At 72.2% G+C, this 55852-nt stretch carries 59 protein-coding genes (1 of these 59 only partly in view); 32 read left to right on the top strand and 27 right to left on the bottom strand.

Features of this window, described 5'->3' with window-relative positions; genetic code table 11:
- Positions 1 to 28: 28 nt before the first annotated feature.
- A complete protein-coding gene (locus BMW88_RS17525) occupies positions 29 to 1036 on the top strand; it encodes a phosphotransferase family protein (protein WP_089951867.1) in 1008 nt (335 codons plus the stop codon).
- Position 1037: 1 nt separating this feature from the next.
- On the top strand, positions 1038 to 2249 hold the full coding sequence (locus BMW88_RS17530; protein WP_089951869.1) for an acyl-CoA dehydrogenase family protein: 1212 nt from the start codon (positions 1038 to 1040) through the stop codon (positions 2247 to 2249).
- Positions 2250 to 2303: 54 nt separating this feature from the next.
- Here the strand turns inward: BMW88_RS17530 and BMW88_RS17535 are convergent, their stop codons facing one another.
- The 3 genes from BMW88_RS17535 to BMW88_RS17545 all read right to left on the bottom strand — a co-directional run bounded on the left by BMW88_RS17535 (position 2304) and on the right by BMW88_RS17545 (position 4107).
- Positions 2304 to 2660 (bottom strand): VOC family protein, encoded by a 357-nt coding sequence (locus BMW88_RS17535; protein WP_089952184.1) that lies wholly within the window; start codon positions 2658 to 2660, stop codon positions 2304 to 2306.
- A gap of 188 nt (positions 2661 to 2848) precedes the next feature.
- Positions 2849 to 3562, bottom strand: coding sequence for a poly-gamma-glutamate hydrolase family protein (locus BMW88_RS17540; RefSeq protein ID WP_245777868.1), 714 nt, complete (start codon positions 3560 to 3562; stop codon positions 2849 to 2851).
- Positions 3563 to 3675: 113 nt separating this feature from the next.
- On the bottom strand, positions 3676 to 4107 hold the full coding sequence (locus BMW88_RS17545; RefSeq protein ID WP_089951872.1) for an Hsp20/alpha crystallin family protein: 432 nt from the start codon (positions 4105 to 4107) through the stop codon (positions 3676 to 3678).
- Positions 4108 to 4211: 104 nt separating this feature from the next.
- Between BMW88_RS17545 and BMW88_RS17550 the strand changes: the two genes are divergently transcribed.
- The gene (locus BMW88_RS17550; protein ID WP_089951873.1) at positions 4212 to 4757 is read left to right on the top strand and encodes a hypothetical protein; all 546 of its coding nucleotides are present in this window, start codon (positions 4212 to 4214) and stop codon (positions 4755 to 4757) included.
- A gap of 18 nt (positions 4758 to 4775) precedes the next feature.
- Here the strand turns inward: BMW88_RS17550 and BMW88_RS17555 are convergent, their stop codons facing one another.
- Positions 4776 to 5624, bottom strand: coding sequence for a S66 peptidase family protein (locus BMW88_RS17555; RefSeq protein ID WP_089951875.1), 849 nt, complete (start codon positions 5622 to 5624; stop codon positions 4776 to 4778).
- Complete coding sequence (locus tag BMW88_RS17560) at positions 5621 to 7510, bottom strand: prolyl oligopeptidase family serine peptidase (protein ID WP_089951878.1); 1890 nt, start codon at positions 7508 to 7510, stop codon at positions 5621 to 5623. Before BMW88_RS17560 ends, BMW88_RS17555 begins: the two co-directional genes overlap by 4 nt.
- A gap of 78 nt (positions 7511 to 7588) precedes the next feature.
- Between BMW88_RS17560 and BMW88_RS17565 the strand changes: the two genes are divergently transcribed.
- The 9 genes from BMW88_RS17565 to BMW88_RS17605 all read left to right on the top strand — a co-directional run bounded on the left by BMW88_RS17565 (position 7589) and on the right by BMW88_RS17605 (position 15514).
- Positions 7589 to 8155 carry a DUF3090 domain-containing protein gene (locus tag BMW88_RS17565; RefSeq protein WP_089951879.1) on the top strand — a complete coding sequence of 189 codons (567 nt, stop codon included), beginning with the start codon at positions 7589 to 7591 and terminating at the stop codon, positions 8153 to 8155.
- A 1-nt stretch (position 8156) separates the two neighbouring features.
- Positions 8157 to 8945, top strand: a complete 789-nt coding sequence (locus BMW88_RS17570) for an SCO1664 family protein (RefSeq protein ID WP_089951882.1) — start codon at positions 8157 to 8159, stop codon at positions 8943 to 8945.
- A 109-nt stretch (positions 8946 to 9054) separates the two neighbouring features.
- Positions 9055 to 9759 (top strand): aminoglycoside phosphotransferase family protein, encoded by a 705-nt coding sequence (locus tag BMW88_RS17575; RefSeq protein WP_425434663.1) that lies wholly within the window; start codon positions 9055 to 9057, stop codon positions 9757 to 9759.
- Positions 9760 to 9769: 10 nt separating this feature from the next.
- Positions 9770 to 10576 (top strand): DUF3097 domain-containing protein, encoded by an 807-nt coding sequence (locus tag BMW88_RS17580; protein WP_089952186.1) that lies wholly within the window; start codon positions 9770 to 9772, stop codon positions 10574 to 10576.
- 166 nt (positions 10577 to 10742) lie between these two features.
- Complete coding sequence (locus BMW88_RS17585) at positions 10743 to 11168, top strand: NfeD family protein (protein ID WP_089951885.1); 426 nt, start codon at positions 10743 to 10745, stop codon at positions 11166 to 11168.
- A 23-nt stretch (positions 11169 to 11191) separates the two neighbouring features.
- Positions 11192 to 12397, top strand: a complete 1206-nt coding sequence (locus tag BMW88_RS17590) for an SPFH domain-containing protein (RefSeq protein ID WP_089951887.1) — start codon at positions 11192 to 11194, stop codon at positions 12395 to 12397.
- A 178-nt stretch (positions 12398 to 12575) separates the two neighbouring features.
- On the top strand, positions 12576 to 12998 hold the full coding sequence (locus BMW88_RS17595; RefSeq protein ID WP_089951888.1) for a YciI family protein: 423 nt from the start codon (positions 12576 to 12578) through the stop codon (positions 12996 to 12998).
- A 76-nt stretch (positions 12999 to 13074) separates the two neighbouring features.
- On the top strand, positions 13075 to 14373 hold the full coding sequence (locus tag BMW88_RS17600; RefSeq protein WP_089951890.1) for an RNA polymerase sigma factor: 1299 nt from the start codon (positions 13075 to 13077) through the stop codon (positions 14371 to 14373).
- A 64-nt stretch (positions 14374 to 14437) separates the two neighbouring features.
- A complete protein-coding gene (locus BMW88_RS17605) occupies positions 14438 to 15514 on the top strand; it encodes a hypothetical protein (protein WP_089951891.1) in 1077 nt (358 codons plus the stop codon).
- Between the two features lie 65 nt (positions 15515 to 15579).
- Here the strand turns inward: BMW88_RS17605 and BMW88_RS17610 are convergent, their stop codons facing one another.
- Positions 15580 to 17004: an amidase gene (locus BMW88_RS17610; RefSeq protein ID WP_089951893.1), complete on the bottom strand. Its 1425-nt coding sequence runs from the start codon at positions 17002 to 17004 to the stop codon at positions 15580 to 15582.
- A 159-nt stretch (positions 17005 to 17163) separates the two neighbouring features.
- Between BMW88_RS17610 and BMW88_RS17615 the strand changes: the two genes are divergently transcribed.
- Complete coding sequence (locus BMW88_RS17615; RefSeq protein ID WP_089951894.1) at positions 17164 to 18075, top strand: pentapeptide repeat-containing protein; 912 nt, start codon at positions 17164 to 17166, stop codon at positions 18073 to 18075.
- Between the two features lie 32 nt (positions 18076 to 18107).
- Here BMW88_RS17615 and BMW88_RS17620 read toward each other — a convergent pair whose 3' ends face one another.
- Positions 18108 to 18608, bottom strand: a complete 501-nt coding sequence (locus tag BMW88_RS17620) for a CGNR zinc finger domain-containing protein (RefSeq protein WP_089951896.1) — start codon at positions 18606 to 18608, stop codon at positions 18108 to 18110.
- A gap of 219 nt (positions 18609 to 18827) precedes the next feature.
- Here BMW88_RS17620 and BMW88_RS17625 point away from each other — a divergent pair, with 219 nt between their 5' ends.
- On the top strand, positions 18828 to 19445 hold the full coding sequence (locus tag BMW88_RS17625; RefSeq protein WP_245777869.1) for a TetR/AcrR family transcriptional regulator: 618 nt from the start codon (positions 18828 to 18830) through the stop codon (positions 19443 to 19445).
- Here the strand turns inward: BMW88_RS17625 and BMW88_RS17630 are convergent.
- From BMW88_RS17630 to BMW88_RS17640, 3 genes are all read right to left on the bottom strand, one after another.
- Positions 19412 to 19933: a P-loop nucleotide/nucleoside kinase family protein gene (locus BMW88_RS17630; RefSeq protein WP_177221160.1), complete on the bottom strand. Its 522-nt coding sequence runs from the start codon at positions 19931 to 19933 to the stop codon at positions 19412 to 19414. The two genes, BMW88_RS17625 and BMW88_RS17630, sit on opposite strands and share 34 nt — an antisense overlap.
- A 76-nt stretch (positions 19934 to 20009) precedes the next feature.
- Positions 20010 to 20873: a ferredoxin family protein gene (locus tag BMW88_RS17635; RefSeq protein WP_089951899.1), complete on the bottom strand. Its 864-nt coding sequence runs from the start codon at positions 20871 to 20873 to the stop codon at positions 20010 to 20012.
- A 70-nt stretch (positions 20874 to 20943) separates the two neighbouring features.
- Positions 20944 to 21237, bottom strand: coding sequence for a hypothetical protein (locus BMW88_RS17640; RefSeq protein WP_089951900.1), 294 nt, complete (start codon positions 21235 to 21237; stop codon positions 20944 to 20946).
- Positions 21238 to 21438: 201 nt separating this feature from the next.
- Between BMW88_RS17640 and BMW88_RS17645 the strand changes: the two genes are divergently transcribed.
- Both BMW88_RS17645 and BMW88_RS17650 read left to right on the top strand, forming a co-directional pair.
- Positions 21439 to 22137, top strand: a complete 699-nt coding sequence (locus tag BMW88_RS17645; RefSeq protein WP_089951902.1) for an SDR family oxidoreductase — start codon at positions 21439 to 21441, stop codon at positions 22135 to 22137.
- An 87-nt stretch (positions 22138 to 22224) separates the two neighbouring features.
- Positions 22225 to 22854, top strand: coding sequence for a class I SAM-dependent methyltransferase (locus BMW88_RS17650; protein ID WP_089951904.1), 630 nt, complete (start codon positions 22225 to 22227; stop codon positions 22852 to 22854).
- Positions 22855 to 22887: 33 nt separating this feature from the next.
- Here the strand turns inward: BMW88_RS17650 and BMW88_RS17655 are convergent, their stop codons facing one another.
- A complete protein-coding gene (locus tag BMW88_RS17655; protein ID WP_089951905.1) occupies positions 22888 to 23637 on the bottom strand; it encodes a ZIP family metal transporter in 750 nt (249 codons plus the stop codon).
- 121 nt (positions 23638 to 23758) lie between these two features.
- Between BMW88_RS17655 and BMW88_RS17660 the strand changes: the two genes are divergently transcribed.
- Both BMW88_RS17660 and BMW88_RS17665 read left to right on the top strand, forming a co-directional pair.
- A complete protein-coding gene (locus BMW88_RS17660) occupies positions 23759 to 24706 on the top strand; it encodes a helix-turn-helix transcriptional regulator (RefSeq protein WP_089951907.1) in 948 nt (315 codons plus the stop codon).
- Positions 24703 to 24969: a hypothetical protein gene (locus BMW88_RS17665; RefSeq protein ID WP_089951909.1), complete on the top strand. Its 267-nt coding sequence runs from the start codon at positions 24703 to 24705 to the stop codon at positions 24967 to 24969. Before BMW88_RS17660 ends, BMW88_RS17665 begins: the two co-directional genes overlap by 4 nt.
- Positions 24970 to 24990: 21 nt before the next feature.
- Here the strand turns inward: BMW88_RS17665 and BMW88_RS17670 are convergent, their stop codons facing one another.
- The gene (locus tag BMW88_RS17670; protein ID WP_089952189.1) at positions 24991 to 25542 is read right to left on the bottom strand and encodes a cadmium resistance transporter; all 552 of its coding nucleotides are present in this window, start codon (positions 25540 to 25542) and stop codon (positions 24991 to 24993) included.
- A gap of 93 nt (positions 25543 to 25635) precedes the next feature.
- On the opposite strand from BMW88_RS17670, the gene BMW88_RS17675 reads away from it, so the two are divergent.
- Positions 25636 to 26508: an SDR family NAD(P)-dependent oxidoreductase gene (locus BMW88_RS17675; protein WP_089951910.1), complete on the top strand. Its 873-nt coding sequence runs from the start codon at positions 25636 to 25638 to the stop codon at positions 26506 to 26508.
- A 10-nt stretch (positions 26509 to 26518) separates the two neighbouring features.
- Complete coding sequence (locus BMW88_RS17680; RefSeq protein WP_089951912.1) at positions 26519 to 27079, top strand: TetR/AcrR family transcriptional regulator; 561 nt, start codon at positions 26519 to 26521, stop codon at positions 27077 to 27079.
- Here BMW88_RS17680 and BMW88_RS17685 read toward each other — a convergent pair.
- The gene (locus tag BMW88_RS17685; protein WP_177221161.1) at positions 27068 to 27862 is read right to left on the bottom strand and encodes an LLM class flavin-dependent oxidoreductase; all 795 of its coding nucleotides are present in this window, start codon (positions 27860 to 27862) and stop codon (positions 27068 to 27070) included. The two genes, BMW88_RS17680 and BMW88_RS17685, sit on opposite strands and share 12 nt — an antisense overlap.
- 84 nt (positions 27863 to 27946) lie before the next feature.
- Positions 27947 to 28441, bottom strand: a complete 495-nt coding sequence (locus BMW88_RS17690; RefSeq protein ID WP_089951915.1) for a DinB family protein — start codon at positions 28439 to 28441, stop codon at positions 27947 to 27949.
- Positions 28442 to 29057: 616 nt separating this feature from the next.
- Between BMW88_RS17690 and BMW88_RS17695 the strand changes: the two genes are divergently transcribed.
- The 4 genes from BMW88_RS17695 (at position 29058) to ligD (BMW88_RS17710) (ending at position 33350) form a co-directional block, all read left to right on the top strand.
- Positions 29058 to 30035 (top strand): tyrosine-type recombinase/integrase, encoded by a 978-nt coding sequence (locus BMW88_RS17695; protein ID WP_089951916.1) that lies wholly within the window; start codon positions 29058 to 29060, stop codon positions 30033 to 30035.
- A gap of 183 nt (positions 30036 to 30218) precedes the next feature.
- On the top strand, positions 30219 to 31040 hold the full coding sequence (gene ku / locus BMW88_RS17700; RefSeq protein ID WP_089951918.1) for a non-homologous end joining protein Ku: 822 nt from the start codon (positions 30219 to 30221) through the stop codon (positions 31038 to 31040).
- Complete coding sequence (gene ligD, locus BMW88_RS17705; protein ID WP_089951919.1) at positions 31040 to 32488, top strand: non-homologous end-joining DNA ligase; 1449 nt, start codon at positions 31040 to 31042, stop codon at positions 32486 to 32488. The genes ku and ligD (BMW88_RS17705) overlap by 1 nt, the downstream gene beginning before the upstream one ends.
- Positions 32475 to 33350, top strand: coding sequence for a non-homologous end-joining DNA ligase (gene ligD, locus BMW88_RS17710; RefSeq protein ID WP_177221162.1), 876 nt, complete (start codon positions 32475 to 32477; stop codon positions 33348 to 33350). The genes ligD (BMW88_RS17705) and ligD (BMW88_RS17710) overlap by 14 nt, the downstream gene beginning before the upstream one ends.
- 23 nt (positions 33351 to 33373) lie before the next feature.
- Here ligD (BMW88_RS17710) and BMW88_RS17715 read toward each other — a convergent pair whose 3' ends face one another.
- Positions 33374 to 34360: a helix-turn-helix domain-containing protein gene (locus tag BMW88_RS17715; protein WP_089951922.1), complete on the bottom strand. Its 987-nt coding sequence runs from the start codon at positions 34358 to 34360 to the stop codon at positions 33374 to 33376.
- Between the two features lie 53 nt (positions 34361 to 34413).
- Here BMW88_RS17715 and BMW88_RS17720 point away from each other — a divergent pair, with 53 nt between their 5' ends.
- The gene (locus tag BMW88_RS17720; RefSeq protein WP_089951924.1) at positions 34414 to 34806 is read left to right on the top strand and encodes a cupin domain-containing protein; all 393 of its coding nucleotides are present in this window, start codon (positions 34414 to 34416) and stop codon (positions 34804 to 34806) included.
- A 750-nt stretch (positions 34807 to 35556) separates the two neighbouring features.
- The gene (locus tag BMW88_RS44010; protein WP_089951927.1) at positions 35557 to 38319 is read left to right on the top strand and encodes an AfsR/SARP family transcriptional regulator; all 2763 of its coding nucleotides are present in this window, start codon (positions 35557 to 35559) and stop codon (positions 38317 to 38319) included.
- On the opposite strand, the gene BMW88_RS17735 is transcribed toward BMW88_RS44010, so the two are convergent.
- Genes BMW88_RS17735 through BMW88_RS17755 form a run of 5 tightly spaced genes read right to left on the bottom strand, consistent with a single transcriptional unit; the run spans position 38270 to position 44061 of the window.
- Positions 38270 to 39001 (bottom strand): hypothetical protein, encoded by a 732-nt coding sequence (locus tag BMW88_RS17735; RefSeq protein ID WP_089951929.1) that lies wholly within the window; start codon positions 38999 to 39001, stop codon positions 38270 to 38272. The genes BMW88_RS44010 and BMW88_RS17735 overlap by 50 nt on opposite strands.
- Before the next feature lie 5 nt (positions 39002 to 39006).
- Entirely contained in the window at positions 39007 to 40551 is a 1545-nt protein-coding gene (locus BMW88_RS17740) for an ATP-binding cassette domain-containing protein (RefSeq protein ID WP_089951930.1), read from the bottom strand.
- A gap of 10 nt (positions 40552 to 40561) precedes the next feature.
- Positions 40562 to 41386 carry an ABC transporter permease gene (locus BMW88_RS17745; protein ID WP_089951932.1) on the bottom strand — a complete coding sequence of 275 codons (825 nt, stop codon included), beginning with the start codon at positions 41384 to 41386 and terminating at the stop codon, positions 40562 to 40564.
- Positions 41383 to 42333, bottom strand: a complete 951-nt coding sequence (locus BMW88_RS17750; protein WP_281249412.1) for an ABC transporter permease — start codon at positions 42331 to 42333, stop codon at positions 41383 to 41385. Before BMW88_RS17750 ends, BMW88_RS17745 begins: the two co-directional genes overlap by 4 nt.
- Positions 42334 to 44061: an ABC transporter substrate-binding protein gene (locus tag BMW88_RS17755; protein WP_245777871.1), complete on the bottom strand. Its 1728-nt coding sequence runs from the start codon at positions 44059 to 44061 to the stop codon at positions 42334 to 42336. It lies immediately after the preceding gene.
- A gap of 73 nt (positions 44062 to 44134) precedes the next feature.
- Between BMW88_RS17755 and BMW88_RS17760 the strand changes: the two genes are divergently transcribed.
- Together BMW88_RS17760 and BMW88_RS17765 are read left to right on the top strand one after the other, a co-directional pair.
- Entirely contained in the window at positions 44135 to 44962 is an 828-nt protein-coding gene (locus BMW88_RS17760; RefSeq protein ID WP_177221163.1) for a M55 family metallopeptidase, read from the top strand.
- A complete protein-coding gene (locus tag BMW88_RS17765) occupies positions 44925 to 46265 on the top strand; it encodes a M20/M25/M40 family metallo-hydrolase (protein WP_089951936.1) in 1341 nt (446 codons plus the stop codon). The genes BMW88_RS17760 and BMW88_RS17765 overlap by 38 nt, the downstream gene beginning before the upstream one ends.
- Before the next feature lie 54 nt (positions 46266 to 46319).
- On the opposite strand, the gene BMW88_RS17770 is transcribed toward BMW88_RS17765, so the two are convergent.
- From BMW88_RS17770 to BMW88_RS17780, 3 genes are all read right to left on the bottom strand, one after another.
- Positions 46320 to 46895: a pyridoxamine 5'-phosphate oxidase family protein gene (locus BMW88_RS17770; protein WP_089951938.1), complete on the bottom strand. Its 576-nt coding sequence runs from the start codon at positions 46893 to 46895 to the stop codon at positions 46320 to 46322.
- 100 nt (positions 46896 to 46995) lie between these two features.
- On the bottom strand, positions 46996 to 47595 hold the full coding sequence (locus BMW88_RS17775; RefSeq protein WP_089951939.1) for a DinB family protein: 600 nt from the start codon (positions 47593 to 47595) through the stop codon (positions 46996 to 46998).
- Between the two features lie 4 nt (positions 47596 to 47599).
- Positions 47600 to 48190: a DinB family protein gene (locus BMW88_RS17780; RefSeq protein ID WP_089951941.1), complete on the bottom strand. Its 591-nt coding sequence runs from the start codon at positions 48188 to 48190 to the stop codon at positions 47600 to 47602.
- A gap of 508 nt (positions 48191 to 48698) precedes the next feature.
- On the opposite strand from BMW88_RS17780, the gene BMW88_RS17785 reads away from it, so the two are divergent.
- The gene (locus BMW88_RS17785; protein WP_089951942.1) at positions 48699 to 49667 is read left to right on the top strand and encodes a tetratricopeptide repeat protein; all 969 of its coding nucleotides are present in this window, start codon (positions 48699 to 48701) and stop codon (positions 49665 to 49667) included.
- Between the two features lie 223 nt (positions 49668 to 49890).
- Positions 49891 to 51546: a M14 family metallopeptidase gene (locus BMW88_RS44015; protein ID WP_089951944.1), complete on the top strand. Its 1656-nt coding sequence runs from the start codon at positions 49891 to 49893 to the stop codon at positions 51544 to 51546.
- A 19-nt stretch (positions 51547 to 51565) separates the two neighbouring features.
- On the opposite strand, the gene BMW88_RS17795 is transcribed toward BMW88_RS44015, so the two are convergent.
- Positions 51566 to 52519 carry an FAD-dependent monooxygenase gene (locus tag BMW88_RS17795; protein ID WP_245777873.1) on the bottom strand — a complete coding sequence of 318 codons (954 nt, stop codon included), beginning with the start codon at positions 52517 to 52519 and terminating at the stop codon, positions 51566 to 51568.
- 216 nt (positions 52520 to 52735) lie between these two features.
- On the opposite strand from BMW88_RS17795, the gene BMW88_RS17800 reads away from it, so the two are divergent.
- Together BMW88_RS17800 and BMW88_RS17805 are read left to right on the top strand one after the other, a co-directional pair.
- Positions 52736 to 53272, top strand: a complete 537-nt coding sequence (locus BMW88_RS17800; protein ID WP_089951945.1) for a TetR/AcrR family transcriptional regulator — start codon at positions 52736 to 52738, stop codon at positions 53270 to 53272.
- Positions 53273 to 53459: 187 nt separating this feature from the next.
- A complete protein-coding gene (locus tag BMW88_RS17805; protein WP_245777874.1) occupies positions 53460 to 54152 on the top strand; it encodes an alpha/beta fold hydrolase in 693 nt (230 codons plus the stop codon).
- A gap of 22 nt (positions 54153 to 54174) precedes the next feature.
- On the opposite strand, the gene BMW88_RS17810 is transcribed toward BMW88_RS17805, so the two are convergent.
- The 3 genes in view from BMW88_RS17810 to BMW88_RS17820 are tightly spaced (at most 44 nt apart) and all read right to left on the bottom strand, a layout consistent with a single transcriptional unit that may run on beyond the window.
- Complete coding sequence (locus BMW88_RS17810; protein ID WP_143116121.1) at positions 54175 to 54585, bottom strand: hypothetical protein; 411 nt, start codon at positions 54583 to 54585, stop codon at positions 54175 to 54177.
- Positions 54586 to 54629: 44 nt separating this feature from the next.
- The gene (locus BMW88_RS17815) at positions 54630 to 55397 is read right to left on the bottom strand and encodes a pentapeptide repeat-containing protein (protein WP_089951949.1); all 768 of its coding nucleotides are present in this window, start codon (positions 55395 to 55397) and stop codon (positions 54630 to 54632) included.
- Between the two features lie 11 nt (positions 55398 to 55408).
- Positions 55409 to 55852, bottom strand: partial view of a hypothetical protein gene (locus tag BMW88_RS17820; protein WP_143116122.1) — the 3' portion only. The gene runs 549 nt beyond the window's last position; only the last 444 of its 993 coding nucleotides appear in the window; its start codon lies off the right edge, out of view; its stop codon occupies positions 55409 to 55411.

Here is a 55852-nt window from a genome sequence, read left to right on the forward strand (position 1 = left end):
GCCCGGCCCCGACCAGCCCGGCCCCGGCCTGCCCGGCCTCGACCTCACGGCGCTCGCCACGCACCTGGGCACGGGGCCGCTCACCGGTGAGCTGTTCCCCGGCGGGCGCTCCAACCTCACCTACAGCGTCACCGACGGCACCCGGCGCTGGGTGCTGCGCCGCCCGCCGCTGGGACACGTCCTCGCCACCGCGCACGACATGGCCCGCGAGTTCCGCGTCATCTCCGCGCTCGAACCCACCTCCGTGCCGGTGCCGCGCGCCTACCGGCTCGTCGAGGACACCGGCGTCATCGGCGCGCCCTTCTACCTCATGGAGCAGATGCCCGGCGCCGCCCTGCGCGAGGTCTCGCAGTGCCCCTGGATCACCCCCGACATGGCCCGCACCCTGTCGCAGCGGCTGGTCGACGTGCTCGCCGACCTGCACGCCGTCGACCCCGCCGAGGTCGGGCTGCAGGACTTCGGCCGCCCGGACGGGTTCCTCGCCCGCCAGGTCAAGCGCTGGGGCAAGCAGCTCGACGCCTCCCGCAGCCGCGACCTGCCCGGCATCGACGAACTGCGCGACAAGCTCGCCGCCACCGTCCCGCACTCGCCGCGCGCGGCGATCATCCACGGCGACTACCGCCTCGACAACGCTCTCGTCACCCGCGACCCGCTCGAGATCAGCGCCGTCCTGGACTGGGAGATGGCCACCCTCGGCGACCCGCTCGCCGACCTCGGCCTGCTCTACGTCTACTGGGCCGGACTGGGCGTCGACCCCGCGCAGGGCACCGACCCCATCACCGGCGGAGTCTCCTCGCTGCCCGGCTTCCTCACCGCCGACGAGCTCGTCGCCCGCTACACCGCCCGCACCGGCACCGACACCTCCGGCCTGGGCTGGTACATCGCCTTCGGCTACTTCAAGCTCGCCGTCATCGTCGAAGGCATCCACTACCGCTTCGCCGGCGGCAACACCGTCGGCGCCGGCTTCGACAAGCTCGGCGCGTTCACCGTCCCCCTCGTTCGGCAGGGACTCGCCGCCGCCCACAAGGAGCTCTGACATGGACTTCGCCTACGACGCCAAGACCGAGGAACTGCGCGCCAGGCTGCTCGCGTTCATGGACGACCACGTCTACCCGGCCGAAGCGGTGCTCGAACAGCAGCTGCGCGACGCCGCCGACCCGTGGGAACGCCAGCCGATCCTGCAACAGCTCAAGGCCGAGGCCCGCGAACAAGGCCTGTGGAACCTCTTCCTGCCCGGCACCGAGCACGGCGCGGGCCTGACCAACCTGCAGTACGCGCCGCTGGCCGAGATCACCGGCCGCAGCCCCCACCTCGCCCCCGAAGCGCTCAACTGCGCCGCACCGGACACCGGCAACATGGAAGTCCTTGCCATGTTCGGCACCGACGAGCAGAAGAAGCAGTGGCTGCAGCCCCTGCTCGACGGCGAGATCCGCTCCGCGTTCTGCATGACCGAACCCGACGTCGCCTCCTCCGACGCCACCAACATCGCCACCCGCATCGAACGCGACGGCGACGACTACGTCATCAACGGCCGCAAGTGGTGGTCCTCCGGCGCCATGAACCCCGGCTGCGCCATCTTCATCGTGATGGGCAAGACCGACCCCGACGCCGAACGCCACCGCCAGCAGGCCATGATCCTGGTCCCCCGCGACACCCCCGGCGTCACCGTCGAACGCGCCATGCACGTCTTCGGCTACGGCGACCACGCCCACGGCGGCCACGCCGAGATCCTCTTCGACAACGTCCGCGTCCCCGCGGCCAACCTCATCGCCGGCGAGGGCGAGGGCTTCGCCATCGCCCAGGCCCGCCTCGGCCCCGGCCGCATCCACCACTGCATGCGCCTGATCGGCATGGCCGAACGCGCCCTCGAGCTGATGTGCCGCCGCGCCACCTCGCGCGTCGCGTTCGGCAAGCCCATCGCCGCCCAGGGCGTGCTGCACGAGTGGATCGCCGAGTCCCGCGTCCGCATCGAACAGGCCCGCCTGCTCGTGCTCAAGACCGCGTGGCTGATGGACACCGTCGGCAACAAGGGCGCCCACACCGAGATCCAGGCCATCAAGATCGGCACCCCGCTGATGGCCGAATGGGTCATCGACAAGGCCATCCAGGCCCACGGCGGCGCCGGCGTCAGCCAGGACACCCCGCTGGCCGAGCTGTGGGCCGCCGCCCGCACCCTGCGCCTGGCCGACGGCCCCGACGAGGTCCACCGCATGTCGCTGGCCAAGCGAGAGCTCAAGAAGTACCTGTAGGCACGGGCGGCGGGCCGGCCGTGCAGGCCGGCCCGCCGCACCCCGCTGCCGGGGCTAGTCGTGGAACAGGCAGAACGGGTGCCCGTCCGGGTCGAACAACACCCGCACGTTCTCCTGCGGCTGCACCCCGGCGAGCACCGCCCCGCACGCCAGCGCGTGCTCCGTCGCCGCCCGCAGGTCCTGCACCTCGATGTCCAGGTGCTGCGTGGCCACCGGCCGCCCCGGCTCGCTCGGCCACACCGGCCGCCGGAACTCCCGCTCCCGCTCGAAGTTCACCGCCATCCCCGCCGGCGCCCGCACCTGCGCCCAGTCGTCCTCCAGCGCCGACGGGACCGTGCCGAGCAACCGGGCGTAGAACTGCGCCAGCACCCGCGGTCGCGCGGTGCCGACGGTGACAGCGTTGAGCCGCATGAACACCAACCTCCCCGAAGGTCGTGTCCGCCCGGATCCCCGCACCGGCCGCCACCGAAACCGGCCCAGCTCACCACCGGCCCAGCTCACCACCGGGTCCGGCCGTGCAAGGGGCTCGGTCACGCACCGCCCGTCACGGAAGACCCCGCGCACCGGCCGCCGGGCAGCCCTCCGCCGGCGGGGCCCGGTCAGTTGTTCGCCGCCTCCCGCGCCGCCAGCGCGGCCCGGCAGGCGTGCACGAAGTCCCAGAACACCTCGGTCGTGGTGTGCCGGCGGTCCGACCGCGAGTTCTCCGCGAACATCGCGGTGCGCAGGGGAGTGGTCAGCTCCAGCTGCCCGCCCTGCCGCCCGCGCGTGCGGTTCGCGATGTTGGCCCGGTCGTAGCCGCCCAGCACCGGGTGGTCCACCGCGTCGATCGTGTGGAACCCGGCCCGCCGCAGGCGCGTGAGCAGCTCCAGCCGCAGCACCGCGTCACGGCCGCCGACCAGCACCGCCCGGTCGTGGTCCTCCAGACCCGCCGCCGCGGCCGTGCAGCCGTGCAGGCCCAGCGCGTGCCAGGCACCCCTGACCAGGTCGCGGGCCACGCGGTCGTCGCAGTTCGACGACGTCACGTGCAGCTCGTCGTTGGAGACCGGCCGCAGCCCCTCGAACATCCAGTAGTCGTGCGTCCGCCCGAACGGCATCCGCGTCGACGGGTGGTACCCCGCGATGGCCAGGCACAGCTCCGACGTGCCGACCTCGATCCCTCCTCCGTGCGGAGCGAGGACGACGGACGGGGTGCGGGGGCGGTGCCGCCGGAAGCGGCGGCGGTAGTCCACCCGCTCCACCAGTCGGGGATCGGCGTAGAGGTCGGAGTTGGACGCGTAGACGTCCAGCGCCGGCCACCGGGGCTGGGATCTCATGGCGGGCGGAAGCCTACCTGGGGCCATCCGGCCGGCCGCCGCCCGCCGAGAAGATCACACGCCGACGATCATGCGCTGACGATCACACGCCGATGACTGCGCATCGACGGTGGTCACGCGTCGATCTGCTTCGGTGCTTCCTCGCCGGAGTTGATCGCGATCTTGCGGGGCTTGGCGCGCTCCGCGATGGGGATCCGCAGCGTCAGCACACCCGCGTCGTACTGGGCGTCGATGTGGTCGGTGTCGAGGGTGTCGCCGAGGAACAGCTGCCGCGAGAAGGCACCCAGCGGCCGCTCCGACACCTGCATCTCCACGTCCTTGCCGACCGGGCGGCGCTCCGCCTTCACGGTCAGCACGTTGCGCTCGACGTCGAGCTCGATGGCGTCCGGCGCCACACCGGGCAGGTCGAAGCACACGACGAACTGCTCACCGTCGCGGTAGGCGTCCATCGGCATCGCCGTCGGCCGCGACCACGTGCCCGTGGTCCCGAAGACCTGCTGCGTCAGCCGGTCCAGCTCACGGAACGGGTCAGTGCGCATCAACATCTGACACCTCCTGAAGTCCCTCGTTGACTTGTCAATGCGCTGTACCACCGTTGTACCATGTCGTCGAAACGATGACAAGTGCCGAGTGTCATCGGGAGGACGACATGACGAACGACTACGAAGCAGTCCGCGCGGCTGCCGCCCAGCCGGGCAGCGCCACCGAGGTGCTCTCGGCGTTGATGCTGCTCAGGCAGCTGCGCGACGAACTGTCCGGCTGGGAGCCCCAGCTCATCGAGGCCGCCCGCGCCCTGGGCACGAGCTGGGCGGAGCTCGCGCCCGTGCTCGGCGTCGCGAGCCGCCAAGCCGCCGAGAAGCGGTACCTGCGGGTGCGCCGCACCGGTGAGCCCGGCACCGTCGACGAGCGCGTGCAGGCCGAACGCGACCGGCGCGCCGGTGACAGGGCCGTCGCCGCGTGGGCCCGTGACAACGCCGGTGTGCTGCGGATGCTGGCCGCGCAGGTCGGGCCCCACGACGCCGCGGTGCAGCAGGCGCTCGGCGGGGAGGACGCGGCCGGTCTGCTGGGGCCGCTGGCCGACGCGGCACCGGCGCTGCGGGCCGGGCAGCCCGGCCTCGCCGACCGGATCGCGGCGATCGGCGAGCAGACCGACCGGCTGCGCTCACAGGCACAACGCCGCAGGCCCGCGGAGTGAACCCGAGGGTGCTGGAGGCTACGCCAGGGTCAACGTGCCCGCCGTCGCGTCCAGCACCGCCCGCACCCCCAGCGGCAACGACCACGACCCGGCGCAGTGCCCGAACCCGAACTCGCCCAGGATCGGCACCCCCAGCGGCCCCAGCCGGTCCAGCAGCACCGGCGCCACGTCGCCGCAGTCCGTCCACGACCCCAGCACGATCCCGGACACCGGCTCGAACCACCCGGCCCGCAGCAGCTGCGTCAGGATCCGGTCCAGCCGGTACGGCTCCTCGCCGACGTCCTCCAGCAACGCGATCGCCCCGTCGGCGGGCCGCGCCCACCGCGGTCCGCCCACCGACGCCGCCAGCAACGCCGCGTTCCCGCCCGTCAGCACCCCGCGGGCGGTACCGGGCACCACGGTGGTGCCCGACGTCCACGACCGGACCCCGGTGAACAGCACCTCGCGCAGCCGCTCCCTGGCCAGCGGGTCGTCGACGAAGTCCGCCGTGCCCGGCATCGGCCCGAACACCGTCGCGAGACCGACCGCGTTGAGCTCGGCGTGCAGCACCGTCACGTCCGACGAGCCGACGAACACCCGCGGCGGCAGGTCCTTCCACGGCACCAGGTCCGTCATCCGCAGGCACCCGTAGCCGCCGCGCACGCAGAACACCGCCGCGACGTCGGCGCACCACGCCGCCACGAAGGCGGCGGCGCGCTCGGTGTCCGACCCGGCCAGGTACGGCAACGACCACGGCGTCACCACGGGCGTGGCGACCTCGAGACCCCACGAGCGCAGCACCGCCACACCCGCCTCGACCCGGGAGGCCGGGGCCGGGCCCGCCGGTGACACCAGCGCGACCCGGTCCCCCGCGGCGAGCAGGCTCACTCCGCCAGGTCCAGCACCGGCACGCCCGGCGGCACGAACCCGAACACCTGGCCGTAGAACGACAGCTCCGCCTCCAGCGCCGCCTTGATGTTCTCGGCCCTGCGGAACCCGTGCTGCTCACCGGGGAAGCGCAGGTAGGCGTGCGGGATGCCCGAACCCGCCAGGTCCGCGGCGAACCGGTCGGCCTGCTCGGGCGGGCAGATCTCGTCCTCCAGGCCCTGCAGCAGCAGCACCGGGCCCGACACCGACCGCGCCTTCGCCGACGGCGACCGCTCCCGGTAGCGGTCCGCGGCCTCCGGCAGCGCGCCGACCAGGCCCTCGACGTAGCGGGACTCGAAGTCGTGCGTCTCGCCGCCCTGCGAGGTCCACCCCGCCAGGTCCAGGATCGGGAACGCCACCATCCCGCACCGGTAGACGTCGGTCGAGGTCAGCGACACCGCCGAGGTCCAGCCGCCCGCCGAGCCGCCGCGGATCGCGAGCCGCGCCGGGTCCGCCGTGCCCTCCTTCGCGAGCTGCTGCGCCACGAACGCGCAGTCCTGCACGTCCACGACACCCCACTGCCCGCGCAGCCGCTCCCGGTAGGCCCGCCCGTAGCCGGTCGAGCCGCCGTAGTTCACCGCCACCACACCGATGCCGCGGCTGGTCAGGTAGGCGATGTCGGTGTCGAGCTTGGGCAGCGCCCTGCCCGTCGGACCGCCGTGCACGTGCACCACGTACGGCGGCAGCTCGTCCTCGGGCGCGGCGAAGTCCGGGTTCGACGGCGCGTACACGTACGCGGGGATCTCGCCGAACATCCGCTCCACCGGCACCGGCAGGTACGCCGCCCGCGCCGGGTCCTGCGGCCCGCCGGTGAGGTAGGTCAGCTCGCCGTTGGACAGGTCCAGCCGCACGACCTCGAACTCCGAGGCCGGCCCGGCCGCGCCGCAGACCACCACGCCGTCGCGCACCGACAGCTCCGGCGCCCACGTCGGCAGGTCGGTCTGCACGTCGGTCACCGTCGCCGACCGCTCGTCGAGCACCGCCAGGTGCCCGGAGCGCACGACCAGGTAGCGGCCCGGCGCCAGGGGCGCGAACCAGCGGTTGCCGAGCCGCCACATCGGCCCGCCCAGCTCCTGCTCGCACGGCGCGAGGTTCGTGCGCGTGCCGTCGAGGTGGACGCGGAACAGGTTCCACCAGCCGTCCGGGTCGGTCAGCGCCAGCAGCGCCTCGCCCTCCCACTCGAACTGGCACACCGCCTCGTCCGCCGAGCCCGCCACCACGCGGTGCGCCGGCGAGCCCACCTCGGCGACGCACAGCTCGGCGCCGTCCCACGGCATCTGCGGGTGGTTCCAGCCGATCCAGGCGAGCTTCGTGCCGTCCGGGCTGATCTTCGGGCCGGTCATGAAGTGGTGCGACGCGCCCAGCACCCGGACCTCGCCCGAGGCGGTGATCGCCACCAGGTCGCGGCGCACGTCGGTGCGGGCGTCACCGGTGATCGTCTCCCGCACGCACCACACCTCGCCGTCCGGGCCCGCGGACAGGTCGGCGTAGCGCAGGCCGTGGTGGCGCGGCGGTTCGGGCGTCAACGCCACCGGCCGCGGGTCGTCGGGGTGGAACACGTACACCCGCTGGTCGTCCCAATGGGTGAACGCGACCCGGTCGTCGGCCAGCACGACGAACGGCCGGCCACCGTACTCGTGCACCCGGTTGCGGGCGTTCCACGGCGCGGGCAGCACGTCGGCGCCGTCGCGCACCAGCGCCACCCGGCCGCCCTCGGCCGGCCGGCTCTCCGCCCACCACACCCGCTCACCGTGCAGGTCGGCCCACTGGAACCCACCACCGGGCTTCGAGGTGTCGCCGGCCTTGATCGGCGAGGTCCACGTCCCGTACGAAGCGATCTTCACCACAACGCGACCCTATACGCGGAGTGTTTGACGGGGGAGGACCTGCCGACGATCTCCGCGTGGCCTAGGGTCGTAGGTGCCATGGCTCGCGTCATTCACGTATTCCGCGCACCCGACCGGTTCATCGCAGGAACCGTCGGGCAGCCCGGCGACCGCACCTTCTACCTGCAGGCTTCCGAGCAGAGCAGGTTGATCAGCGTCGCACTCGAGAAGCAACAGGTCCAGGTCCTCGCCGAACGCATCGGCTCGCTCCTGGAGGAGGTGCAGCGCCGCTTCGGCACCGACGTGCCCGACGACGCGCCGCCCGACGACCTCGACACCCAGCCCCTCGACGTGCCCGTCGAGGAGGAGTTCCGCGTCGGCACGATGGGACTGGGCTGGGACGCCGAGTCCAAAGCCGTCGTCATCGAGCTCCTCGCGATCTCCGAGGAGGAGGTCGACGAGGCCGTCGTGCTCGACGACACCGAGGAAGGCCCCGACGCCGTGCGGGTCTTCCTGTCGCCGTCGGCCGCCCGCGCCTTCGCCGAACGCGCCGACCGCGTCGTCAACGCCGGCCGCAAACCCTGCCCCCTGTGCGCCGAACCCCTCGACCCGGACGGCCACATCTGCCCGCGGCAGAACGGCTACCGCCGCACCGAGGAAGACTGACGTGGACACCGGCGCGGCCATCGAGTTGCTCACTCGTGGCCGCATCGAGGTCGAGGGCAGGCTCGTCGACGCCTCCAACGCGACGCTGTTCTGCAAGATCTCGCTGGACGGCGTCGACGCCCAGTGCGTCTACAAACCCGTGCGCGGCGAACGGCCCCTGTGGGACTTCCCCGACGGCACGCTCGCCGGCCGCGAGGTGGCCACCTACCTGATCTCCGCCGCCGCCCGGCTCGACGTGGTGCCGCCCACCGTGCTGCGCCCCGGCCCGTTCGGCGCCGGCATGGTCCAGCTGTGGGTCGACACCCGCGAGGAGGACGAACTCGTCGACATCGTCGGCGTCGACGACGTCAAACCCGGCTGGATCCCCGTCTTCCACGCCCACGACCGCTTCGGCGACCCGGCGGTGCTCGTGCACGCCGACCACCCGCGCATCGCCCTGATGTCGGCGTTCGACGTCGTCGTCAACAACGCCGACCGCAAAGGCGGCCACGTCCTGCACGCCCTCGACGGCTCCGTCTACGGCGTCGACCACGGCATCTGCCTGCACACCGAACCCAAGCTGCGCACCGTGCTGTGGGGCTGGGCCCGCGAACCACTGGGCGCCGAGGTCGTCGAGGCGCTGCGCCGGCTGCGGGCGGAGCTGGACGGCACGCTGGGGGAGGCGCTGCACGACCACCTCACGCGCGCCGAGGTCCGCGCGGTGGCCGAACGCACCGACAAGCTCCTGGCCGCGGGCGTCTACCCCGAACCGTCCGGCGACTGGCCCGCGATCCCCTGGCCCGCGTTCTGAACCGGTGACCGCTCGGCCCCCGCCGGGTGGGATCATCCGGGTGGGATCATCCGGGTGGGATCATCCGGATGTGCCGACACCTGCCGACGGACTCACCGACCCGCACCGGGTGATCGACGACGACGCCAGGTCCCGGCTGGTCCGGCGGTTCGGCGCCGACGTCACGGCGTGGATCGACGCGCTGCCCGGCCTGCTCGCCGCGCTCACCGCCCGCTGGGGCCTCACCGTCGTCGAGCACCTGCCCGGCGGCACCGGCGTCACGCTCCTGTGCACCGGCGCGGTCCTCAAGATCACCCCGGACCACGGCCTCGCCGCCCAGGAGGCCCGCGCGCTGACCGCGTGGGCCGGCACCGAGGCGATGGTCGAGCTGCTCGACACCGACCTGCCGCACGGCGCGCTGCTGCTCGAGACGATCACCCCCGGCACCCCGGCCGCACAGCCCGCCCTGGTCGTCCCGCACCTGCACGCCACCGCCGACCCCGAGGGCTTCCCGCCGCTCGCCGCCCGCGTCGACTTCCTGTTCGGCACGCTGCTCACCCGCCGCACCGGCACCTACCACGCCGCCGCGCACCACCGCGCCCGCGCACTCGCCGAGCACGACATCACGCCGGTGCTGCTACACGGCGACCTGCACCCCGGCAACGTCCTGGACAGCACCCGAGGCCCCAGAGCCATCGACCCGCGGGCCTGCGCGGGTGACCCGGCGTTCGACTGGATGGACCTCGTGCACGGCGGCCACGACCTGCACGGCGCCGACGTCGACCTCGACCGCGTCCACGAGTGGCTCACCGCCTTCGCCCCCTTCTACGGTTAGGGTGCGGACCGTGCGTTCCCACGACTACGGCCGCGACGTCCTCTCCACCGCCAAGCGCAAGAAGGTCCCCGAGATCGCGGCCGAACCCGGCCTGGTCGTCGAGGACCCCGCCAGCGGTTTCTGCGGCGCGGTCGTGAGGTTCGAGCACGGCCAGGTCGTCCTGGAGGACCGCCACGGCCGCCACCGGCTCTTCCCGCTGCGCCCCGCCGGCTTCCTCGTCGACGGCACGCCCGTCACGCTCGTCAAGCCCGCGCCGGGACCGCGCACCCCCGCCATCACCGCGTCCGGCTCCGTCCGGGTCGAGGGCCTGCGCGCGCGGACCGCCAAGGCCAGCCGCATCTGGGTCGAGGGCAAGCACGACGCCGAGCTCGTCGAACGCGTCTGGGGCCACGACCTGCGCGTCGAAGGCATCGTCGTGGAGCCCCTGCACGGTGTTGACGAGCTGCCGCAGCGCATCGCCGAGTTCGGCACCGCCCCGCACCGCCGCCTGGGCGTCCTGGTCGACCACCTCGTCGCCCACTCCAAGGAACAGCGCGTCGTCGACCGGATCCGCGACGACAACGTGCTGGTCACCGGCCACCCCTACGTCGACATCTGGCAGGCCGTGAAACCGCGGGCCGTCGGCATCGAGGCCTGGCCCGTCATCCCCAGGGACGTGCCCTGGAAGGAAGGCGTGTGCGCGCGGCTGGGCTGGGGCGAGACCTGGCAGGGCTGGCAGCGGGTCCTGGGCGCGGTCGGCAGCTACCGCGACATCGAGTCCGACCTGCTCGGCGCCGTCGAGCGGCTGATCGACTTCGTCACCGTGCCCCAGGACTGACCACGCCAGGACTGACCACGCCAGGACTGACCACGCCAGGACCGGCCACGCCAGGACCGGCCACGCCCGCCGAGCGCCGGGCCCGGTGATCGATTTCGTCACGGTCGGGGGCTCAGCGGGGGCAAACCCGGGCCGGTGCCTTGCCCGTTGGTGTATGTATGGGCGCATGGCCGCGCTGATCTGGCTGATCGTCGGGATACTGCTCGTCGTCGCCGAAGTTCTCTCCGGTGACTTCGTGCTGGTCATGCTCGGCGCCGCCGCTCTGGCCGCCGCGGGCGTGTCCGCGGTCGGCGCCGCCGACCTGGTGAGCGTGCTCGTCTTCGCCGCGACGTCGGTCGGGCTGATCGTCGGGGCCCGGCCGCTGGTCAAGAGGCGGCTGCAGCTCGGGTCCGGGGTCAAGATGCACCACGAGGCGCTGCTCGGTGCCAGGGCCGTCGCGTTGTCGCAGGTCGACGAGCACGGCGGGCAGGTCAAGATCGGCGGCGAGACCTGGAGCGCGCGCACCCTCGACGGGTCCGTGGTGCCCGCGGGCGACGCCGTCACCGTTGTCGAGATCTCGGGTGCGACCGCCGTGGTCATCGCGGCTGTGTGACCCCAAGAAGGATGTGAACCGAGTTGGACCCGATCACCCTCGTGGTCGCGGCCGTCATCGCGATCTTCGTGCTCACCATCGCCGTCAAGTCGGTGCTGGTCATCCCGCAGGCGCAGGCCGCCGTCATCGAGCGCCTCGGCCGCTTCCGCACCACCGCGGCACCCGGCCTGAACATCATCGTGCCGTTCATCGACAAGGTGCGGGCCCGCATCGACCTGCGCGAGCAGGTCGTGTCGTTCCCGCCGCAGCCGGTGATCACCCAGGACAACCTCACCGTCTCCATCGACACGGTCGTGTACTTCCAGGTCACCGACCCGCGATCGGCGGTCTACGAGATCTCCAACTACATCGTCGGCGTCGAGCAGCTCACCATCACGACGCTGCGCAACCTCGTCGGCGGCATGAGCCTGGAGGAGACCCTCACCTCCCGCGACCACATCAACGGCCAGCTGCGCGGCGTCCTGGACGAGGCCACCGGCCGCTGGGGCCTGCGCGTCGCGCGCGTCGAGCTGAAGTCCATCGACCCGCCGCCCTCCATCCAGGACTCGATGGAGAAGCAGATGCGCGCCGACCGCGAGAAGCGCGCCATGATCCTCAACGCCGAGGGCCAGCGCGAGTCGTCGATCAAGACCGCCGAGGGCCAGAAGCAGTCGCAGATCCTCGCCGCCGAGGGCGCCAAGCAGGCCGCGATCCTCGCCGCCGAGGCCGAGCGGCAGTCCTCCATCCTGCGCGCGCAGGGTGAACGCGCCGCCCGCTACCTGCAGGCCCAGGGCCAGGCCAAGGCCATCGAGAAGGTCTTCGGCGCGATCAAGGACGGCAAGCCCACCCCGGAGGTGCTGGCCTACCAGTACCTGCAGACGCTGCCGCAGATGGCGCAGGGCGACGCGAACAAGGTCTGGATGATCCCCTCCGACTACGGCAAGGCGCTGGAAGGGTTCGCCCGCATGCTCGGCGCGCCGGGCGAGGACGGCGTGTTCCGCTACGAGCCACCGGCCGACACCGAGCAGCGGCCCCGGCCCGAGGACGACGACGAGTCGGTCGCCGACTGGTTCGACACCGCCCCGGACCCCAAGGTCGCCGAGGCCGTCGCCGCCGCCGAGGCCGTCGCCCGCAAGGAGGTCCCCAGCCCGCTGAGCACGCCACCGCGCCCGGTGACCGGAGCCTCCCCGGTGCCGGAGCTGGAAGCCGAGCAGCCGCGCTCGCTGCACCAGCCGGACGACCGGCTCTGAGCACGGCACCGAGCGGCCCGCCCCGGCACCCCGGGACGGGCCGCTCGGGCGTCTGAGCAGCACCGACACGAAGCTCGAGGAATTTTCCGGGCCGCGTGTCGATCGAACCGCCCGCCCGTTCGACCATGCCGTGAGAGGGTCCACAGCGGACCCGCACGATCCCACCGGGGAGCACACCATGAAGTACATGCTGATCATGCGCCAGACCTCCGCCGACGTCTGGGACGGCCTCGGCGAGATCGACTTCGGCACGATGCTCGAGACGGTCGGCAAGTTCAACGAGGAACTGATCCAGGCCGGCGTCCTCGTCGCGGCCGAAGGCCTCTCCGACGTCAGCGAGGGCGTGGTCGTCGACTACTCCAGCGAACCGCCGGTCGTCACCGACGGCCCGTACGGGGAGACCAAGGAGCTGTTCAACGGCTTCTACCTGATCGACGTCCCGACCATCGACGACGCGATCGGCTGGGCCAAGCGCATGCCGCTGACCGGCCCCGGCTTCAAGACCGAGATCCGCCGCGTGCCCTCGATCGACGAGTTCCCGCAGGACAACGAGTGGATCAAGAAGGAACGGGCCTGGCGCGAGGCCACCGGCCAGCTCTGACACCCGGCCCTCGACCGGGGACCTGCGGAGTGGGCGGGCGGTCCGCGGCCCGGCCGCCTCTGGTCTCATAGGACCCATGAGCGACCCCACTGGCCGCAAGGCCGTAGCGGCGGTGTGGCGCATCGACTCCGCCCGGATCATCGGTGCGCTGACCCGCTACACCGGCGACTTCGCCCTGGCCGAGGACCTCGCCCAGGAGGCGCTGGCCGAGGCGCTGGTGACCTGGCCGCGCGAAGGTGTGCCGGCCAACCCGGCCGGCTGGTTGCTCACCGTCGGGCGGCGGCGCGCGATCGACGCGTTCCGCCGCCGCAGCACCCGCGACGCCAAGTACGCCGCCCTCGCGCACCACCTGCCGGAGGGCGGCGCCCTCACCGGCGCCCTCGATCCCGGGCCCGCGCCCGACGACGTGCTGTGGGACCCCGACCAGATCGACGACGACACCCTCGCCCTGATCTTCACCTCCTGCCACCCGGTGCTCTCCCGCGAAGCCGGGGTCGCGCTGACGCTGCGCGTGATCGGCGGCCTGACCAGCGACGAGATCGCGCGCGCGTTCCTCGTGCCGACCGCGACCGTGCAGGCCCGCATCACCCGCGCCAAGAAGGCCCTCGCCGCGGCGAACGTGCCGTTCGAGGTCCCGCCGGTCGCGGAGCGCCCCGCCCGGCTCTCGCAGGTCCTCAGCGTCGTCTACCTGATCTTCACCGAGGGCTCCTCCGCCAGCTCGGGCGAGGAGGTGATGCGCCTGGACCTCGCGGGGGAGGCCCAGCGCCTGGCACGGATCCTCTCGCGGCTGATGCCGGGGGAACCCGAGGTCCACAGCCTGCTCGCGCTGCTCGAACTCACCGCCGCCCGCTTCCCGGCCCGCCGCGGCCCCGACGGCGAGACGATCCTGCTGCAGGACCAGGACCGGCGCCGCTGGGACCGCTCCGCCATCGCCCGCGGCCGCGCCGCGCTCGCCAAGGCCGCCGACGCCGGCCGCGGCTACGGCTACTACGGGCTGCAGGCCGCGATCGCCGAGTGCCACGCGCTCGCCGCGTCGGTCGAGGAGACCGACTGGGACCGCATCGTCGCCCTCTACGACGCACTGGGGCGCCTGGCCCCGTCGCCGGTCGTCGACCTCAACCGCGCCGTCGCCCTCTCGATGGCCCAGGGCCCCGCCGCCGCACTGCCGGTCGTCGACGCGCTCGCCCGCACCGAGGCGTTCAAGGACTCCCACCAGCTACCGGGGGTGCGCGGCGAGCTGCTGCGCCGCCTCGGCCGCCACGACGAGGCGCGCACCGAGCTGCAGCAGGCCATCCGCCTGTGCGGCAACGAACGCGAACGCGCCGTCCTCACCCGGAAGCTGACCGAACTGGACACATCCGACCGCACGGCGTGACACGTGCGGGCCGTTAGGGCGACATCGGTAGCACTCGGCCGGGTGACGCGGGAAAGATGCTGTGATGGACTCGCTGCCCGCCACCGTCGCTTCCGCGCTCGCCGGGACCGGCGGCGGGACCACCGGCTGGCCCGAACGCCGGCAGGCGCTGACCGCCGTCGCGGCACAGCTCGAGTCGCTGCTCGTCACCGACCCCGGACCGCGGCTGGTCGCGGTGATCGAGCAGGTCCTCACCCGGCTCGCCGACGGCGTGACCGGCGGCCACCGGCACCGCGTCGACCTGGCCGAGCTCACCCAGCGGGTCCTCGACACCCACGCCCGCGCCTGCGACCGGATCCGGCCCGACCCCGTGCGGCTCGCCGACTGGCTGCTCGACCTGCAGCTGCGCCACCCCGAGGCCCCCGAGGTCGGCCTCGCGGGCTACGCCGGCGCGCTCGACGACGACGGCCTCGCCCACTACCGCGACCGCGCGGTCGCGCTGTTCGCGGCGCTGCCGGTGATCGGGTTCGGCGAGACCGGCCGCTACGACCGCGCCCGCTGGGCGTTGCTGCGCGTCATGGAGGAGCTCGCCGAGTACACCGGGGACGTCGACCTGCAACTGATGGTGCTGTCCAAGGACCTGTCGTCGGGCTGGCACTACCTGCAGGTCGCCACCGTGCTGCGCGACCACGGCCGCTCCGACGAGGCGCTGCGGTGGGTCGAACGCGGCCTGAGCGCGGTCGGCGGGCGGGGCGCGGCACCGCGGCTGGTCGACCTGGCCGTGGAGGAGCACCTGCGCCGCGGCACCCCGCACCGCGCGGTCGAGGTGTGCCGACAGGCCTTCCTGGCCCGCCCCGGCCTCGAGGTCTACCTCAGGATCCGCGCCCTGGTCGTGCACACCGACGACTGGCCGCCGCTGCGGGCCGAGCTGCTCGGCCACCTCGCGCGCGAGGGCGGCCACAACGCCGTCGAGGTCTACCGCCGCGTCGTGGAGGTCGAGCTGGCCCGCGGCGGCCCGCAGGAGCAGGACCTGCTCGCCGGCTGGCTGCACCAGCTGCGCGGCCTGCAACCCGACGCGTTCGCGGACTACCTCGACCACATCCGGTCCCGGCACAGCGCGGACCGCCGCCTGCTCGACGAACTGTCCCGCCGCGGCTTCTGACCGCCGCGGGCCCCGGATCGCCGCGGGTCCGGGATCGGCGCGGGTCCGGGATCGGCCGGGTCGTCTCAGCGCGCGGGGCCGAGCCCGGAGGGGATCCGATCCGCCCACGGCCGGGCGCGTTCGAGCTGGGCCGACACCGACAGCAGCGTGCACTCGTCGTGCTGGCGGCCCACGAGCTGCACCGCCAGCGGCAGGCCCGACGACGAGCGGCCCGCGGGCACCGCGGCGGCCGGGTTGCCGACGATGTTCCACAGCGGCAGGAACGTCGTGTACTGCGCGGCCGCGAGCAGCGCCGCCACGACGGTGCGGCCGTCCCACTCGCCGACGCGGATCGGCGGACGGGTCAACGCGGGCGTCAGCAGCACGTCGATCGAGGCGAAGATCCGGTTCGCGTGCGCGGTGAGCGCCGCGTCGTCCCTGGCCGCCCACCGCACCACGCCGCGCGGCAGCCGCCGGCCCAGCTCGCTCACCGCGCGGGTGCGCGGCTCGACCAGGTCCGGCAGCTCCAGACCGGCGCGCGCCAGGTAGGCGTTGTGGACATAACGCGCGGCGAACTGCGCGGAGGCGGTGACGTCCCGCATCGGCGGATCCAGCCGCACCACGTCGTGACCGAGGTCGGTCAGCAGCGCGGCGGTGTCCTGCACGGCGTCGCGGACCTCGTCGGCGATCGGGATGCCCGGCCCCCACGGCCGCAGCGACACCCCGATCCGCAGCCGGCCGGGATCGGTGCGCGCGGCCTCGGTGAAGCTCGTGCGCGGCGGGTGGGCGACGTGCGCGTCACCGGGCGCGGCGCCGCGGATCCGGTCGGCGACCAGCGCCCAGTCCAGCACCGTGCGGGTGATCGGTCCCGCCACGACGAGGCCGCCCAGCATCTCGCGCTCCGGCGAGAGCGAGATCCGGCCGCGCTGGGGCTTGAGCCCGAACAGCCCCGTCACCGCGGCGGGGATGCGGATCGACCCGGCGCCGTCGGTGCCGATCGCGGCCGCCGCCAGCCCGGCCGCCACCGCCGCGGCAGACCCGCCGCTGGACCCGCCGGGGGAGTGCCCCGGCGACCACGGGTTGCGCGTCGGCCCCGCCCAGCTGCTCTCGGTGTGCGGCCACAGGCCCAGCTCGGGCATCCGGGTCCGGCCGATGATCACCGCCCCGGCCGCGCGCAGCCGCGCGACGATCGCCGAGTCGGCCGGCTGCGGGGTGCGGGCGGCGTTCGTGCCCTTCGTCGTGGGCAGGCCCTCGATCGCGATGTCCTCCTTGACCGCGATCGGCACGCCCGCCAGCGGCAGGTCCTCGCCCGCGGCCCGGCGCGCGTCCACCGCCCGCGCCTGCGCCTGCGCCTGCTCGGTGAACACCAGCCGGAACGCGTTGAGCTGCGGGTCGACGCGCTCGATGCGGCTCAGGTGCTCGGCGACGAGCTCGGCCGCGGTCACCTCGCCCGACCGCACGGCGTGCGCCTGCCTGGCCACCCCGGCGAAACACAGCTCCGTCAGCTCCATGAACCGACCCTAAGCGCCCACAGGTGATCTACGGAACACCGGCGCCGCGCGGCGGTGCCCCCGGATGACCGGCCGTGCCCGCCGGTTGCCGCGGCCGGTGGGCACGGCGTTGAACTCCACCACTGTCCGGTGCGATGACGCCGGTCACATCATCGAGTCATGTCTTCTCTCTCGCGCTGGCTCACAGCAACCTCGGGTGTTCTTGCCGTGGCGGCGGTGGCGCTGGGAAGACGCCGGCTGACCTTCCACCACGACGTCGAGGTCGCCGCCCCCCGCGCCGCGACACCCCAGCCCGCCCCGGCATCCCAGCCCGTCACCCCGTTGCAGGACATCCGCTCGCGGCTCGGAGCGGCCGAGGCCGAGGTCCGGCTGAGCGGGCTGCGGGACTGGGTCGCCTACGGCGAGGCCGACGTGTCCCACCGGCAACCGGCACTGGACGTGCTGTGCGAGACGCTGCGGGCACTGCCGTGGCCGGGCACCGAGGTCGACCGGCGGTGGCGGATGATCCTGCAGGCCACGCTGCTCGCACACCTGCGGCCGGGACCCGGCTTCTGGCTGGACTGCGACCTCGACCTGCGCCACACCACCCTGGTCGACTTCGACCTCTCGCACTGCCGGCTGCGCGGCGCCCGGTTCGACGGCACCCGCTTCCTCGGCGACACCCGCTTCGACCAGACGGCGTTCCTGGGCGACGTCACGGCCCGCGGCGCGTTCTTCGCCCGGCACGTGCTGTTCACCGGATCGGTCTTCGCCCGTGGCCTGGACCTGCGCCGCACGGCGTGGCGCGGCAACGGCGAGCTCTCCGGCATCCACGTCGCCGGCCCGGCGGCCCTGCGCGGAGCCCGCTTCGGCGGCCGCGCGGACTTCACCTGCGCCCGCTTCGGATCGGACCTGGACTGCTCGGGCACGCTGTTCGCCGGCCGCGCGGTGTTCCGCCGCGCCTGGTTCGCGGGCGACGCCTCGTTCGCGGGCTCGTGGTTCCGCGGCCGGGAGGACTTCGTGGAGGCCGTGTTCGGCGGCGAGTCGTCGTTCGAGAACACCCGCTTCGGCCACCGCGTGCACGCCGACTGACCCACCCCGGCCACGTGTCCCGGCTTGGGGCGCTAGCCGGTGCGGCGGTGGCGGTGGTTGGCGACCGCGACGCGGTTCGCGCACCTGGCGGAGCAGAAGCGGCGGCGCCCGTTGCGGCTGGTGTCGACGAACGCGGTGCCGCAGCCCTCCCGGTCGCACCAGCCGATGCGGCCGGCGTCCTCGCAGAACAACGCGGCCATGCCCGCCGCGGTGTAGGCCTTGACCCGCACGTCGGTGGGGGCGTCCTCGCGTGCGTAGTGCAGGTGCGGTGCGCGGCCGTCGTGCGTGGAGATGTAGTGCGCGGTCGACGACTCGGCCAGCAGCTCGTTGAGCAGCTCCACGGTGGGTTCGCGGAAGACCTGCCGCAGCCGCTCGATCCAGTCCCGCACGTCACGTTCCTGCCGCGCGTCCAGCGACCCCAGCGGCCGGTAGTCCGACGCTTCGAGCACGTCGATCAGGTGCGCGGACCGATCGGTGTTGACCAGCGTCGCGGCGAGCTCGGCGGCCGCCCCTCCGTAAGGGTTGAAATGCACTAGACCATGACAGCACGCTGGGGGACATGATCGCCACCTGCCCCGCCTGCCGCTGGTCCTGCTCGTCCGCCGTCTCCTCGCACGGCGCGGTGTCCTACGTGCGCTGCGTGTGCGGCCTGTTCCTCGTCGTGGAACGCGGAGTGGTCACCGCGACGGCCGGGACCAGCACGTTCGGCCCGGTTCACCACAGCTGTGGTGATCTTGCTAGGGTCGCGGACCGTGAGCCGTCGTGATCTGCTGTGCGACACCGCGATCCAGATCCTCGCGGTGGAGGGCGGCCGCGGGCTGACCCACCGCGCGATCGACCGCGAGGCCGGCGTCCCGATCGGCACCACCAAGAACTACTTCCCGACCCGCGAGGCGATCCTCACCGCCGCCGCGGCCAGGATGACGTCCCTGCACCGCGCCGCGGTCGAGCGCCTGCGCGAGACCACGCCGCACGACATCAGCCCCGCCGACGTCGCCGAGCTGTACCCGGCGCTGCTGCGCCGGGCGGTGGACGGCGACCCGACGCAGATGCTCGCCATGGTCGAGCTGTACCTGGAGGCGGTGCGCCGTCCGGGCGTGCGCGAGGCGTTGTCGGGCATGGTGCTCGCCAACGCCGAGGCCGGTGCGGCGTTGCAGCAGGCGGCGGGCCTGCCCTCGACCGTGCGCGACACCGGTCTGCTGGACGCGTACTTCCTGGGCGTGGCGATCTCCCTGCTCGCGCTGCCGGCGCAGACGCTGGCGGCCGTGGGCCTGGACGACCCGTACGCGCTGGGGATCGGCGTGTTCTGCGCGACCGTGCCCGGCGCCGGGCCGGGTCAGGCCGCCAGCGCGGCGAGCAGCTCCTCGTAGGTCCGGCCGGGCTCGGCGCCCTCGGTCTGGATCACCGCGGTCCGCGGCGTCAGGTAGGCGGCGAGGTGGTCGTGGATCCGGCGGATCAGGGTGGCGCCGCCCAGCGCCTCGACGGCCGGGTCGATGGGGTGGTCGCGGTGCCGGAACCGGTCGATGGTGGTCTCGGGCGCGGCGAGCAGCACGAACTCGATGTAGTCCGCGCCGGCGGACCGGGCCGCCTGCGCGAACCGGTCCCGCTCGTCGCGGCGGGCGACGAGCTGCGGCATCACGACGTCGTTGCCCGAGGACAGGTGCGTGACGGCCATGGCGATCGCGAGCGGGCGGACGAGGCCGACGGCGCCGTAGAAGTCGTCCTGCCAGCCGCCCACGAGCCGCACCACCTCGTCGGCGTCGAGGTTGAGCGTTCCGGGGTGGTCGGCGGCGTAGCGGGCGGCGATGGTCGACTTGCCGACGCCGGTGGGACCGTTGAGGTGGATGAGCCTGGGCACCGGCTCGATTCTCCGGCCGGCGGCCGGTCTCCGCCAGCTCCGTGATCTTCGCCCGGCACCGGGGCGGCCTCCGGGATCAGCGGTTGATCCTGGCCAGCTCGTCGATCGCGGTGGCCACCAGTGCGATGGCGATGTCGGGGGACTTGCCGCAGCTGGCCGGGCGCGGCGGCACGGGCTGCTTGGCCAGCGTCACCCGCCACTCGCGGCCGTCGGTGTGCCGCACGGTCGCGGAGCCGGGCGTCTCGCCCACCACCGTCAGCACGTCGCGGGTCTCGCCGATCCGGCGGCGCACGGCGACCTCGGCGACCTGCCCTCGCGGGCTGAAGCAGGACCGGCCCCGACACCGGTCGGCCACGATGCCCTCCGTGACGACGCGCTCGGCCAACCGGTGGTCGATTCGCCCGTACAGGTGACCGGTGGGCAGCAGGACGCCGGTGGGCGCGAACCGGTGCCCGCCGGTGTGCGTGCACTCCCACAGCCGCAGCGCCGTGGCGATCGGCCGGCCGTACAGCGCGCAGCAGACGTCACGTTTGCTGTTGGTGCAGATCAGCAGCAACGGGTCGCGGACAGGGGTGCCGAACGCGGTCGAGCGGCCCGCGCCCAGCGCCTCGAAGTTCAGCTCGAGCGCTTCCTCCGGCGCTGCCAGATCCGCCTGCTCCAGCCACGACGCGCCGGGCTTCGTCGAGGCCAGGTACAGGCGGCGGCGCGCGGGGGTGCGGTCGTCGGCGTGCTTGCCGGGGCGGCGGATCAGCAGCACGCGCACACCGGTGCCGGCCGCACGGCGCTGCAGCTCGGCACCGAGCTCGGGGTCGAGGTGGCTTTCCAGCAGCGCGTCGCGGCCCCACGGGCCCGGTTGCTCCAGGCACAACCACGCCGTCGCGGTCGCGGCCGTACCGGCCAGCGGTTCCTCCGCGAAGCCGGAAAGTACGGAGCACCTCATCCGCACACCCTATACGGCCGATCGGGTGATGACTAAGGGCACCCTTACTCAACCTTCGTGTTCGTCGACATCAGCGGTTCTCCTGCCGGGACGGGGACTGGGTCTTCCGGTCACGGACCTCGGCCCGGGGCAACGTGTCCGGTGTCCTGGCGGGCTTCACCACCCCGGCCGAGTCGAAACGCGACCCGCTCACCGGGCCGCGGCGGTGCGGCGCGCGCCGGTGCGGGTGCGTGGCGCGGCGAGGGCGCCACGTTGCCGCCCAGACGTCGTGCCCGATGAGGGTGGCCAGCGCGGTGATCTGCTCGTCCACGGCGGCGCGGCGCTGCTCGACGACGGCGAGCGCGAGCAGGCCGACCGGCGACATGCCGGCCTCGAACCGCGGGGACTCCCCGGCGAACCGTTGAGCTTGAACACCTCCTCTTGGTGGCGTCCGCGCATGGTCTGCGCCATCTCGCAGGGGCGCACGGGCCGCTCCGCCAGCAGGGCCAGCGCCAGGGGAGTGGTGCGCTCGACCGTCACATCCGCTCCCGAATATTCGGCGCCGAACATAGCTAGGGTGCGGGGCATGACAACGGTGATCACCGGGGGAAGCCGGGGTATCGGTGCCGCGACCGCGCGCAGGCTCGTGCGCGACGGGCACCGGGTCGTCATCAGCTACCGCCAGGCCGCCGACGAGGCGCGGCGGCTGGAGGACGAGCTCGGCGTGCTGGCCGTGCGCGCCGACACCGCCGACGAGGACGACGTGACGCGCCTGTTCGACGCCGCCGGGAACGACATCACCGGCGTGGTGAACAACGCCGGCATCACCTCCCCGTCGGGCCCGCTGGCCTCGCTGCGGACCGAGGACCTGCGGCGGGTCGTGGACGTGAACGTGATCGGCGCGTTCTTCGTCGCCCGCGAGGCGTCGCGGCGGATGACCGGCGGCTCGATCGTGAACGTGTCCTCGGGCGCGGCCACGCTGGGCAGCCCCGGCGAGTACGTGCACTACGCCGCCACCAAGGCCGCGGTGGACGCGATGACGATCGGCCTGGCCAAGGAGCTCGCGCCCCGCGGGATCCGGGTGAACTGCGTGCAGCCGGGCACGATCCGCACCGACATCCACCGGCTCTCCGGCCAGCCGGACCGCCCGGACCGCGTCGCCGGGCGGGTGCCGATGGGACGGCCGGGGGAGGCCGACGAGATCGCGAACGCCATCGCGTGGCTGCTGTCGGAGGAGGCGTCGTACACGACGGGCGCGATCCTGCGGGTGACAGGCGGCACATGAGGCGGCACATGAGGCGGGAGGTGCGGCGGGAGGTGCGGTCTTTCGCCTCTGCGGCCGCCGTGCGCGCTGCCCCTAAGCTTCTCCGTCATGCCGGCGCCCACGCTCACCGACTTCGTGCTCGCCCACACGACACCGGCCCCGGTGCCCCTGGTGCCCGAGATCGTCCTGCACAGCGCGGTGGAGGCGATGGACCTGTGGGAGCTCACCGACCACGACCAGCCGCCGTTCTGGGCGTTCCCGTGGGCGGGCGGCCAGGCGCTCGCGCGGCACCTGCTGGACCGGCCCGCGCTGGTGCGCGGCAAGAAGGTCTTCGACCTCGCATCCGGCTCGGGCCTGGTGGCCATCGCGGCGGCACTGGCGGGGGCGGACTCGGTGACCGCGAACGACATCGACCCGTTGTCACTGGCGGCGGTCGAGCTCAACGCGGCGGGAAACGGCGTCGCGGTCACCACCCTGCCCGGTGACCGGCTCGACGGCGACGCCCACGGCGCCGACGTGGTGCTGGCCGGTGACGTCTTCTACGACGCGCGGATCACCGCGCTGGTGCTGCCGTTCCTGACCAGGGCGGCGGCCAGGGGCGCGCTCGTGCTGCTGGGGGACCCCGACCGCGCGCACCTGCCGCGCGACCGGTTCGTCCGGCAGGCCCGCTACGAGGTGCCGGTGCCGCTGACCCTGGAGAGCACCGAGACCCGCAGCGCGACCGTGTGGCGCGCCTGACCGGCCCTGCTTCCCGGCTGGCCCGGTTTCCGGCTAACCCAGGCGCTCGACCACGAACGCGGTGAGGAACCCGGCCGTGGTGCACAGACCGGTGTAGAGGCGGGCGCGCTCGTAGGCCTCGGGGATCATGGTGTCGGCGATCATCGCCAGGATCGCCCCCGCCGCGACCGCGGTGATCAACGCGATGAGCTGCGGTGACGCGCCGTCGAGCAGCACGTTGCCCAGCGCCGCCGACAGGCCGCTCACGACCGCGATCGCACCCCACACGCCGAAGACGTACCCGCTGCCGCGGCCCGCCCGCTTCATGCCGGCGACGCTGGACAGGCCCTCCGGCACGTTCGAGATCACCACCGCCGCCAGCATCGCCGCCCCGACCCCGCCGCCGCCGATCAGCGACACGCCCAGCACGACCGACTCCGGCACACCGTCGAGCAGGGCGCCGAGCGCGATCGCGGTACCGCTGCCGGCCTGGTCCTGCTCACTGGGCTGGTTGCCGCTGCGCTTGCGGTGCCGGGCGCCGCGGCGGGCCAGCAGCACGTTCGCCAGCACGTACGCGACCGCGCCGGCCAGGAACCCGGCCGAGGTGGCGAGCAGGCCACCGGTCTGCTCCGCCTCGTCCATCAGCTCGAACGCCGCGGCCGCGGTCAGCACACCGGCGCCGAACGCCATCACGACCGCCACGATGTCCCGGGGCACCGCGACGAACCACGCGACGAGCGCGCCCAGCACGAGCGCGCCACCACCGGCCAGACCCCACAACCCTGCTTCCACCCATTGCGGCACGCCCCCATCTTGGCGAACGGATCACCGTTGAGCAGGCTCAGCGCCTCGGTGGCGGTACGAACACCCCCCAGGACATCAGGCCAGACGGCCTTGCGGCCACGTGCTGTCCTAAAGTCTGCCCATGCTGGAGACCTCGGCCCGCCTGCTGCACCTGCTCGCCCTGCTGCAGTCGCGCCGCGACTGGCAAGGCAGCGAACTCGCCGACGAGCTGCGGATCAGCCCCCGCACCGTGCGCCGCGACGTCGACCGCCTGCGCGAGCTCGGCTACCCCGTCAACGCCACCACCGGGTCGTTCGGCGGCTACCGCCTCGGCGCCGGCGCCGAACTGCCCCCGCTGCTGCTCGACGACAACGAGGCCGTCGCCGTGGTCGCCGCCCTGCGCACCAACGCCGTCACCGGCCTGGAGGAGACGTCGCTGCGCGCCCTGCTCAAACTCGAACAGGTCCTGCCCGCACGCCTGCGCCACCGCGTCTCCGCCCTGCAGCACGTCGAGTCCGTCCCGCGCGACCAGGCCCCGGCCCTCGACCCCGGCCTGCTCTCCACCCTGGCCGCCGCCTGCCGCGACAGCGACACCATCCGCTTCGACTACCACTCCCACGACGGCACCCCCACACGCCGCCGCGTCGAACCCCACCGCCTCGTCAGCTGGGGCCGCCGCTGGTACCTCGTCGCCTGGGACTGCGACCGCGCCGACTGGCGCAGCTTCCGCGTCGACCGCATCAGCCCGCCCACGCCGCCGTTCGGCCCCCGCTTCACCCCGCGCGAGTTCGACGCCACCACCTTCGTCGCCGCCAGCGCCACCTCGGCGGCGTGGCGCTTCCAGGCCCGCGTCCTCGTCCACGCGCCCGCACACGCCGTGGCGGCCCGGATCAACGCCCACACCGGCACCGTCGAAGCCGTCGACGAGTCGACGTGCGTGCTCGTGACCGGCTCGGACTCGGTCGAGACCCTCGCCGTGTGGATCGGACTGCTCGGCTTCGACTTCGAGGTCACCTCACCACCGGAGCTCGTGGCACACGTTCGCTCTCTTGCGGCCCGCTACGCCCGCGCCGTACAAGACTCACCATGACCATCACCGGACGGGACATCGAGCACCTGCTCTACACCGACACGCCCGACCCCGTCCTGGTCGTGCACAACGGGCAGACCCAGCTCGTCGCCGCCGACGAGCTGGAGGACCACACCGGCGCCGTGGTGGTGTGCTCGCGGGCCGAGCTGCTGCGGCACGTGGGGGAGCGGGACCTCAGCGAGCAGGAGCTGACGGCGATCGCGGCCACTCTGACGGCGGCCATCCAAGACCCGGCTCAGCCGCGGCCGCTCTGGCCCGCCTGACCACATCAAGCCGGGGCTCGGTCAGCCCGAGAACAGCACCAGAAGACCGATCGCCACCAGCACCACCGGCAGGACGACGTGCCCCCACCTCGCCAGCGCGCGGGCCACCACCCGACGCGACGCGAGGAACCGGCCCGCCAGGCACCACACCCCGACCAGCACCAGGAACACCGCCACGTAGACCCACACCGAGCCGGCGACGGTGAAGACCGGCACGTAGACGCCGATGTTGTCGCCACCGTTGGCCAGCGTCACGCCGGCGACGGCCACCACGCCGGGGGCGGTCTCCGGTTCGTCCGAGTCATCCGAGCCGCGCCACAACGACCAGGCGGCCCGCAACCCCAGCGCCAGGGGGACCAGGCCCAGCCACGGGCGGACCTGCTCGGGCAGCAGGGACGCGCCGAGCGCGCCCACCACCGCCACGGCCAGGATCGCCGCGAAACCCAGGTACTGGCCCGCCACCACCCGCCAAGCGGACCTGGCCCGCGCGAAGAACAGCGCGAGGAGCACCAGGTCGTCGACGTTGGTCACCGCGAACATGCCCGCCGCCTGGCCGACCACCCCGAGATCCACGACGGGCATTCTCGCGCACCAAGAACGGATAGTTCATCCGCATCGTGCTACCGTCGACCACAAGTGGATGAACTATCCGAATAGGGGAGTGCCGTGACACCCACAGCAGTCATCACCGCCGCCACCGGCGGCATCGGACTCGAAACCGCCCTCGGCCTCACCGACGCCGGCTTCGCCGTCACCGTCATCGGACGCAACGCCCACCGAGGCGCCACCGCCGTCGACAGGATCAACGCCAGGGGAGGGCAACCCGCCCACTTCCTCCAGACCGACCTCTCCTCCCTCGACGAAGTCCGCTCACTCGCCCGCCACCTCACCACCCGAGGACACCTCGACGTCCTGGTCAACAACGTCGGCGCCATGTTCCCCGACCGAACCGACATCAACGGCGTCGAAGCGACGTTCCTCGTCAACCACCTCTCGCCCTACCTGCTCACCGAACTCCTGCTCCCCGTGATCACCGGACGCATCGTCGCCGTGACCTCCGCGGCGACCATGGCCGCCAAAAAAGTCTTCGACACCGTCGAACCACCCGGCGGCTACTACGGCTTCCACTGGTACGGACGCGCCAAGCTCGCCCACCTCGCCTACACCCTCGACCTCGCCCGACGACTCACCGCAACCGGCATCACCGTCCTCGCCGCCGACCCCGGCGGCGCCGCCACCGACATGACCGACAGCAACAGCCGCCACCCCAAAGTCGTCTCACCCGCACTCCGCCTGCTCTGGCCACTCGTGCGCCGCACCTTCGAACGCGCCACCTCCGGCCCCGCCTCACTCGCCGCCCGATCCTCCATCACCGCCGCCACCCACCCCACACTCCCCACCGGCACGATGATCGGACCCAAAGGCACCCCCGTCACACCCCCACGCGCCGCCACCGACCCCCGCACCGCCCAAGCCGTGCACGAGCTCAGCCGACGCCACGCCCCGCTCACCACCATTCCGGATGAGATATCCAAATAAGCTTGGAAGCATGACGCCGCTGCGAAAAGACGCCGCCCGCAACTGGGACCGCATCCTCTCCGTCGCCAGAGAACTCGTCGACGACAACATCCCACTGCAACTCAACGACGTCGCCCGCCGCGCAGGACTGGGCGTCGGCACGGTCTACCGGCACTTCCCGACCAGCGAAGCACTCCTCGAAACCGTCGCCACGCCCTGCCTGCGAGCACTCGCCGACCACGGCCGACAGGCACTCCAGCACGACGACCCCTGGCAAGCCTTCGCCGACTTCCTCACCCGAGTCGTCGAAGCCCAGGTCACCGACCCCTCACTCGCCAAAGTCGCCGCCCTCACCCACGACGCCCTCCCCACCACCACCGAACTCAAACAACAGATCATCACCCTCGGCACCGAACTCCTCACCCGCGCCCGCGAAGCCGGAACCGTCCGCCCCGACCTCGCCGACACCGACATCGTCCCCCTCATGTGCGGCATCGCCTACGCCACCTACATCCACTCCACCAACCCCGCCGACCGCATCCCCACCGCACACCGCTACCTCAACACCCTGCTCCGCGGCCTACACGCCTGACGGCGGCCCAGCCGCCACGAACGCCCGCAACTCCTCGACATCCCGCGCCCCACCATCGGTGAGCAACCACGTCACCCCCGCCTCCTCGTACTCCCGCACCCCCTCCGGCAACGACGCCCCACCCCACAACGCCACCTCGCCACCGGCCGGACCACCCGACGCCACGAAATCCGCCTTCACCCGCGCGGCATCAGCAGGGGAGAGCACCACCAACCCACCCGGCCCGAACGTCGCCGGCACCACACCCGACGCCAGCGCCGCCGCACGGAACGGCACCTCCCGCGGCCACACACCACCCACCCAGATCGGCACCTCCACCGGCGCGAACCGCACACCGGACACCGCGAACACCTCCCCACGGTGCTCAACCGGCTCACCCGACAACAACGCCCGCACCAACTCCACCCCCTCCGACATCGCCACCGCCCGCGAGACGCGCTCACCGAAGGGGGAGTAGTCCTGCGGCACCCCGGCACCCACCCCCAGCACCAACCGGCCACCGGACAACCGCTGCAACGTCGACGCCTCCAACGCCACCTTCCACGGCCGCCGCCGCCCCAACGACGTCACCAACGGCCCCAAGGTGATCGACGACGTCCGCGCCGCCACCGCACCCAACGTCACCCACACATCAGCCACCACCGGCTCGTCCGGCACCACCACGTGATCCCACAGGAAGAACCCGTCCCACCCCGCCTCCTCCGCGGCGACGGCGAGCGACACCAGCACCGACGGATCACCGAGCGACGAACCGAACGAAGGCACATAGATCGCGAAACGCATGCCCCACAGTGTCGCAAGCACCCCCGACAAGATCATCGAGACTGCATGTGACCAGCGAAAACAGTTAGAAGAGGGGAGTGGGCGTCACGGACCGGCACCCGTCGCGCCATCGAGCTGCTCCCGCAGGACGTCAGCATGACCCGCATGACGAGCCGTCTCCGTCAGCACATGCACCAGAACGTTGAACAACATCACCTCAGGACGCGGCCACCACGGCACACGGCCAGGAGAGTCGACCGCGAGAGACGAGATCGTCGCGTCCGAATGCGCCCACACCCGCCGATAGCGCCCGACGATGTCCTCACGCGTCTCCGACTCCGCCGCCCACATGTCAGTCCCACGCGCGGCGACATCGTCCCAGCGCGGCAACGCCTCCGGAAACGGCCGACCGAACACCTCACCGAAGTACCGCGACTCCCACAACGCCAGATGCTTCACCAAACCCAGCAGGTTCGTGCCACTTGCCGTGAGTGGACGACGCACATCCGCCTCGGCGAGACCCTCCAGCTTCCACACGACCGCCGCACGCAGCTCCCGGAGATCGTCGTGCAGGTACGCCTTGGCGAAGTCATCGATCACCGACCCAGCCTGCCACGCGCCTCAGGCCCTCAGAACCACGCGAGCGCCTAACGACACGGTGACGAAAAGCAACCCAGTCGGACCCGGAAGCGGCAGACGCCCCGAAGGACGTCAGCGCAACCACCGTCGACATCTCCGATGGCAATCAGGAGACACGGGCCTCGCCGACGGCGGGCGGCGCCGAACCCGCGAACCGCACCCACGCACGCCGACGCGAGGCGTCAGAGACTGCGGCCGAGCGCCGTGGGAGAGCCCTCCGCCGGAGCCGGATCCACGTTACTTGACATAATGTAGATTATCGGCAAAACGGTGACCTGCGAAGATCACTCCAGAAGGGGCCGCAACGCCCGCGTTGACGCGTCTGCAAGCATCAATCGGCGGGCAGGCCGGTCACGCTTGCAGACGCCACAACTGCCGAACCACTCGGCGATGCCGGAGCGCGGTCGGCACCGACGAGTCGTCAGGGAGACGTACGCCGCGGGGCGCCATTACGCTCGCGATCCCCGACAGGCCGACAAGTGACGCCACCCGGCCCAGCGCCCCGAGGAACCGGGCGAAACGGACATTTCATGCATAATCGCCATTATCCAGCACAGAGCGCGGAATTGTCGGTGGTGTGCGGTACAAGATCCATATGCACGTGCTCGCCGCCCAGGACGCCTTCTTCCTCGCCCGCCGGACTCGCAAGGACTCGCCGCACACCACGGCCGCCTACCAGCGCGATCTCGCCGGCGTGACCGCGCTCCTGGCCGAGACGCTCCGCTCCCCCGTCGAGGACCTCACCGTCAGCGACCTCACCGGGGCCAACCTCCGTCACGCTTTCGGGTTGTTCGCCGACACCCACGCCAAGAGTTCGGTGCTGCGGGCCTGGTCGACGTGGAACCAGTTCCTGACGTTCTGCGTGGCCGAGGACCTCATCGCGGGCAACCCGATGGGTGCGGTGGCGCGGCCCAGGACCCCTCCCCTGGTGCCCAAGCCGCTGCGGGGCGAGGACACGCCGGAGCAGTTGCTGACGGCGGCCGCGGAGGGTGCGCGCAAGGGCCGGGACCCGTGGCCGGAGCGGGACGTGCTGGTCATCGCCCTGGGATTGGTGGCGGGGCTGCGCAGTGCCGAGATGCGCACGCTCACGCTGGCCAGCGTCGTGGGGCGGGAGGGAGATCGCAGGTTGCACGTGAAGGGCAAGGGCAACCGGGACAGGTCGGTTCCGATCGAGCCGCCGATGGAGCGGATCGTCGACGCGTACCTGCAGAGTTGCCGGCGGCGTTTTCCGCAGGGGCGGTTCGACCGGGACTCGGCGCTGTTGCGGGACCGGCACGGTGAGCCGATCGGGCGTGGTGGGCTGGAGTACCTGGTGAAGTCGTGCTTCCGGTGGGCGGGGCTGAACGACCGGGTGCCGACGGGGGCGAACCTGCACGCGTTGCGGCACACGTTCGCGACGAGGCTGGCGGAGGACGGGGCGTCGGCGAGCGAGATCATGGCGTTGCTGGGGCATGCGAGTTTGGCGACGAGTCAGAACTACATCGAGGCGACGGCGCGTGAGCGTCGGGCGGCGGTGGCGAGCAATCGGACGTATCGGGCGTTGAAGGACATGTAGTTCGGTCTCCGGGTGTGTAGTTCGGTCTCCGGGTGTGGTGTTCGCGGGCCCTAGCCGGGTTCCAGGTTGGTGCGCGAGTCTGGGGTGTGACGCGTGGGCCGGGGGTCGCTCAGTTGCCGGATCGTTAGGCCGGGTGGGTGACCTGGTAGTGCGAAAACCGCATCTCGGGGGTACCCAGTGAGAATGAGATCCGTGTGGCGTGGGGCCATCTCCTTCGGGTTGGTGACGATCGCCGTGCGCCTCTACACGGCTGTCGAGGAGCACGACTTCCGTTTCAACCAGGTGCACCGGGAGGACGGCGGGCGCATCAGGTACAAGCGCGTCTGTTCGGTGTGTGGTGAAGAGGTGGAGTACTCGGAGATCACCAAGGGCTATGAGCTGGACGACGGCCGGATGGTGATCATGGAGAACGAGGACTTCGAGAAGTTGCCGGTGAAGACCGACAAGTCGATCGACGTCCTGGAGTTCGTGCCGGTGGAGGAGATCGATCCGATCTACTTCCAGAAGACGTACTACCTGGAGCCGGACAAGGCGGCGGCTCGGCCGTACGTGTTGTTGCGGGACGCGTTGGTGAAGACGGGTCAGCTGGCGGTCGTGAAGATCACGATTCGGCAGAAGGAGACGCTGGCGACGATCCGGGCGCGTGATGACGTGCTGGTGATGCACACGATGTTGTGGCCGGATGAGATCCGCAAGGCGGAGTTCGACTTCCTGGACGCCGACGTCGAGGTGCGGCCGCAGGAGTTGAAGATGGCGACGTCGCTGGTGGAGTCGATGGCCGGGGACTTCGATCCGGCGACGTTCACCGATGACTACCGGGATGCGCTGGAGAAGGTGATCGCGGCGAAGGCGGAGGGTGCGGAGTTGCCCGAGCAGCCGGAGGCCGAGGAGAAGGGTGATGTCATCGATTTGATGACGGCTCTGGAGCGCAGTGTGGAGAAGGCGAAGGCGGGGCGGAAGGGCGCGAAGAAGGCGTTGCCGAAGAAGAAGGCTTCTTCGGCGTAGTGGCGGGGCTTGAGGAGTATCGGCGCAAGCGGGATCCGGGGCGGACGCCGGAGCCGGTGCCGGCTGCTGCGGGTGAGCTGCCGCGGGGTGATGACGACACTTTTGTGATTCAGGAGCATCACGCGAGCAGTTTGCATTGGGATGTGCGGCTGGAGCGTGGTGGTGTGCTGGTGTCGTGGGCGGTGCCGAAGGGTTTGCCGCCGACGACGGATGTGGTGCGGCTGGCGGTGCACACCGAGGATCACCCGTTGGAGTATGCGGAGTTTTCGGGGGAGATTCCGAAGGGTGAGTACGGCGGCGGTGAGATGTTCATCTGGGATCGCGGCCGTTATGAGACGGTGAAGTGGTCGGACCGTGAGGTGGACGTTGTCCTTCGCGGTCGTCGTGTGCAGGGTCAGTTCGTGTTCTTCCGGTCGGGTGAGGGCGGGAAGAACTGGATGGTGAAGCGGCGGCATGCCGCGGCGCGTCCTGACTGGGAGGTGTTGCCGGAGCTGCTCAAGCCGATGCTGGCGGTTCCGGGTCCTCTCCCCCAGGACGATGACGATCTGTGGGCGTACGAGTTCAAGTGGGATGGTGTTCGCGCGATCCTGCGGGTCGAGGGTGGGCGGGTGCAGGCGTGGTCGCGGCTGGGCAACGACATCACGGTGGCGTATCCGGAGTTGCAGGGTGTCGGTGAGCAGTTGGGGGCGACGGAGGCGTTGCTGGACGGGGAGATCGTCGCGTTGCGGGATGGTCGGCCGAGTTTCAGCGCGTTGCAGAACCGGATGCACGTGAGCAAGTCGGAGGCGGCGCGGCGGGCGGCCAGGCAGTATCCGGTGACGTTGTTGTTGTTCGATCTTTTGCATTTGGATGGCAGTTCCACGTTGCACCTGCCTTTTCGGCGGCGTCGTGAGTTGTTGCGGGGGTTGGAGCTGCGGGGTCCGCATTGGCTGACTCCCCCGTCCTTTGACGAGGACGGGGCGTCGGTGCTGGCGGCGAGCCGGGAGCAGGGGTTGGAGGGTGTGGTCGCGAAGCGGCTGGACTCGGTGTACCAGCCTGGGATGCGGTCGCCGGTGTGGCGCAAGATCACCGATTTGATGGCGCAGGAGGTGGTGATCGGCGGCTGGCGGATGGGTGAGGGCAAGCGCGCGGGTGTGGTGGGTGCGTTGTTGCTGGGTATTCCGCGGGGTGACGGGTTGGCTTTCGCGGGGTCGGTGGGTACCGGGTTCAACGATGCGGAGCTGGCGGTGTTGACGCCGCGGTTGGAGGCGTTGGCGCGGAAGTCCTCCCCGTTCGTGACGGAGATGCCGAGGGAGAGGTCCAGGGGCGCGAGGTGGGTGGAGCCGGAGCTGGTGGCGGAGGTGGTGTTCCGGCAGTGGACGCCGGACGGGCGGATGCGGTTCCCGGCGTGGCGGGGGTTGCGGCCGGACAAGTCGGCCGAGGAGGTGCGTCGCGTTGAGCAGCAGTGATGCCACTGTGCGGGTGGAGGATCGGGTGCTGAAGCTGACGAACCTGGACAAGCCGCTGTATCCGGAGTTCGGGTTCACCAAGGGTGAGGTGATCGATTACTACACGCGGGTGGCGCCGGTGTTGTTGCCGCATCTGCGGGATCGTCCGGTGACGTTGAAGCGGTATCCGAACGGGGTGGACGGGAAGTGGTTCTTCGAGAAGAACGCCTCGGAGCACCGGCCGGAGTGGGTGCGGACGGTGCGGTTGGAGTCGCCGGGGAGCTCGAAGGGCAACGAGTCGGTCAACTACGTGATGGTGGACGAGTTGGCGACGTTGGTGTGGTTGGCGAACCTGGCGGCGTTGGAGTTGCACGTGCCGCAGTGGACGGTGGGGCCGCGTGGGGGCAAGCGGGATCCTGATCTGCTGGTGTTCGACCTGGATCCGGGGGCGCCGGCGACGGTGGTGGAGTGTTGCCGGGTGGCTGAGCGGGTGCGGGTGGTGCTCGACGACGACGGTGTGGACTCGTGGGCGAAGACGTCGGGCAACAAGGGGATGCAGGTGTACGCGTACGCGCCGGCGAAGGACACGTCGGAGTACGCGAAGGGGGTGGCGGTGCGGCTGGCGCGGGAGATGCCGGAGCTGGTGGTGTCGACGATGGCGAAGGCGCAGCGCACCGGCAAGGTGTTGATCGACTGGTCGCAGAACAACCCGGCGAAGACGACGGTGGCGCCGTATTCGTTGCGGGCGCGGGAGCGGCCGACGGTGTCGACGCCGATCACGTGGGACGAGGTCGAGGAGTGCGAGGTGCCGGAGGACCTGGTGTTCACGGCGGATGAGGTGTTGGAGCGGGTCGAGGTGGCCGGTGACCTGTTCGGGGGTTGATGTTCGGGCTGGTTGTCCGTGGGTCAGCGTGCGGGTGCCGGGCTGACTTGGGCCGGGCCGAAGCGGCGCCGGTAGGCCGAGGGGGTGAGGCCGGTCTGGCGGCGCATGAGGGCGCGGAGGTTGGCGGCGGTGCCGAGGCCGGTGCGGCGGGCGATGACGTCGAAGCGGGTCTCCCCCAGTTCGATCAGCCGGCAGGCGAGGGTGACGCGTTCGCCGGTGAGCCAGGCCAGTGGTGTGGTGCCCAGCTGGGCCTGGAAGCGGCGGTGCAGGGTGGCGGGGCTGACGGCGGCGCGGTCGGCGAGGGTGGCCACGGTGAGGGTGGTGTCGAGGTGGCGCTGGGCCCAGGCCAGCAGGGGTGCGAGGGACTCGTCGCGCAGCCGGGGTACGGGCCGTTCGACGAACTGGCGCTGGCCGCCGTCGCGGTGGGCGGCGAAGACGAGTCGGCGGGAGACGGCGCTGGCGATCTGGGCGCCGTGGTCGCGGCGGACGAGGTGCAGGCCGAGGTCGAGGGCGGCGGCGCTGCCGGCGGAGGTGAGGATGTCGCCGTCGTCGACGAAGAGCACGTCCGGTTCGAGCCGCACGGCGGGGAAGCGGGAGCGGAAGGTGTCGGCCCACTGCCAGTGGGCGGTGGCGCGGCGGCCGTCGAGGACGCCGGCTTCGGCGAGGGTGAAGGCGCCGCTGCAGAAGCCGACCAGGCGGGCGCCGCGGGTGTGGGCGCGGCGGACGGCGTCGAGCACGGCCGGGTGGCGGGGTGTGTCGACGTCGGGCCGGTTGGGGACGATGAGGGTGTCGGCGGTGTCGGCGATGGCGAGGTCGGCGACGCCGGTGAGGGTGAAGAACCCGTCGCGCATGGGGGTGCGCGGGTCGGGTGCGCAGAGGCGGAAGTCGTAGAGGTGACCGCCGAGCTCGGGGCGGTGCAGGCCGAAGACCTCGGTGGCGCAGCCGAGTTCGAAGGGGTTGGAGCCGGTGTCGACGATCACGACGACGCGGTGCGAGGATTCTTGCGGCATGTGCGATTCCTAGCACTCACGGCGGTGCGGTCGCAGCCGGGAGGCTGGCGGGCGTGAACACCGAACCCATTGCTTTGGATCGGGCCCTTGCTTCGTTCGACGCCCTGTGGAGCCCGCGGATCGTCACGCGCGTGAACGACTACGACGTGCGGATCGCGAAGGTCGGGGGTGAGCACGTGTGGCACGTCCACGACCACACCGACGAGTTCTTCCTGGTGCTCGACGGTGAACTGCGCCTGGAGCTGCGTGAGGACGCCGGGGAACGCACGGTCACGCTCGGCAGGGGCGAGGTCTTCACCGTTGCCCGCGGCACGTACCACAAGCCGTCCTCCCCCGGCGGTGCCTCGATCCTGATGTTCGAGCCGTCGGGAACGCTCACGGTCGGGGACAGCCACGACGAGGTCCCCGGTCACGTCGACGCGACGACGGGGCACGAGCTGGGGTGACCGGGGGCCGCACCGGTGGTGCGGGTCCCGGTCACCGGCGGGTCGGCCCAGGCGGCAGGCCGACAGGATGATCTCCTGGCCGAGCAGGGTGCGGACGCTGACGGCGTTCTGGATCAGCTGGCCGTTTAGCGTGCCGACCTTCGACGAGCCGGTGACTCCGCCGGCGTCACTGGCGCAGGAGGCTTCGACGGCGTTGAGGGTGATCTCCCCGCCGAGCAGTGTGGCTCCCTCGACGCGGGCTGTGGCGACGGTGCGGCCGGTGGCCGGGTCCAGGGGGCAGTCGGCGTGCAGGGCGTTGACCGAGCCGTTGCCGCCGCCGTCGGTGCCGTGGGCGGTGACGCACAGCTCGTGGGTGCCCGCGCTCAGCGGTGGGGTGGTCACGGTGTGGTCGACCGTGGCGGGGCCGTCCTGCGACAGGCCCGGCGTGATCGGCATGTCGGCGCCGTTGTTCACCTTCAGCGTGAGCTGGGTGAGCTTGGAGGCGATGACGCCGGGCACGACGTCGGGCAGCTGCGCGACGTCGTGCACCTCGGTGCAGGTGCCGCCGGTGGCCTGGGCGATCTTGCGCAGTGAGCCCTGGGTTCCGGGGTTGTCGCAGGCGGCGCGTTCGGTTCTTCCCGACCGCTCGGAGGAGACCGCCCGTGCCGGTGCTGATACGGCGGGGCACCGATCTGCCCCGGGACAGGACCCGGTCGGCCCAATGCCCGTTCGGCCTTCGTGGACCCCGCGACTCGGGAAGAATCGCGTTCCGTGAGGTTCGGGGTGCTCGGTCCGGTGCAGGTCGACGGCGCGGCGGTGGCCGCGCCCCGTCAGCGTGCCCTGCTGGCGATGCTCGCGCTCGAGGTTGGTCGGATCGTGGGGCACGAGAAGCTGATCGGCGGCTTGTACGCGCGGCCGCCCGCGGGGGCGGCCAACGCGCTGCAGTCGCAGGTCTCGCGGCTGCGCCGGGCCGTGCCGGGGCTGGTGGTCGAGCACCAGCCGGCCGGGTACCGGCTCCTCGCCGAGCCCGCCGAGGTCGACCTGCACCTGTGCCGGGAGCTGCTCGCCGCCGGGCGGGGTGCGCAGGCGCTGGCGTTGTGGCGCGGCCCGGCGCTGGCCGACGTCGACGCGCCGTTCGCCGACGAGGCGCGGCGGGCGCTGGCGGAGGTGTTCGCCGACTGCGTGCTCGCCGGCGGCACCACGCAGGACCTGCGGCGGCTGCTGGCCGAGCAGCCGCTGCGCGAGGACGTCCGAGCGGCGCTGATGCGGTCCCTGCACCGCGACGGGCACCAGAGCGAGGCCTTGGAGGTGTTCGCGCGGGGACGGGAGCTGCTGGCCGACGAGCTCGGCGTCGACCCCTCCCCCGCCCTGGCCGCGGCGCACCTGGACGTCCTGCGGGCCAAGGCGCCGCACCGGGGCCTGCCCGCGCAGCTGACCAGCTTCGTCGGCCGTGAGGACGACCTGCGGCGCGTCACCAAGTGGTTGCAGGACAACCGGCTCGTCACGCTCATCGGCCCCGGCGGCACCGGCAAGACCAGGCTCGCGGTCGAGGTGGCCGGCCGCGACCCCGGCGAGGTGGCGTTCGTCGACCTCAGCGCCACCACCGACGTTGCCCGCGCCCTGCTCGACGGCGTCGGGGTGCGCGAGGCCGGTCTGCTGTCCACCGGGTCAACCGGCACAGCCGGTGCCGGACCAGGTGGCGCCGGATCGGCTGGTGTGGAGGAGCGCCTGCGTGCCGCGCTGGCCTCCCGCCACGTCCTGCTGGTCGTCGACAACTGCGAGCACGTCGTGGACGAGGCCGCCCGCGTGCTCGGCGCGCTGCTCGCCGGCTGCCCGCACGTGCGGGTGCTCGCCACCAGCCGCGAACCGCTGGGCATCACCGGCGAGACGCTGAGCCCGGTCACCGCCCTGGACACCGAGGCCGCGACCCGGCTCTTCCTCGACCGCGCCCGGGCCGTCCGGCCCGGCTTCACCGCCGAGCACGGCCTCGTCGCGGAGGTCTGCCGGCGCCTGGACGGCATCGCGCTCGCCATCGAGCTCGCCGCCGCGCGCGTGCGGTCACTGCCCCTGGCCGAGATCACCGCCCGCCTCGACGACCGGTTCCGGCTGCTGTCGCGGGGCAGCCGCACCGCCGCGCCCCGGCACCGCACGCTGCACGCCGTCGTCGAGTGGAGCTGGGGGCTGCTCACCGCCGCCGAACGCGACCTCGCCGCCCGCTTCACCGTGTTCTCCGGCGGCGCGAGCCTGGCCGCCGTCACCGGTGTCACCGGCTCCGACGTGGACACCCTGACCTCGCTGGTGGACAAGTCGCTCGTCGAGAGCACCGGCGACCGCTACCGCATGCTCGACACCATCCGGGCGTTCTGCGCCATCCACGCCCCGGACCTGCGTGAGCGGCACGCCCGCTGGTTCCTCGCCCAGGCCCAGCAGGCCGAGCCGCACCTGCGCGCCCACGACCAGGTCCGCTGGCTCGACCGGCTCGCCGCCGACCACGACAACCTCACCGCCGCCGTCGCCTGGGCCACCACCCACGACCGCGGGCTCGCGCTGGAGCTCGTGGCCGCGCTCGCGACCTACTACTGGTTCCGGGGTCTGCGCACCGAAGCCGCGCGGCAGGCCGACGCCGTGCTGCGGGCGTGCGGCGAGATCGCGCCGCCGGGGCTCGAGCAGGAGTACGCGATGTGCCTGCTGCTGGCCTGGCCGGTCGCGGCCGGTGACCAGTCCGCGCGCATCCGGCAGGCCGCCGACCTGCTGGCCCTGCTCGACGCGCCGCCGCGCTACCCGGTGATGACGATGATGTGGGGCATGGCGCTGGGCGCCCCGGAGAACGGCTCGCAGGTCTGGCACCACCGCAACCGGCTGCTGGGCGCCGACCCGTGGAGCGCGGCGCTCGCCCTCGTCGGCGACGGCCTGCTGGCCCGCATGCAGGGCGACGAGACCCGCGGCGCGCAGCTGCTGCGTGCCGGCGCCGCGGCGTTCGAGCAGGTCGGCGACCGGTGGGGGGCCGCGCTCGCGCTCACCCAGCTCGGCGAGATCGCCCTGGCCGCGGGTGACGCGGCCGCGGCGCTGGGCCACGTCGGCCGCGCCCGCGGCATGCTCGAGGAGCTCGGCGCCACCGAGGACACCGCCGAAGCCGTCGTCGCCACCGCCCAGGCCCGGCTCGCCACCGGCGACCTCGACGGGGCCCGCGACGGCTTCGACCTGGCGCTCACGCTGGCCCGCCGCTCCGGCGCGCGAGTCGTCCAGGCGGGCGCCCACCTCGGGCTGGCCGAGCTCGCCCGGCTCACCGGCGACCACCCCGCCGCCCTCGCCCACTGCGACCGGGCCTGGGAGCTGACGCCGGGCGGCTGGTACGGGCCGGACGAGATGCGCTGCCACATCGCCCTCGAACGCGGCCGCGTCTGCCGCGCCGCCGGTGAGCTCGACCAGGCCCGCCGGCACTTCGAGGAGGCGCTGTGCCGGGCCGTGGGGCAGCGCAACCTGCTCACCGAGACCGCGGTGCGCGCCGAGCTCGACGCCCTGACCGCGCCGTGATCCGCCGCCACCACAGCCACGGCGGCAGCCTGCGGCGGGCGACGAACATCCACAGGTCCTCCTCGGCCACCTCGTCGGGATGGCGGCGCAGCACGTCCAGGCACTCCCGCGACACCACGCCGTGCAGGCGGGCCACGTGCGCCAGCGCCGTCGCGCCGTGCCGCCGCACCTCGATGCGGTTGTGGTCCAGCGCGCGGGCGACGCGGCGCAGCACCGCCCACGGGTCCGGGTGCGACAGGGCAAGGCCGATCACCGCGACGCCCACCATCGGCTCGCCGCGGTCGAACGCCGCGTCGACCTCCTCCGGCCGGTCGGTGCCCATCAGCACGGCCTCGCTGCGCCAGTCCATGCCCTCCCCGCGCGCCGCCCGGTCCAGCAGGAACCGCTGCCTGCCGTCGGACCGCTCGCCCGTGCGCTCCCAGTCCGCCGCCAGGTAGCGCCACACCGCCGCGGTGTCCGCGGCGGAGGTCGAGGCCAGCACCCGGCACAGCGCCAGCACGTGCTCAGGCTCCACGGCCTCGGCCAGCTCACCCAGCACGCCCGGCGGGCAGCCCAGGTCGTGCCACGCCAGCCACGCCAGCGCCGGCACCTCGTCCACCGCCACCCACCCGTCCGCCCCGCCCCTGCCGATCTCGGCGGGCGTGAGCGAGGCCCGGTAGCGGGCGTGTTCGATCGGGACCACGGTCCTCAGACCCCGGGTCCGAGCGCGGGCACCGCGCGCACCAGGGCGCGCGTGTAGTCGTGCGAGGGAGTGAGGAGCACTTGTTCCACCGAGCCTTGTTCCACGATCTTCCCCTGGTGCATCACCGCGACCCGGTCGGCGATCTGCCACGCCAGCCCGAGGTCGTGCGTGATGAGCAATGAAGCAAGGCCCAGCTCCCGGCGCAACCGCAGCAGCAGTGCCACGACCTCCCCGCGCACCGAGGCGTCCAGCGACGCGACCGGCTCGTCGGCCACCAGCAGACGGGGCCCCAGCACCAGCGCTCCGGCGATCACCACCCGCTGCTGCTGGCCGCCGGACAGCTCGTGCGGCAACGCCTCCAGGTACAGGTTCGCCGGACGCAGCTCCGCCCGCTCCACAGCGGCTGTGACCAGCGCTTCCTCGTCGCCGCGCAGGCCGTGCACGCGCAGTCCCTCCGCGACCGCGTCGAAGACGGTGTGGCGGGGGTTCAGCGCGCTCGCCGGGTCCTGCAGGACCAGCTGCACCTGCCGCCGGAACGCCTTGAGCGCCCGGCCGGAGCGGGGCACCTCGGCGCCGTCGAAGATCACCCGACCGGAGGACGGCCTGCGCAACCCCATGATGGCGCGGGCCAGCGTCGTCTTGCCGGAGCCGGACTGGCCCACCAGCGCCACGATCTCGCCCCGCCCGACCTCCAGGTCCACCCCGTCGACCGCGCGCGTGCGGCCGTAGTCCACCGTCAGGTCCCGCACCCGCAACAACGGCTCCGCAGGAACAGCGGGCTCGGCCCAGCGGTGCGCCGGGTCGCCGATCACCGGGAACGCCGCCGTCAGCGCCGCCGTGTGCGGGTGGCGCGGATCGGCGACGACCTGCCGCGCGCGGCCGCGTTCGACCAGCCGCCCCTGGTGCATCACGGCCAGCTCGTCGCACGTCGCGGCGAGCACCGACAGGTCGTGGCTGATCATCAGCAGCCCCAGGTCCTGTTCGGCGACCAGGCGCGTGAGCACCGCCAGCACCTGCGCCTGCACGATCACGTCCAGCGCCGTCGTCGGCTCGTCGGCGATCACCAGCCGCGGCCGGCACGCCAGCGCCATCGCGATCATCACCCGCTGCTTCTGCCCGCCCGACAACTCGTGCGGGTAGGCCCGCGCCTTGTCCCGCGGCAGCTCCACCTGCTCCAGCAGCGCGGCGACGCTGCCTTCGGTGCCGTGCAGGCGCATCGGCTCGGCGATCTGCTCGCCCACGCGGCGCACCGGGTTGAGCGAGTGCATCGCCCCCTGGAACACGATCGACGCCGACGCCCACCGCACCGCCCGCAGCCGGCCCCACGACATCGTCCGCACGTCCTCGCCGTCGAGCAGGACCTCGCCGTCCACGCGCGCGGTCCCGGGCAGCAGCCGCAGCACCGACATCGCCACCGTCGACTTGCCCGACCCCGACTCGCCCGCCAGGCCCAGCGTCTGACCGGGCGCCACGGCGAGGGTCACGTCGTCGACCACCCGCTTGTGCCCGTAGTGGACGGTGAGGTTGTTCAGCTGCAGGCCGGCGCTCATCAGCTCAGGCTCACCTCTTCGGGGTCACGACGGCTTCGAGGGCACGCCCGACGAGCGTGAACGCCAGCACCACCACCACGATCGCCAGCCCCGGCGGCAGCAGGAACCACCACGCCGCCCGCGGCACCGCGCCGTGCAGCTGCGCCTGGTGCAGCATCGCGCCCCACGAGATCCGCGTCGGATCCCCCAGCCCCAGAAACGCCAGCGTCGACTCGGCCACGATCGCCGACGCCACCGCCAGCGTCGCGTTGACCAGCACCAGCGGCACCACCGAGGGCAGCACGTGCCGGCCGATCACGTGCCCGTGCCCGCCGCCCAGCGCCCGCGCGCGTTCCACGAACGGCCGCGCCTCGATCGTCAGCGTCTGCGCCCGCACCACCCGCGCCGTCGACGGCCAGCTCGTCAGGCCGATCGCCAGCACGATCGTGCCCAGCCCGCGCGGCAGCACCGTCGACAGCGCGATCGCGAGCACCAGCGCGGGCAGCACCAGGAAGAAGTCGGTCACCCGCAGCAGCGCCCCGGACAGCAGCCCGCCGAAGTGACCGCTCACGATGCCCACCAGCGTGCCGATGCCCACCGCGAGCACCGCCGCCGTCAGCCCCACGAACAACGACGTCCCCGCGCCCTGCGCCATCAGCAGCGCGACCGAGCGGCCGGTGTGGTCGGTGCCCAGCCACTGCCGCGCCCCCGGAGGCTGCCACGCCGGCGCCGTCACGCGGGTGACGTCCAGCGCCTCCGCGGGGATCAGCAGCGGCGCCACGAGCGCGACGAGGGCGGCCACCGCGAGGACCACCGCGCCGGCCGTTCCCGTCCGGTGGGCCAGGAACCTCCTCATACGACCTTCACCCGTGGATCCAGGACCCCGTGCAGCAGGTCCGCCAGCAGGTTCATCACCACGACCGCGCCCGCCGTCACCACGAGCAGCCCTTGCAGCAGGAAGTAGTCCGGCCCGGTCAGCGCGTCGTAGAACAACAGCCCCAGCCCCGGCCAGGAGAACACCGTCTCCGTCGTGATCGCACCGCTGACCACCAGCCCGACCCGCAGGAACACCAGCGTGATCGCGGGCAGCACCGCGTTGGGCACCGCGTGGCGGCGGCGCACCACGTCGTCGCGCAGACCCTTGGCGCGCGCCGTCGTCAGGTAGGGGGCGTGCAGCTCCTCCAGCAGCGACGACCGCATCACCAGCGCGTACTCCGCGCACACCACCGCGACCAGCGTGACCGACGGCAGCACCAGGTGGTGCCCGACGTCGAGGGCCTGGGACAGGAAGTCCGGCGGGGTGTCGGTGTCGCGCATGCCGCGTGAGGGGAACAGGTCACCCGTCACCATCATCAGCAGCATGCCCAGCCAGAACGTCGGCACCGCCCACAACGTCAGCGACACCCCCGTGGTGACGCGGTCCAGCGCCGAGTTCCGGCGCCACGCCGCCCGCACCCCCAGCCACAACCCCAGGCCGACCGCGATCAGCGTCGACGTGCCCACCAGCAGCAGGGTGGGCCCGAGCCGTTCCAGGATCACGTCGGCGACCGGGCGGCGGAACGTGAACGACGTCCCCAGCTCGCCGCGCAGCAGCCCGGTGAAGTAGCTCCAGAACTGCTCGTGCACCGGCCGGTCCAGGCCGAACTGGGCGCGCAGCGCCTCCTGCGTCGCCGCCGTCGTCGGACGGCCGCGCGTCATCGACACGACCGGGTCGCCGGGCACCACCCGGAACAGGAAGAACCCCAGCACCGCCACCATCACCAGGCTCAGCGCGGCGCCGCCGAGGCGGCCGGCGAGGCGCACCTACTCGCGCTCCCCGGCCGTGGCCCGCCGCCGGCGGGCCAGCACCAGCGCGGTCACCACCAGCGCCACGAGCACCGCGGCGCCGATCGCGAACGCGGGCCACCGGCTGCCCGGCGCCGGTGCGGCGCGCTGGAGGGGTTCGGCGCCGTAGTAGCCCCACACGCCGTTCTGCGCCATGATCACGCCGCCCTGCGCGGGCTGGGTGGTGAACCGGGCGAAGCGGTCCGAGCGGTAGGCCTCCAGGGCGTTGTCGTAGGCGAGCACGACCGCGGGCACCTGGTCGTGGAAGCGGGCCTGCATCTGGTGCACGATCCGCACCCGCTCGCCCTGGTCGAACTCCGAGAGCTGCCGGGCGTAGAGGCGGTCGTAGGTCTCGTCGCAGAAGTAGGCGTCGGTGGTGCCGCCCTTGCCGTCCGCGCCCGGCCGTTGCGCGCACGTGTGCAGGCTCAGCACGAAGTCCGGGTCCACGTTCGTCGCCCAGCCCGAGAACGCCAGGTCGTAGGTCGCCGCGGTGGTCGCCTCGTTGAGCTGGTTGTCCGACACCAGCCGCACGTCCAGCGGGATGCCGATGTCGCCCATCGACCGCTTGAGGTACTCGCTGGCCTGCTCGTCGTAGGCCCGCCCGGCGCGGCCGATGAGCCGCAGCGGGAACCGGGTGCCGTCGGCCCGGCGCGGGTACCCGGCGGCGTCGAGGGCCGCGTTCGCCGCGGCCGGGTCGAACCTGCGCTGCTGCGCCTCGTCGGGCTTCCAGTGCCACTGGGTGAACACCGGCGGCACCAGCCCGGCGCCCTTCTCCGCGTAGCCCAGGTTCACCCGCTGCACCAGCGCGTCGAGGTCGATGGCCTGCGCGACCGCCCGCCGGACCCGCACGTCGCGCAGCGCGGGGTGGCCGTCGCCGATCGGCTCGCCGGTCCTGGTCTGCGCGCCGGGGTTGATCAGCAGCTCGGTGAAGCGGCGGCCCTGCGCCTTGTTGCGCGTGACGCCGTCCTTGCCGGCCAGCGAGTCGAACTGGGCCGGGGCCATCCGGTTGACCAGGTCGACCTCGCCCTTGCCCAGCGCCTGCACCGCGGCGTCGGAGTTCTGGAAGTACACGAAGTGCAGCTCGTCGACCTTCGGCGCGCCGCGCCAGTAGGTCTTGTTGGCCTTGAGCTTGATGTGCTGCCCGGCCACGTGCTCGGTGAGCACGAACGGGCCGGAGCCCACCACCGGCATCCGGTCGTTGGCGTGGTCCTTGACGCTGCCGACGTGCTCCCACACGTGCCGGGGCACGATCGGGACGTCCAGCGCCAGCATCGTCACCTGCGGCGTCTTCGTCCTGATCACCACCGTGCGGTCGTCGGGGGCGGTGACGGAGGCGAAGTTGGTGACGAAGCTGCCGTTCGCGGTCCTGGCGGCCTCGTCGGTCAGCATCAGGTTGTAGGTGAACGCGACGTCGTGCGCCGTGATCGGCTGCCCGTCGGACCACTTCTTGCCCTCGGGCACGGTGAACGTCCACGTGAGCTTGTCGGCCGAGGACTCCCAGGAACGCGCCAGGCCCTCGGTCACCGCCTGGTCGTCGGCCGCGTAGGCGGTCAGGTAGTCGTACATCAACCGGCCGACCTCGGTGCTCGACTGGAACACCGCGAGGAACGGGTTCAGCGAGTCGATCTGCTGTGTGATCGCGACCTTGAGGATCACCGGCTGCTGCGCCGCCACCGGAGGTGCCCCCAGCACCACTGTCGTTGCCACGGCAAGCAACGCGCCCAACTTCACCCGCACGAAAACCCCTCTTCCCGGCAGCCCACCGCTAACTTACCGAGATGTGCGAATCATGATCTCGGCGGACATGGAAGGCGCCACCGGAGTCACCTGGACCGGGGACGTCGTGCCCGGTACCGAGCAGTGGCAACGGATGCGGCGCCTGTTCACTGGTGACGTCGACGCGTGCGCGGCCGGCTTGGTTGCAGCGGGCGCGACACAGGTGCTCGTCAACGAGGCGCACTCCTCTCAGCGCAACCTGCTGATCGAGGACCTGCACCCCGCGGCACGGCTGCTCACCGGCCGGCACAAACCGCTGTCGATGATGCAGGGCATCGACTCCGGTGTGGACGGAGTCGTGTTCCTGGGCTACCACACCGGCGCGGGCGAGCGGGGCGTGCTCGCGCACACCTACCTGGAGAACTCCATCACCGGCGTGTGGCTCGACGGCGTGCTCGCCTCCGAGGGCCGCCTCAACGCCGCCCTGGCCGCCGAGCACGGCGTGCCGGTGCTGCTCGTGACCGGCGACGACCTCACCTGTGCCGACGCCGCCTCCTACGCGCCCGCGGCCCGCCTGGTGGCCGTGAAGGAATGCGTGTCGCGGTATGCGGCCGTGTGCCTGCCACCGGCCGTGGCCTGCGCGCAGATCACCGACGCGGCGACCGCCGCGATGGCCGCGGCGGGACGCCACGACGCCGTGGTGGCACCGCACCGCATCGAGGTCGAGTTCGACGCCACCCACCTGGCCGAGGCCGCCGCCGTCGTGCCCACCGTGGAGCAGACCGGGGTGCGCCGCGTCGGGTTCGACGCCGTGTCGATGACCGAGGCGATGAAGGCGTTCAAGATCGTCACTTATGTCGCGGCGGGGGCGGTCGAGGGCATCTACGGCTGAACGTAGGGTGGCGCCCATGACGCTGGACGTGGCGCAGCTGTGCGCGCAGCTCATCCGCTTCGACACGACCAACCACGGCGGAGGCGAGTCCGCGGGCGAACGCGAGGCCGCCGAACACGTCGCAGCCGTCCTGCACGACAGCGGCGTGCCGGCCACGCTGCTCGAACCGGCCCCGCGGCGCACCAACGTCCTCGCCCGCGTCCCGGGCACCGATCCGTCGCTGCCCGCCGTGCTCGTCCAGGCCCACCTGGACGTCGTGCCCGCTGACCCGGCCGAGTGGAGCTTCGACCCGTTCGCCGGTGAGATCCGCGACGGGTTCGTGCACGGCCGCGGCGCCGTGGACATGAAGGACATGGCCGCGATGACCCTCGCCGTGCTCCACCGCTGGCACGCCGAGGGCCGCCGGCCGCGCCGCGACGTGGTGCTCGCCTTCGTCGCCGACGAGGAGGACCAGGGCCACCACGGCGCGCACTGGCTCGTCGAGCACCACGCCGCCCACTTCGCCGGCGTCGGAGCCGCGATCAGCGAGTCCGGCGGCTTCTCCTTCGACGTCGACGGCGTCCGGCTCTACCCGATCGGCACCGCCGAGCGCGGCACCTCCCACCTCAAGCTCACCGCCACCGGCCGCGCCGGGCACGGTTCGCGCCGCAACCCGCGCAACGCCGTCACGGCACTGGTCACCACGCTGGCGCGCATCGCCGCCCACGAGCACCCCGTCCGGCTCACCCCGACGGCCGAGGCGTTCCTCGAAGGCGCGGGCAAGGCCCTGGGCGTCGAGGTCGACCTCGACGACGTCGACGGCACGATCGCCCGCCTCGGCCCGGCCGCCAGATTGGTCGAGAACACCGTGCGCTGCTCGACCACCCCGACCGTGTTGCAGGCCGGCTACAAGGTCAACGTCATCCCCGGCACGGCGACCGCGCAGCTCGACGTCCGCACGCTGCCCGGCACCGTCGACGAGCTCGTCGCCACCATCGACTCCCTGCTCGGCGACGGCGTCACCCGCGAGTTCCTCGAGCACCAGCCACCGGTCGAGGCCCCGATCGACACACCGTGGTTCACCGCCATGGCCGACGCCCTGCGCGCCGAGGACCCCTCGGCCGCCGTCGTGCCCCACTGCCTGGGCGGCGGCACCGACGCCAAGGCCTTCAGCCGGCTGGGCATCCACTGCTACGGCTTCGCGCCGCTGCTGCTGCCGACCGGCTTCGACTACCGCGCGATGGCCCACGGCGTCGACGAACGCGTCCCCGTCGCCGGCTTGGAGTTCGGCGTCCGCGTGCTGGACCGCTTCCTGTCGAGCTGACCCGAGCCCGCCGCCCTCGGGCAGCCCAGGGCGGCGGGCTCGGGCCGGGCGGGCTCAGCGCGGTGGCAACGGCAGCGGAACGGCCGGCAGCCCGTCGATGCTCGCGATGTTGTACGGCTTCTTGCCCGTGTACTCGCGGAACTCCTCGTCGCTCTTGCGGCCGAAGTAGTCCGCGTGCAGCTCCCGCTCCGAGCGGTAGTCCATGAACGGCACCGCGAACCCGCACGTGTCGCTGATCAGCTCCGCCGTCACCACGACGACGGCCCGCACCGCCGGCCCGTCCGCCGCACCGAAGCCCTCCACCAGCTCGGGGAAGCGCGGGTCGTCGCGGAACACCGGCTCACCCCGCCCGTGGACGCGCACGATGTTCGGCGGGCCCTCGAACGCGCACCACATCAGCGTGATGCGCCCGTTCTCGCGCAGGTGCGCGATCGTCTCGGCGTGGCTGCCACCGAAGTCCAGGTAGGCCACCGTGCGGTCGTCGAGGATCCGCAACGTGCCCTGCCGGCCCTTGGGTGAGAGGTTGACGTGACCGTCACCCGCCAGCGGCGCAGTGGCTACGAAGAACACCTTCTGGTTCTCGATGAACTCCCACAGCCGCGGCTCGATCCGCTCGTATTCCTTGCCCATGATCCGCAGTATCGACCGTCACCGGCGGCGGTGTCAGCGGCCTTTCCCAGGTGGTGAGCACCGCACCCCGCCGGGCCCGCCGAAACCGGGCCCGGTGGGGTCAGGCCTGGAGAGGCCGGGCCCGGTCGGCGGCCTCCCGCGCCGCCTGCTCCACCCGCTGCCGGTAGGACACCCAGTCGTGGGTGGGCAGGTTCGACCCGCCCTGCCGCATCCCGGTCTCACCGTCGAGGCCCTCCCGCAGGATGTCGGCGTGGCCGGCGTGCCGGTTGGTCTCCGCGATCATGTGCACCAGCAGCAGGTGCAACGTCACGTACTTGCGCTCCTCCGACCACCACGGCACCACCCCCGGCGCGTCGAGCGGCAGCTCCGTGATCACCGTGTCCGCGAACGCCGTCACGCGGGCGTACAACGACAGGATGTCCTCACGCGACTCGTCGGCGGTGGCGAACATGTCCGCGTTCGGGTCGTCGTCGAGCCGGTCCAGCCACGGCAGCCGCTCGCCGAACGGACGGCCCAGGCAGTCGCCGAAGTAGCCCTGCTCGGTGCTCGCCAGGTGCTTGACCAGCCCCAGCAGGTTCGTGCCCGTCGGCGTCAGCGGCCGCCGCACGTCGTACTCCGGCAAGCCCTCCAGCTTCCACACCACGGTTTCCCGGGCCGCGCGCAGATAGCGGTGCAGGTCGGCTTTCGGATCAGAGGCCATCGGGTCAGCTTGGCAGAGGCCGCGCCGCCGCGGCCGCGATTTCCTGCAACCTCGCGTGGTGCTCCGCCCAGAAAGCCTGCGGCACCGGCGGCATGTTCGAGCGGCCGTCCTGCATGCCCGTCGCGCCGTCGATCAGCTCCCGCACCACGTCCGCGTGCCCGGCGTGGCGGTGCAGCTCGACCGCCACGTCCAGCAGGACCTCCCGCAACGTCACCTCGCGGCGGCCCGGCGACCACCACGGCACCACCCCCGGCGCGTCCACCGCCAGCGACTCGATCGTCTCGTCGGCGTAGGACCGCACCCGCGCGTAGAAGTCCACGACGGACTGCCGCGATTCGTCGGGACCGGCGTACATGTCCGACGCCGGTGGCGCCTGCGCCGTCGACCACAGTGGAGCGTCGGGGAACGGGCGGCCGAACACCCGGCCGAAGTAGTTCAGCTCCACCCCGGCCGCGTGCTTGACCAGCCCCAGCAGGTTCGTGCCCGTCGGCGTCAACGGCCGCCGCACGTCGTACTCCGACAGGCCCTCCAGCTTCCACAGCAACGCCGAGCGGGCCTCGTCCAGGTACCGGTGCAGCAGTTTCTTCTCGTCCACACCGGCAGCGTGTCAGACGGCACCGACAAAACGACGTCGTCCCACAGTGCCGTTGCCGGTCCCGCACTGCTCCGCGACAGCCGGCCGTCTACTGCGATTCGGTGCTCGCCTGCGGCGGCTCAGGTGCGGACCTGCGCCGTCGCCACGCCCACAGCGCAGAAACGACGAGGGCCAAGCCCAGCGCGCTGACGACCACGACGACAGGTTCTCCGCCCGGCCGAGATTCCAACCGAGGGGAGTGACGCTGCAGGCACGCTTCACTCGTCATCCACTCAGGACACTCGAACGGAACCAGCACACCGGGCCCGGAAGAGGTGCTTTCCGAGGGGGCAGACGGCTGAGCCAGGAAGAGGACCAGTCCCGCCACGCAGAGGGAGAACCCGAACAGGCCCACGGATCGGACCAGGTCACGCGACACTCAGCCTCCGATCGTGTCGGCGGGCACGCGCCGTCCTGTTCTGCACTGTTCTTCACATCTTGGACCTGACCTGGTGTTAACTTCCAGCGCATGCCCTCGAAGCTGCCAGGCGACGTCGATCTCGCGTTCGATGACGACGAACTCCTGCACGCCCTGCACGCACTCGCCGACGGCGACCTGACACCCGCGCTCGGCTTCCTGACCGCCACCCGCGACCAGCCGTACCGCCGCGAGCTCGCCCTGGACGCGTTCGCCTACGCGGGCAGCCCGGTGCTCCCACACCTGCTCGCTGCGACGGAGGCCGACCCGGACAACGTGCAGCTCCTGCTGCTGCTCGGCAGCGCCCAGGTCGCGGTGGGCTGGCAGGCGCGAGGCGCGCGATACGCGGACCACACCACCGACGAGCAGTGGGCCGGACTACGCGACTCCACCCAGCAGGCCCGCAGGACGCTGCTGCGCGCAGCGGAGCTCGACCCGGACGACGTCGCGCCGTGGGCCATGCTGATGGCGGTCGCCCTCGGTGCGCCGCTGGCCACCCGCGAACCCGCCGACATCTACGAAGAGGTCCACAAGCGGGTGCCCGACCTGGTCAACGCGACCCTGCGCAGGCTCCAGTCGACCGCGAAGAAGTGGTACGGCAGCGAGGAGGAGATGTTTGCCTTCGCCCGCACCGGGATCGCGGACCTGCCGGACGGTCATCCGCTGCTGGCGATGATCGCGGTCGCGCACATCGAGAAGCACCTGGAGAACTACCGCACCGGCGGCAACAAGCTCAAGCGCCTCTGGCGCGCGTTGACCTACCTCGGCAAGCAGCGCGACGAGGTCAACGCCGCGTCCGACCGGCTGCTCGCGGGTGCCGACGACCACCCCCACTCCCGGTGGGGCCACCAGATCTTCGCGACCTACTACCTGGAAGCCGACAAGGAGCAGGACAGAGACCGCTTCGCGCAGCACATGCGCCGCAGCGGACCACTGCCGATGCGGTGGCCGTGGAGCTACTTCGGCAACCACGAGAAGCAGTTCGCCAAGGCCCGCGCGGCATCCGGCCTCACCAACTAGAGCCGCGCACCGCCGGGCGAACCTCTCGTACCGCACGAGGCCTGTCCTCGTCGGCGCTGTCCTCACCGACGGTGGTGGTCTCCGGCGCGTCCCACGCCGGAGACCACCACCGTCGGAATCCCACCAGGCAACCCCATACGGATGGCGGGATGACAGTGGGCCTTCACACCCACTTCACTTGGCGGAGCCATGTCCCTGCCGTGGTCCGAAAGGGTTGCCCTGCATGCGAAAGAGCCATCTCAGACCCCTGATCGGGGTAACCGTCGCCGCGAGCGTCGTGTTCGCGATGGGAGGCGTGCCGACCGGCGCGGCCCCCGGCGCCCAGGAAACGTCGACGAACTACCAGGTCGGCAACGTCCGCACCGCCGAGCAGCGCAGCGCGCTCGCCCGCTCCGGCGCCGCGATCGACTCGGTCGAGGAACACGGCATCGTCGTGATCACCGCGACCGAGCGGGAGGCCAAGAGCCTGCGGGCCCAGGGCTTCGAGGTCACCGAGCTGCCCAAGCGGCTGGAGGCCAACTCCGGCATCGGGCCGTTCGACTTCCCGCCCGCGGACGCGAACTACCACAACTACGCCGAGATGACGGCGGAGATCGACCAGGCCGTCGCCGCGTACCCGAACCTGATCTCCAAGCAGGTCATCGGCAAGTCCTACGAGAACCGCGAGATCGTCGCGCTCAAGATCAGCGACAACGTCGCGGCGGACGAGAACGAGCCGGAGGTGCTGTTCACGCACCACCAGCACGCGCGCGAGCACCTCACCGTCGAGATGGCCCTGTACCTGATCAACCAGTTCACAACGCAGTACGCCAGCGACGCGCGGATCAAGGGCCTCGTGGACACCCGCGAGATCTGGATCATCCCCGACGTCAACCCCGACGGCGGCGAGTACGACATCGCGACCGGCACCTACCGGTCGTGGCGCAAGAACCGGCAGCCCAACGCCGGCTCGGCCAACGTCGGCACCGACCTCAACCGCAACTGGGCCTACAAGTGGGGCTGCTGCGGCGGTTCGTCGGGCAGCACCGGCAGTGACACCTACCGCGGCCCGAACGCGGAGTCCGCGCCCGAGGTCAAGGTCGTGGCCGACTTCGTGCGCGGCCGCAACGTCGGCGGCAAGCAGCAGATCACCGCGTCCATCGACTTCCACACCTACAGCGAGCTCATCCTGTGGCCGTGGGGCTGGACCTACGACGACGTCGCGCCCGGCCTGACCCAGGACCAGCGCGACACGTTCGCCACGATCGGCCAGCAGATGGCGGCGACGAACAACTACACCCCCGAGCAGTCCAGCGACCTGTACATCACCGACGGGTCGATCCCCGACTGGCTGTGGGGCTCGCAGGGCGTCTTCGCCTACACCTTCGAGATGTACCCCGGCAGCGCCGGCGGTGGCGGCTTCTACCCGCCCGACGAGGTGATCCCGGCGCAGACCTCCCGCAACAAGGAAGCCGTCCTGCAGCTACTGGAGCGTGCCGACTGCCCCTACGAGGCCATCGGCAAGGAACAGCAGTACTGCGGCACGACACCGCAGCCGGGCAAGTACTTCGAGAACGCCGCGGACTTCCCGATCGCCGACCTGACCACCGTCGAGTCGCCGATCACCGTCGCGGACGTCACGGGCAACGCCCCGTCGACGCTGCAGGTCGCCGTGGATATCAAGCACAGCTACCGGGGCGACCTGCGCATCGAGCTCGTCGCGCCGGACGGCACCGCGTACCTGCTCAAGGACTACGCCAGCGACAGCGCGGACAACGTGAACCAGACGTTCACCGTCAACGCCTCCAGCGAGGCCGCCAACGGCGGCTGGAAGCTGCGGGTCCGCGACAACTACCGGCAGGACACCGGGTTCCTCGACAAGTGGAGCCTGCAGTTCTAGCCGTGCCGGTCCGATGGCGTCAGGGCGCCGGTGTGCCGGCGCCCTGACGCCCGTAGTCCTTCACCACCATCGAGTCGTGCAGCCGCACGCCCCGTGAGTTGAGCCTGGCCAGCGGCCGCAGCAGCCACGACGGCAGCGACGTCAGCACCTGCGTGCCGCGCGTCAGGCCCCACACGCCCAGCCGCGTCGAGGGGATCAGCGTCCTGGCCGCCCCCAGCGCGAATCGCCGGCTGGCGTGCACCAGGTCGCGCATCTCGTCCTCGTACCGGGCGAACGCCGCCTCGTGGTCCGTTCCCGCCGCCAGTTCGCCGGCCAGCACGTACGCGCCCAGCACCGCCAGGCTCGTGCTGCCCCCGATCGCCGGACCGGGGCAGTAGGCCGCGTCGCCGACGAGCGCCACCCGCCCGCGCGACCAGGTGTCCTCCCGCAGCTGCGTGATCGAGTCGAAGTAGAACGCCCGGTCACCGTCCAGGTGACCCATCCACTCGTCCACCTGCGGGTGCAGCCCCGCGAACGCCTCGCGCAGCGACTGCTTCTGCCGCGCCACGTCCCGGTGGTGGTACGCCAGCTCCGCGGACCGGAACAGGAACACCGCCCGCGCGTCGTCCAGGTGCCGCGCCCGGTAGACCGCCGCGCTGCGCCCCGGCCCGATGTGCCCGGTCATCGTCCCGGCCACCCCCAGCTCCCGCGGCACCGACAACACCGCCAGGTACGCGCCCGTGAACGTCCGGGCGGCCTCGCCGAACACCAGCCGCCGCACGGTCGAATGCAGCCCGTCCGCGCCGATGACCAGGTCGAAGCGCCGCGGCGTGCCGTGGTCGAAGCTCACCTCGTCGCCGATGGACGCGATGGAGTCACCGAACACGTACTCGACGTCGGCGCGCGTGGCGTCGTAGTAGATCTCGCTCAGGTCGTCGCGCATGATCTCGACGTGCCGGTCCGACGTCGCCGCGAAGATCTTCGTGGCGTCCACCTCGACCGGCTTGCGCGTGCCCTCGCGCAGGAACGCGAGCCGTTCGGTCCCCGTCGCCAGTGCCCGTTGCGCGTGAGCCAGTAGGCGAGCACCGGGCCGGCGATGCTGGCTCCCGAGATGAGAATCCGCACGTCACACCTACTTACTTAACGGTCGGTAAGTCCGGTGGGCGACTGTAGCACCGACACTTACCGACTGTTAAGTAGGATTCGGCGGGTGGCCCGACCGTCCGACACCAGGCAGCGGATCCTGCACACCGCGCGCGAGCTGTTCGCCACCAAGGGCGTGCAGCAGACCAGCCTGCAGGAGATCGCCGACCGCCTCGGCATCACCAAACCCGCGCTCTACTACCACTTCGCCTCCCGCGAGGAGCTGGTGCGCAGCATCGTCACCCCGCTGCTCGACGACGGCGAGCAGTTCCTGGCCCGCATGGAACGCCGCGAGGACGTGACACCGCTCGACCTGGTCGAGGGCTTCTTCGACTTCCACCACCGCCACCGCAAGGACATGCTCCTGCTGCTCACCGAGCTCACCACGCTCGCCGAGCTCGGCCTGATCGACGTCGTGCTGTCCTGGCGAGCCCGCCTCACCCGGCTCGTGTTCGGTCCCGAGCCGACGCTGGAGCAGCAGACCCGTGCCGTCCTGGCGTTCGGCGGCATGCAGGACTGCACCATGCAGTTTCCCGACGCCGAGGTCGGCGAGCTGCGGGCGGCGACGGTCAAGGCGGCGTCCGCCGCACTCGGAATCGGCTGACGGGGTGCGCGGGAGCGCGTCCACCGGTGCATAGGATTCGGGGCGCGAAACCGGTCTCACTTCACCCGCACGAGGGGTAGTGTCCGGACACCGACTCACCGCCGCCGGGAGAGACATGCGCGCCGTCGAGATCAGACCTGGGGTCCGGATCCGCTGGGTCGAGGTGCCAGGTGCCACACCAGCCCGCGTGTACCTGCACGGACTCGGCGCCTCCTCCGCCCCCTACTACGCCGAAGCCGTCGCGCACCCGCTGCTCGCGGGCCGCCGCAGCCTGATGATGGACATGCTGGGTTTCGGCATCAGCGACCGCCCGACCGGTTTCGCCTACTCGCTCGAGGGCCACGCCGACGCGCTGGCCGTGGCGCTGGCCAAGATCGGCCTGCGGCGCTGCGAGATCATCGGGCACAGCATGGGCGGCGCCGTCGCCATCGTGCTCGCCGCGCGCCACCCCGAGATGGTGCGCTCGCTCGTGCTCGTCGACCCCCACGTCGACCCCGCCACCCCCTCCCTGGGCGCCCCCGGCAGCCGGGGCATCGCCGCCTACAGCGAGGCCGACTTCCTCGCCCACGGCTACGAGCGCGTGCTGCACGACGTGGGCCCGCACTGGGCCGCCACCATGCGCATGGCCGGCCGCGAAGCCCTGTACCGCAGCGCCGTCGACCTCGTCCGCGGCACCTCGCCGACCATGCGCAAGCTGTTGCTGGAGCTGGACCTCCCGCGCGTCTTCCTGCACCCCGAGGACGCGCCGCCCAGCGGAGCCCGCGAACTCGCCGCGGCCGGCGTCCAGATCATCTCCGTGCCCGACGCCGGCCACAACATCATGATCGACAACGTGGAGGGTTTCGCCCGCGCGGTCGCCCAGCAACGGCTCTCGGTCTGACCGGAACCCGCCCGGACACCCGTCAGCAGCGCCTGCTGGAGTAGGCGCTCCAGCCGTCCTCGCCCAGCTTCACCACGCCGAGCGCGCGCGTGCAGCGGTCGACCGTGCCGGCCGGCGCGGACCACACCTCGCGCTGGTCGACACGGCCGACCACCCTGCCGTGCTCCCTGTTGTCATCGGTCACGACCGAGGCGACGACGTGGAACAGGTCGTGCCGGGCGGCCCAGTCCGCCCACACGTAGACGTAACCCCAGTTCTTCCCGCAGCCGGCGAACTGCTTGACCGACGCGGCGGTCTGACCGCCGACCGTCACGTACGCGGTCGAGCCGATCTGCTGCGCCGACGCGCACCCCGGCGGCGTCTCGGCGTGCGCGGCACCGGGAGCCAGCATGCCCGCCACCGCGGCGGCGATGATCAGTAGTGCCTTCTTCATGATCAGCACTCTGGCAGCGGCCGCTGACACCGCCCTGACACCGGTCAGGCCCAGTGCGAGGGCCGCGTCAACATGGCCGGCAGCCTGGTCGCCGCGGTGCCGCGCGCGGCGTTGACCTGCGGCTGGGTGAGGAACAGGCAGGTGCTCAGATCCGCGCCCGCGAGCTGCGCGCCCCGCAGATCGGCACCGATCATGTCCGCTCCCGACAGATCGGAGCCGGTGAGGTCCGCGCCGATCAGGTACGCGCCCCGGAAGTCGGCGCCGCTGAGGTTCCTGTTGCGCAGGCGCGCGCCGATGAGATCCGCGTTCCGGTAGGACTTGCCACCGGTCCGCAACCGTTCGCTGGTGCGCAGCAGCAGGACGTTCACCTTCGCGCGGATCTCCGCCACGTCCAGCGCCAGGATGTCGTCCGCGACGCCGACGGTGTGCCGTTCGACCTCGGCGTAGGCCGTGGTGAGGTCGTCGTGCGGGTCCAGCCGCCGCGCCTCGGCGAGGTACCAGAGCAGTTCGTGCAGCTGCCGGACGACGGGGAACACCGCGAACATCTTCTGCCGCTCACCGGTGCGCCAGTCGACGCCGCCGAACACCGTCTGCGACACCCGCTGGCCGGCACCGAAGCAGTCGTAGACCGTGCACCCCGCGAAACCCTGGGGGCGAAGCCGGTCGTGGATGCCGCACCGGTGGTCGGCCAGCAGGTTGCGGCACGGCGTGCCGGCGTCCTTGGTGACCGCGAAGTCGGCGGACTTCGCGAACGGCAGCGCGACGCAGCACAACCCGAAGCAGCTGGCGCAGTCGCCCCTGAGCTCGTCCATCACCGGCCAGCCTACCGGCGCAACGCCCGCAGCTCCGCCGCCGCCTCGTCGAGCTGCCGCTCCGCCCGTTCGGCCCGGGTCAGCGTCTGCGCCCGCGCGTCCTCGACGACCGCGAGCGTCTGCCGCACCGCCGCCACCTGCTCCGCGCTCTCCTGCCTGACCCGCGCGAGCCGCGCGTCGAACTCGCCCCGGATCCGCTCGAGCTCCGCACGGGCGTCCGCCGCGGCCTGCTCCGCCCGTTCCGCGCGCACCACCGCCTGGTCCCGCGCCTTGGCCGCCCGGCTGATGGTCTCCGCCGCCTCCTGCCGCGCCTGCTCGACCCGGACCTCGGCGTCACCACGAGCCTGCTCGGCCGCCACGACGGCCGCCGCCACCTCGGCCCGCGCACGCTCCACCTCGGCCCGAGCCTCCGCACGCGTCCGGTCGACCTCCCGCGCGGCCTCACCGCGCGCCTG

This window comes from Lentzea xinjiangensis (genome assembly GCF_900110955.1).
Taxonomy (GTDB): Bacteria; Actinomycetota; Actinomycetes; order Mycobacteriales; family Pseudonocardiaceae; genus Lentzea; species Lentzea xinjiangensis.

Coding starts and splice junctions, on each gene's coding strand:
- BMW88_RS17660 (WP_089951907.1), top strand. CDS start 23,759: ATGCTGGAGACCTCGGCCCGCCTGCTGCACCTGCTCGCCCTGCTGCAG.
- BMW88_RS44015 (WP_089951944.1), top strand. CDS start 49,891: ATGCGAAAGAGCCATCTCAGACCCCTGATCGGGGTAACCGTCGCCGCG.
- BMW88_RS17665 (WP_089951909.1), top strand. CDS start 24,703: ATGACCATCACCGGACGGGACATCGAGCACCTGCTCTACACCGACACG.
- BMW88_RS17765 (WP_089951936.1), top strand. CDS start 44,925: ATGTCGCGGCGGGGGCGGTCGAGGGCATCTACGGCTGAACGTAGGGTG.
- BMW88_RS17565 (WP_089951879.1), top strand. CDS start 7,589: ATGGCTCGCGTCATTCACGTATTCCGCGCACCCGACCGGTTCATCGCA.
- BMW88_RS17645 (WP_089951902.1), top strand. CDS start 21,439: ATGACAACGGTGATCACCGGGGGAAGCCGGGGTATCGGTGCCGCGACC.
- BMW88_RS17810 (WP_143116121.1), bottom strand. CDS start 54,585: ATGAAGAAGGCACTACTGATCATCGCCGCCGCGGTGGCGGGCATGCTG.
- BMW88_RS17605 (WP_089951891.1), top strand. CDS start 14,438: ATGGACTCGCTGCCCGCCACCGTCGCTTCCGCGCTCGCCGGGACCGGC.
- ku (WP_089951918.1), top strand. CDS start 30,219: ATGAGATCCGTGTGGCGTGGGGCCATCTCCTTCGGGTTGGTGACGATC.
- BMW88_RS17595 (WP_089951888.1), top strand. CDS start 12,576: ATGAAGTACATGCTGATCATGCGCCAGACCTCCGCCGACGTCTGGGAC.
- BMW88_RS17775 (WP_089951939.1), bottom strand. CDS start 47,595: ATGGCCTCTGATCCGAAAGCCGACCTGCACCGCTATCTGCGCGCGGCC.
- BMW88_RS17545 (WP_089951872.1), bottom strand. CDS start 4,107: ATGTTGATGCGCACTGACCCGTTCCGTGAGCTGGACCGGCTGACGCAG.
- BMW88_RS17635 (WP_089951899.1), bottom strand. CDS start 20,873: ATGAGGTGCTCCGTACTTTCCGGCTTCGCGGAGGAACCGCTGGCCGGT.
- BMW88_RS17685 (WP_177221161.1), bottom strand. CDS start 27,862: ATGCGTTTCGCGATCTATGTGCCTTCGTTCGGTTCGTCGCTCGGTGAT.
- BMW88_RS17550 (WP_089951873.1), top strand. CDS start 4,212: ATGACGAACGACTACGAAGCAGTCCGCGCGGCTGCCGCCCAGCCGGGC.
- BMW88_RS17535 (WP_089952184.1), bottom strand. CDS start 2,660: ATGCGGCTCAACGCTGTCACCGTCGGCACCGCGCGACCGCGGGTGCTG.
- BMW88_RS17680 (WP_089951912.1), top strand. CDS start 26,519: ATGACGCCGCTGCGAAAAGACGCCGCCCGCAACTGGGACCGCATCCTC.
- BMW88_RS17530 (WP_089951869.1), top strand. CDS start 1,038: ATGGACTTCGCCTACGACGCCAAGACCGAGGAACTGCGCGCCAGGCTG.
- BMW88_RS17585 (WP_089951885.1), top strand. CDS start 10,743: ATGGCCGCGCTGATCTGGCTGATCGTCGGGATACTGCTCGTCGTCGCC.
- BMW88_RS17615 (WP_089951894.1), top strand. CDS start 17,164: ATGTCTTCTCTCTCGCGCTGGCTCACAGCAACCTCGGGTGTTCTTGCC.
- BMW88_RS17540 (WP_245777868.1), bottom strand. CDS start 3,562: ATGAGATCCCAGCCCCGGTGGCCGGCGCTGGACGTCTACGCGTCCAAC.
- BMW88_RS17715 (WP_089951922.1), bottom strand. CDS start 34,360: ATGCCGCAAGAATCCTCGCACCGCGTCGTCGTGATCGTCGACACCGGC.
- BMW88_RS17610 (WP_089951893.1), bottom strand. CDS start 17,004: ATGGAGCTGACGGAGCTGTGTTTCGCCGGGGTGGCCAGGCAGGCGCAC.
- BMW88_RS17815 (WP_089951949.1), bottom strand. CDS start 55,397: ATGGACGAGCTCAGGGGCGACTGCGCCAGCTGCTTCGGGTTGTGCTGC.
- BMW88_RS17745 (WP_089951932.1), bottom strand. CDS start 41,386: ATGAGGAGGTTCCTGGCCCACCGGACGGGAACGGCCGGCGCGGTGGTC.
- BMW88_RS17650 (WP_089951904.1), top strand. CDS start 22,225: ATGCCGGCGCCCACGCTCACCGACTTCGTGCTCGCCCACACGACACCG.
- BMW88_RS17770 (WP_089951938.1), bottom strand. CDS start 46,895: ATGGGCAAGGAATACGAGCGGATCGAGCCGCGGCTGTGGGAGTTCATC.
- BMW88_RS17740 (WP_089951930.1), bottom strand. CDS start 40,551: ATGAGCGCCGGCCTGCAGCTGAACAACCTCACCGTCCACTACGGGCAC.
- BMW88_RS17785 (WP_089951942.1), top strand. CDS start 48,699: ATGCCCTCGAAGCTGCCAGGCGACGTCGATCTCGCGTTCGATGACGAC.
- BMW88_RS17600 (WP_089951890.1), top strand. CDS start 13,075: ATGAGCGACCCCACTGGCCGCAAGGCCGTAGCGGCGGTGTGGCGCATC.
- BMW88_RS17640 (WP_089951900.1), bottom strand. CDS start 21,237: ATGTCGCCGGTCGGCCTGCTCGCGCTCGCCGTCGTCGAGCAGCGCCGC.